Consider the following 57671-nt stretch of genomic DNA (forward strand, 5'->3'; position numbering starts at 1 on the left):
GGACCCGTTCAGGCTGTTGCGTTGAGATTGAAAATCAACCAAGCGATGAAGTACGGCAGAACATGTCTCCCCCATGACAGAACAAAAAAGGCGCCCCGGCCGAAACCGGGGCGCCGCATGCGCGCGAATATGTCGCGTTTCGATTACTGACGATCGAGCTTGCGAACAGCAACACGCTTGCTGTACTCGTCAACGTGACCGAAGTCGCCAATGCCGACGGACTCGGCAACGTTGGCGCCGGTGGCCATAGCGAGCTTCATGGCCTCCTCGACGTTGTCGCGATCCCTGTACCACTTGTGCAGGAACGCAGCGAGGGTGCAGTCGCCGGCGCAGACGGAAGAGACCAGCTTGATGTTGAACTCACGCTTGGCATACCAGATGTCCTCGCCGTTGGAGAAGTAAGCGTCACCGCGGCTACCACGGGTGAGCAGCACGTTCTGGACGCCGGCCTCGTGAGCCAGCTTCATGGCAACGCGGACCTCGTCGTCGGTGTCGACCGGCACACCGAAGATAGCCTTCATCTCGTGATGGTTCGGCTTGATGAGCAGCGGCTTCTTGTGAGCGAGCTCCTTGAGCTTGTCGGAGGACAGGTCCAGGACGACGTCGGCGCCACGGGCCTGAGCGTGCTCCATGACCTGAGCCAGGAAGTCGGGCGTAGCTTTGGGAGGCACGGAGCCGGAGACGATCAGGCACTCAAGGTCGCCCGCGGTGTCCAGGATGTTGTAGAGCTCCTCCTGATGCTGCGGCGTGATCGGAGCACCGGGGTTCAGGATGCCGTACTCGTGCTGGCCATCGTTGACGTAGGTGTTGATGCGCGTGATACCGTCGGTCCAGACCGGGCGGCAGAGGCAACCCAGGTTCATGACCTCCTCGACGATAAACTTGCCCGTGAAGCCGGCGAAGAAGCCGAGCGCGACGGTATCGACGCCCATCTTCTTAAAGGCGAAGGACACGTCGAGGCCCTTGCCGTTGGCCGTGTAGCTGGCCGAGCCGGTGCGGACGTTCTCGTCGGGCTCGAGCGGAGAGCTCGAAACCGTCATGTCGACAGCCGGGTTAGCGGTTAGCGTGTAGAACATTTACAGTACCCCCTGTATATGTGAGGGCCGCGTGGCCGGCCCATTCCAACCACGCGGTTACCTCTGATACCAAATTAGCGAGCTGCGGACTCGAGCAGTGCCTTGACCTCGGCGGCGGTGTTGCAGGCGAGCGCCTTCTCGGCGAGCTCGTCACACTCGGCCTTGGTCCACTGGCTGATGGTCTTGCGGGCGCGCAGGATCGACGGAGCGCTCATCGAGAACTCCTCCAGGCCCCAGCTGATCAGCAGCGGCTCGAGCAACGGATCGGCAGCGGCCTCGCCGCACATGCCGACCATGATGCCGGCCTTCACGCCGCTCTCGATGATGTTCTTGAGCGAGCGGAGCACGGCGGGATAGTAAACCTGGTACAAGTTGGAGATGGTGTCGTTGCCACGGTCGGCGCACATGGTGTAGCCGATCAGGTCGTTGGTGCCGATGGAGAAGAAGTCGGCGACCTCGGCCAGGCGGTCAGCGAGCAGCGAGGCTGCAGGCGTCTCGACCATGATGCCGACCTCGATGTTCTCGTTGAACTTGCGACCCTCTTCGGTCAGCTCGGTCTTGCACTGCTCGACGAGCTCCTTGACAGCCAAGACTTCCTCGACGCAGGTGACGAGCGGGATCATAATCTTGACGTCACCGAAGGCGCTGGCGCGCAGCAGGGCGCGGAGCTGGACCTTGTACTGGTCGGGGTTGGCCAGGCAGTAACGCACGGCGCGGAAGCCCATGAAGGGGTTCTCTTCCTTGACCATGTGCAGGTACGGAATCTCCTTGTCGCCACCCACATCGAGCGTGCGGATGATGACCGGAGCGCCCTTGAGCGCGCTGGCGACCTTACGGTAGGCGTTGAACTGCTCCTCCTCGGAAGGAAGCTCAGCAGAATCCATGAACAGGAACTCGGAACGGAACAGGCCGATAGCCTCGGCATCGTGATCGAGCGCGTTGGGCACGTCATCGGGGTTGCCGATGTTGCAGGCAATAATCTTCTTGATGCCGTCGGCAGTCACGGACGGCTTGCCGCGGAAGGCCTCGAGAGCCGCCTTCTCGGCAGCGAAAGCCTCGGCCTTGGCAGTGTAAGCGGCGAGCGTCTCCTCATCGGGATCGGCCTCGACGATACCCTTGCCACCGTCGACGACAACGGTCATGCCGTTGCGCAGTGCGGTGCAGCTGTTGGAAACCGAAAGGACAGCCGGGATCTCGAGGGCGCGCGCAATGATTGCGGAGTGCGACGTGCGGCCACCAGTCTCGGTGACGATACCGGCAACGTGGGCCTTATCGATCGTGGCGGTCATGGACGGCGTGAGGTCGTGCACGACAACGACGGTGTTCTCGGGCAGGACGGAAAGGTCGACGACCTCCTTGCCCAGCAGCTCGGCCAGAATACCGGTGCGGATGTCGGCGATGTCGGCCGCGCGCAGACGGAACATCTCATCGTCCATGGACAGGAACATGTTCTCGAACATGGTCGAGGTGTCCATGAGCGCCTGCTCGGCGCAGGTGCCGCCATCAATGGCGGCGTTGATGGCGTCGGTCATGCCCGGATCCTGAGCCAGGACAATGTGTCCGCTCATGATCTCGGCCTCGGCCTCGCCCACCGTCTCCTTCATGTGGTCGGCCTGAGCCTGGGTCTTCTCGCAGAAGACCGAAAGAGCGGTCTGATAGCGCTCCTTCTCTGCTGCCGAATCAGCAACCTCGTGCGGCTCAAACGTCAAGTCGGGATCGACGGCGACCATGACGGTGCCGATACCGATGCCCTCGGAAGCGTTGACTCCCTGATACATTCCCATTCCTCTCTCCGTGTCATGTGATAAAGCGTTTTGCCATATCCATGACAAAAGAGCGCAGCTACCTTAAGACAGGTCACTGCGCCCCCAAATATGAACTTAGTTGTTCAACATGCGACCCGTTTGAGTTCTACTCGCCAAGACCGCTCTTGATGAGCTCGATGGCAGCAGCCAGAGCCTCGGCCTCGTCGGCGCCGTCGCACTTGACCTCGACCTCGGTGCCGCAGGGGATACCAGCAGCCATGAGGGCCATCGGGGACTTGCCGTTGACCTCCTTCTCGGGGGTGACGACCGTCACGTCACAGGCGTACTTGCCCATGGTGGAGGCGAACAGACCAGCCGGACGCATGTGCAGACCCTGAGGATTAACGAGGGTAGCCTTCTCAGAAACCATAGTTGACTCCTTTTTTGTGTTTAACCCCTGTCATGCATGTGGCAGGAGTCAGATTCACGACGTTGTTTATATTAACTCACATCAAACGGTTTTTCATTGTGTTTCGCACGAATTGTTGGACAGATGTCGTTCGCTGTCCGCTCGCCTGCCGGGCGGGGCGGTTAAGTTTGCTGCTCTACAGTCCTGCGCAAGACGGAAAGCACATTAAGTGCTTTCCTTTGCGTGCGGAACTCACGACAAACTTAACCGCCCCGCCCGGCAGGCGAGTTGCGGAAACTCGGATGGTCCAGAGCAATATCGTGCGAAAGGAATTCTGGCTGAATTATTGTTGGCGTGGGTGATTCAGTCGATGAGGGCTATTAATGCCCTGTTGGGGACTAAGGAGTGGCCCGGGGTGCCGGCAGGAAAAGGACGTCCCTAAGTGCCGGGTGGCATGAAAAAAGGCGAGGACCCGTAGGGAGTCCTCGCCTTTGTTACAGGGGGCGATGTTATTCGCGTACTGCGGAATTAGACCAGGCGGGCGTTGATCGTCTTGGCGATCTCGGCGGCGTCGGTGGAACCCTTGACGGTGGCACGGAAGTCCTCGTCCATGAGCGCCTCGGCGACCTTGGACAGGATCTTGAGGTGCGTGGTGCCAGCCTGTGCACCAGGGATGAGCAGAGCGATGGCCACGTTGACGGGAGCGCCGTCCATGGTATCCCAACCGGTCACGCCGGACTCGTCCTTAACGACGATGACGGCAGCCTCGGTAATGGCGTCGGACTTGGCATGCGGAATGGCGAAGCCCTCCATCATTCCCGTGGTGCCCTCGGCCTCGCGGGCCAGGAAGGCGTTCATCACGGCGTCGGCGTCGCTGGCGATACCAGCCTTGACAGCCTGGTTGGAAACGAAGCTCAGAGCCTCGTCACGAGAAGCGAAGTCCTCGGCGACAAAGACATTCTCAACCTTCACGAAGTCGGCAGCCTCGACCTTAGGGGCCTCAACGGCAGCGGCCTTGGAAGCCTCAACCGGCTTGGCTACAGGAGCGGCCTTCTGATTCTTCTCGAAGTCGTACTTCTTGAAGGCCACGAACAGGATGCCACCGACCACGGCGCCGATGAGGATCGCGAGGACCCACTGCGGGCCGTTCTCGACAACGGGCAGGACCAGGAAGCCGCCGTGAGGCGCCGGATCGTGAACGTTGAAGAAGATGGTCAAGATGGAAGCGATGGAAGAACCGACCATCATGATGGGCATGACGGGCCAGATGTTCTTGGTCATGAACGGAATGGCGCCCTCGGTGATGTGGGTGCAACCAAGGATAAGGTTGACGATACCGGCGTCATGATCCTCCTGGCTGAAGTACTTCTTGCCGACAACGACGGCGAAGGTGGTGATCAGCGGCGGAACGATGCAAGCGGCGGAGACGGCAGCCATGAAGTTGGTGCCGAAGTTGTAGGTCTCGGTGCCGACGCCAGCTTCGAGAGCGGTACCGAGCAGGAAGGTGCCAGTAGCGTAAGCAGCCTTGTTGACCGGGCCGCCCATGTCAAATGCGCACATGCAGCCGATGGCCAGGCCAAGGATCACCGGACCGGAGTTACCGAGGCTCTGCAGGAAATCCATCATGCCCTGGTTAATGGCAGCCATGGGGCCGGAAATACCGAGCATGACTAGGCCGACGATGGCGGTAGAGCACAGCGGATAAAGGAAGATTGCCTTCAGGCCATTAAGGCTCGCGGGAATTTTAGAGAAAACCTTCTCGAGCAGCAGGATGACATAGCCAGCGAGGAAGCCGCCGACGATGCCGCCCAGGAAGCCAAAGCCCACACCCGAGCCTCCAGCGTCGATCATGCCAGTATCGGCGTTAACGGGCAGACCCTGGATGGCAATCATACCGGCGACGAAACCGGGGACGAGCGCCGGGCGCTTGCCGATAGACTCGGCGATGTAGGCGGAGAGCACCGGAACCATGAGGTTCATGGCGATACCGCCGATAATCTTGAGCATCGCGGCAAAGCTGTTGTAGTCGGCAGCCGTCGAATCAAAGGACGTGATGCCCCACAGGAACGAAATGGCGGTCAGAACACCACCGGCAACGACGAAGACCAGCATGTGGCTGACGCCGTTCATGAGGTGCTTGTAGATGACGTGACCGATGGACTCCTTCTCCTCGACCTCGTCCTCGACATCGGCGGCAGCGGCAACCGTGTCGTCGCCCTTGGCGGCGAGCGCGCGGTCGATCAGCTTTCCGGCGGCCTCGACGGACAGGGCCTTGGAAACACCGACGGAAACCATGGGCTTACCGGCGAAACGCTCAGCCTGGACATCCTTATCGGCTGCGACGACGACGGCCTTGGCACCGGCGATCTCGCTCTTGGTGAGCTCGTTCTCGACACCGACCTGGCCATGAGTCTCGACCTTAATGGTCAGACCTCGCTCGGCAGCTGCCTTCTCCAGCGCCTCCTTCGCCATGAAGGTGTGCGCAATGCCGGTCGGGCAACCGGTCGCGGCGATGATGTCAAACTTAGCCATGTGTCCCTCCTTCTTGAGTACTGCGCCCGCAGGCGCTCCCCTAAACGCGCTTCAATGCGCGTTTTTCCACACTTGAAAGATACCAACCTACCGTCCGCGTGAGAAGAGATAAGGCGCAATTCTCCGGTGAAAGGTTCTTTCATAACCGTAAACGGTAAGTGAAAGTTTACCATCAACACTTGAAACGGCAAGGTGTATCTTGTAATTGAAAATGCCCGTATACTATGGCATTGAAAAACGAGTCCGATTTTCAATGCCAACCAGGAGCCATCCATGACCGATAGCAGCAAGAGCGCGCTCTCCCTTATTAGCACACACAAAGGGTACAGCGATTCCGAGCAGCGCATTGTCGACTATATATTGGAGCACCAGTCCGAGGCGCCGCGCCTGACGGCCGCCCAGCTCTCACGAGCCGCTGCCACGTCCGAGGCGACGGTTTCGCGCTTCTGCCGCAAGCTGGGCTTTGGCAGCTTCCGCAGCTTTCAGTTTTCGTTGGCTCGCGACTTGGAGAGTCAGCGCAACGAGGGCCTGACCGACGAGGTCTCGCTCGACAACATGGAGCAGAGCCTTAAAAATATCCTCGCCGCCAAGGTGAGTGAGCTTAATGCGACCATCGACGGCATTGATCACGACACGTTGGCCGCAGTTGTGCACGCGCTTAAGAATGCCGGCGTTATTGAGTTCGCCGCCGTGGGCAATACGAACGCGGTCGCGCTCGATGCGACATTTAAGTTTTCGCAGCTGGGCCTTCGCTGCATGGCAAGCACCATCAGCGAGACCTCGATTGGTTTCGCGCTCACGTTGCGCCCTGGTGATGTTATCGTGTTGATCTCGAACTCTGGCAAGTCGCGTCGACTGAACCGCATGGCAAAAGCAGCTCGCGATTGCGGCGCCACTGTAGTCGTCATCAGCAGCGACAGCAAGTCTCCACTTGCGCGCCTAGCCGACTACACCTTTAATACCGTCAATCACGAGGCACTGCTGACAACGGGCGACTTCGCGTTCTCCAAGATGAGCGCCACGATGATCATAGAGGTCATCTACAACTTCCTGCTGCCCGAAATCGAGGACGCGCGCGAGCACATCAGCTACTACGAAGAGCTCATCCAGCCGGATAAGGTCGTAGAGTAGACATTTTAGGGAGCCGATAAACGCCACTCGCCACGAAACCGGCCTATCTACTACGTTTTATCCGTATGGCCCAACCACATACCGAAAATAGAGAAAACCGCAGGCGCTCTACCTGCGGTTTTCTTTTTGCAATTCTTGACATGGTTCCCGATGGCCTATTAAACGTAGTAGATGGGCCGGTTTCGTGGCGGACAGGTCGGACATGCATGTGGCGGCACGGCCTAAGCACGCGCTTCTTCCAGCATCTGCCTGGCGTGCGCTAGGCTTGCCTCCGATTGATCGCCGCTCAGCATACGGGCGATCTCTGCGGTACGGGCATCGCCGGTCACCTCGTCCAGATGCGTTTGGGGAAAGTCGCCGGGCTCTTTACTGACCACGTAATGCTTGTCGGCCATGACGGCGACCTGCGCCAAGTGGGTTACGACAATCACCTGATGCGTAGCGGCGAGATCTGTCAGCACGCCCGCAAGTGCACGCGCCGTGGAGCCACCGACACCAGCATCGACCTCGTCAAACACCAACGTATCAACACCGTCCGCGTTACCGAGGACAACCTTGCTTGCCAGCATGACGCGGCTGAGCTCGCCGCCCGACGCAATGCGGCGCAAGGGACGAGGTGTCAAGCCAGCGCCGCTGCGATATAGCAGCTCGTAGCTTGAAGGGCCCGCCGGCGTCCATTCGGCACGCGGAAGATCGCGCGACTCCCAGACCAGCTCGGCACCGCCCATCTCCAGGCGCGCCATCTGACGGCCAACCTCGTGACAAAAGCGCGGGGCAGCGGTGTTCCGCGCGCGCTTAAGCGCCTTAGCAGCAGCAAAAAGATCGCGTTCAGCGCACCCGAGTGCCTCGCGAGCCTTCTTGATCTGCTCATCACCATCATCGACTAGAGACAGCAGCTCTCGTGAGCGGTCGCGCATGGCAAAGACATCGTCCATGGTGGGACCCCACTGACGCAGCAGGCCCTTGAGGTCGGAATACCGCTCGCGCATGCGAGCGAGCTCACGAGGGTCAAACGCAACGCCATCGCGATAGGCACGCAGCTCGTTGGCGCAATCCTCAAGCGAGATGCAGGCATCCGAAAGCGCATCGGCAATGTCACCGAGCTTGCGGTCAACGGTCGTCATGCGTGAAAGCTCGGCCACGGCGCCATTCACGGCATCGAGCGCTCCCCCCTCGGCAGCAAGCGATGCATGGGCCTCGTTGGCCGTCGCCACCAAGACCTCAGCGTGCTCCGAGCGCGGCAGCAGCTCCTCGAGTTCCTCGTACTCGCCTGGCTTGGGGTCGACCTCGGCGATACGCTCGAGGGCAAAACGCGCTTCCTCGACGCGACTCCCCTGCGCACGTGAGGCTTCCTCCACACGGCGAAGCTCCTTGGCGGCAGCACGCGAAGCCTTAAAGCAGGCACGATACTTCTCGAGCGCCTCAAGCGCCGCGCGCCCAGCCCAAGCATCGACCATGGCAACATGGTGCGCCGGGTCGAGCAGGCGCTGATGTTCATGCTGGCCGCAAAGATCCATCATCACGCCAACGCGCTCCGAAAGCTCGCGCACGCTGGCGATACGACCGTCAATTTTTACGCGGCTGCGGCCCTCGGCAGAAAGGCTGCGCTGCACGGTGAAGCCCTCCGTGTCGTGCGGACCGTCAAACAGACGCGCCTCGACGCTGGCAAGCGCCTCGCCCTCGCGAACCGTCGACGAATCGGCGCGCTCGCCCAAAATGAGCTTGAGTGCCGAGAGCAGTGCGGTCTTACCAGCACCGGTCTCACCAGTCAGGACAGTCAGGCCGGCACTCGGTACCAGCGTCGCCTCGCGAATGAGTGCAATATTAGAAACCTGCAGCTCATCGATCATGACGGACTCCGTAGAATACGCGGCTCACCGAGTTATAGAAGCTCTCGGGGCCGTAATCGAGCAGCAGCACATCTCCGGGCCCGCGGCGCACCGCCACGCTCTCAACGGTGCCATCGCAGGTAATAAACTGTCCATCGATAGCGATCGCCGGAAGGCTCGGACGATCATCGGACATAAAGATTTCGACGACATCACTCGGCGAAGTCAAGAAGGCACGGGCCTGAATGGTGTGCGGCGCAATGGGTACGCAGACCATGCCCGTATAGTCGGGGCTCACGATGGGGCCACCGGCACTGAGTGCGTAACCCGTAGAACCAGTCGCCGTGGACACGACCACGCCGTCGCCACGCAGTCGATCGATATGGTGGCCCGACACCGTGATGTCGAACTCGACCATATCGGACAGCGGACCGCGGGTAAGCGCCATGTCGTTGAGGGCGAAGGTGCGCACGACATCCTTCGTACCGTCTTCGCGCACGGACACGATATCCGCAGCGATGGTGGCGCGACGGCTCACGTGCAGCTCGCCGGAAAGGGCGTCGCTCACGACCTTAAGAATGTCGCGCTCCTCGGGGCTCGCTGCCGTCAAAAAGCCCAGGTGACCATAGGAAAGACCGAGGATAGGAATCTCGCGATGGTTGAGGATGCGGGCAGCGCGCAGCAGCGTGCCGTCGCCGCCGAGCGTAATGACCAGATCGGAGCCGTCAATATCAGGCGTACTTTGAATCTTCGATCGCTGGTCGGCAGCCCATGCGACCTCATAGCCCTGGCGCGTCAGCCAAAGCTCGAGCATCAGGCCGCTCTCGACCGCCTCTTGCTTGTAGTAATTGGGAACCAGAAAGACCTTCATAGCGTTGCAGCTTTCTCGCTCAAAACCGATACCTGGGATTGCAGCTCATCGTCGGCACGTTCACCGGGGGCAAATCTAGTGCCGTACAGGAAAAACTCAACGTTTCCCTTGGCACCATGAATGGGCGACACGCACACATCGACCGGGAACAGCCCCTTGGAGGCAAAGAGTTCAACTGCCGCAACGAGTGTATCGCGGCGCACGGCGGGATCGGTCACAATGCCGCCCTCGCCCACCAGCGCCGCCGGAGCCTCAAACTGCGGCTTTACGAGCGTGCAAAACGAACCCGAAGGCTTCAGGCACGCCAGCACGGCGTCGATGATATTCGCGATACTCGTAAACGACACATCGCACACGGCCAGATCGATAGCACCGCCGTAGCCGAGCTCGGGCAACTGCGTCACATTCGTGCGCTCGTGGAGCGTCACACGATCGTCTTGGCGCAGCGACCAGTCGAACTGGGCACGGCCCACGTCGACCGAGACAACGGTCGCAGCACCACGCTTGAGCAGGCAATCGGTGAAGCCGCCCGTGGAGCAGCCCACATCGAGGCAAGCAAGGTCCGTCGGATCAATCCCGAACGCGTCGAGCGCGCCTTCGAGCTTAAGGCCGCCGCGCCCAACGTACGGAATGCGTCCCTTCACGTGCAGCGGCAGGCCCGGGGTCACCTTAAGGCCCGGCGAAGTCAAGCGCTCGCCGCCACTCGAGACCAAGCCAGCCATAAGAGTGCGAAGGGCATCCGCGCGATCGGCGCAGATGCCCTGTGAAATCAGTTCGTCATCAAGACGCACGCGTTTCATGAATGCCATCAACCATTCGTATCCGGAGATGCGGCCTAGCTATCCTGGGATTCGTTCGCCGCATCCTCATCGTATTCCTGCTCGAGCTTGTCGGCCTCACGCGGCGTCAGCTCAAACTTATCGACCATGTCGACCGCGCGGGAGCCCAGCTCAATCGCCTCGTCAAACAGATCGAGCGAACGCTCCAAGGAGGTATCCTTGGAGCGAACGGTAGCGATGATCTGATCCAAACGGTCCGAGATCTCATCAAAGTTGCGGACAGAACCCTCTGGCATGACTACTCCTCGACGGAGTCGGCCTCGACGGCCTCAGCAGCGTCCGCATCCTCGGCCAGCGCACCAGCCTCAGCTTGGGCAACCGCAACCTTAGCGGCAGCCTCGGCAGCCTGGGCCTCCTCGCGAGCGCGATCCTCGGCCAGCAGCTCCTGGTATAGGTCCTCGCCCGGCAGCTCCTCGCTGCGAGCGATCTTACCCAGCACGCCGTTGACGAACGACGCGGACTGGTCGGTGCCATAGGCCTTGGCAAGCTCAACGGCCTCGTTGATCACGATGGCGTCCGAGACCTCCTCGTCGGTGAGGAAACGCATCTCGTAAACGGCGATACGCAGCAGATTACGGTCGGCGCCGGGCATGCGCATAAGATCCCAGTTCTTGGCAACGGCGCGCAGAGCACAGTCGATGCGGTCGATATGCTCGTAGGCACCTCGGCACAGCTCCAGCGCATAGGGATCGAGGGGACCCTTCGAGATCAGGAAATCGCCCTCGAGGACGCGCTCGAGCGGGCTGTCCGTGGCCTCGGCCTGGAACAGCAGCTGCAGCGCCTGACTGCGGGCAAGCGTACGCCCGCGATAAACCTTAAGGCTCAAAGGTTACTCCTTGGGGAAAACGAGGCCGTCGATGCAAACGTCAACGCGCTCGACCTCAACGCCAACCTGGGCATCGATGGCGGCGACCACGGCAGCGCGAACGGCCTCGGCGAGTTTCTTGAACGGATAGCCAAAGAACACCACGACGCGCACGGTGAGTGCGAGCTTGTCGCCGACGACCTCGGCCTCGACCGCCGGCTCAGAAGCCGGGGCCTTGGACGAGAGCATCATGGAGACAAGGTTGGTGGCAAGGTCCTTGACGCCAACGGAGGCGATGCCCTCGACATCGGACACGGCGCGCGAGACGATGGCGGTCAGAACATCGGGCGAAATGCCGATGCCGTCAATCTTGATTTCCTGGGGCATGAGTCCTCCTAGAAGAGTTGGTTGCTAGACGCGGGAGACGAACTTGCCGTCGCGGGTGTCAACCTTGATGACCTCGCCCTCGTTGAGGTACATGGGGACCTGGATGACAGCGCCGGTGTCGATCGTGGCCGGCTTGGTGGAACCCTGGACGGTGTCGCCCTTAAAGCCCGGGTCGGTCTGGACGATGGTGGTCTCGATGAACATCGGCGGGGTCACGCCCATGAGCTCATCGTCGGCAAAGAGCAGCTGGCAGATGTCGTTCTCGCGCAGCCACTTGGAGTTCTCGCCCACCATGTCCTCGGGAACGGGAACCTGCTCATAGGACTCGTTGTCCATGAAGATGTAGTCGGCGCCATCGTTGTAGAGGTACTGGAACTCACGGGTGGTGAGCATGACGCTCTCGAACTTGGTGCCGGCGTTGCAGGTGTTCTCGACGACACGGCCGCTCTTGATGTCGCGGGTCTTGTAGCGCACAAACGCGCCGCCCTTGCCCGGCTTGACATGCTGGAACTCGACGATGGTGTAGACCTTGTCCTTGATGCGGAGACCGAGGCCGTTCTTGAAGTCGGCGGTAGAAATGGTAGGCATAGCGACCTTTCTTGTTATGGGCAGAACGCACAAGCGTCCAAATTACATACGACCGAAATTATACACTTGCTGACGGCGCCTGCAGCGAGCGCATAAAAAGAGAACGCGGGGCGTCCGAATCGATCCGGACGCCCCGCCCCAAAAATCTATCGAAATGGGCTAGCAATCGATGACGTGCAGGTCGTGCGGGGTCTTGGTGAAGGGCTCGTAGCCGTTCTCGGTGACCACGCCGTAGTCCTCAAGGCGCACGCCGCCCACGCCGGGCAGGTAGACGCCGGGCTCCATGGTGACAACCGAGCCGATCTCGATGGTGTTCTTGCTGCGGTTGAAGTTGGGCAGCTCGTGGATGTCGATGCCCACGCCGTGGCCCAGACCATGGTTGTAGTAATCACCATAGCCGGCATCGCCGATGATCTTCTTGGAAAGCTTGAAGATGTCGTTACCCTCAACGCCCGGATGGATGGCGGCGACGCACTCCTCGTGCGTGCGGCGCACGAGTGCGTACAGGTCGAGCTGCTCCTGGGTGGGCTCGCCCATCACGACGGTGCGCGTCATGTCGGAGCGGTAATCACAGTAGCCCGCGCCGTAATCCATGAGGACAAAGTCGCCCTTCTCGATCACGCGGTCGCTCGGCACGGCATGCGGGTTGGCGGTGTTGGGACCGCTCGCTACGATGGAGCCGAAGGCAAGGCTGTCAGCGCCATCGGCGAACATAAAGTTCTCGAGCTCGTTGCGAACCTGCTTCTCGGTCATACCGGGCTTAATAAAGCCGAGCATGTGCTGGAAGGCGGCGTCAGTGATCGACTGTGCATGGCGCATGAGCTCGATCTCCTCGGCATCCTTGATGGCGCGCATCTTGCGGATGTCGTCATGCATCAGTGGCAGCATGCAGGCAACGGAGCGGTCCTCCAGGCCGCGCTGAATACCCTGGTAGAAGTTGATCTGCATGTCGTCCTCGACAGCGCAGACGCGGCACTTGTTGGCCGCGATTTTGCCGGCGACCCAACCGGGGATGGTGCCCTCGTCCATGTCGTAGACCCAGGGGCTGCCGGCGGGCGTGTTCTCCTCAAAGCTGTTGAGGTAGCGCGAGTCGGTATGGAACAGGCACTGGTCGGCCGTAATAAACGCAGCGTGCGGGAACTCGAAGGTGTAGTCGAATACGCCCTTCACGCCCGTAAGCCAACGAAGGTTGGCCTCGTCGCGCACCACGATGGCGTCGTAGCCACGCTCGGCCATCAGGGCACGGACACGCTCGATACGACCGGCAGGACCGGCAGCAAACTCAGACATGCAGATTCCTTTCTTGTTGTCTCTATATAGACGGGACGGGTCTCAACCGAACGACGGAATCGCATGCGATCCGCAACCGATTGAAAACCCGCCCCTCAACATGATACGAAAGACGATGGATGTCAATAAATCTTAGAGAAGTTCTTTGCGAGAAGCCAAGTAGGCGTGAGCATGGCGCTCAAGAACCTCGTCCTCAACGCTCGTTAGGCGAATGGCACCGAGTGCTGCGGGCAGCGGCAGCATGCTGCGATTCGAGCGAGCGAACTGCTGCCTGCGGAACTCCTCGATATATGCGGCAGGCTCCAGGTCGAAGGCAAGCTCCTCGATACCAAAGTCCTCCAGGCAGTCATCGACCTCAAAGACGTAATCGATATCGAAGTCGCAGGCATCATGTGCTAGGCGCGCCTCAAAGCGCATGCCCTCGGACAACAGCTGGTAGGCAGGAACCTGCGAAGCGGCATCGCCCAAGCAGGCGCGCAGGGTACGCTCCCCCGTCTTGCCAAAATCGAGCGCATGGCGGGCGCTCGGGTTCGTGGCCATCAGTACGTCCTTGCAGGCAGTTTGAGACCATTGAACGGCATTAACGAGCGCGACCTCCTCACCCGCAAGAATCTCGGGGACGGTCTCAGTAAACTGATTCCAGCGGGACTTACTGCTCGAAAGCATGGTACCAACAAGTACCACATAGCCGAGCTTGAGGTTCTCGGGGTCCGCCTCGCGAACAAGGTTGAGGTCACACACGACCAAGCCCGGCTCGGGACGGAACGCGATAGCGGGAAGCGCATACGCCGACGAGGCGACGAGCGGCTTCATGGTCGTCGCGACCGTGAGCATGGCGTCGAACGTCGTCGGCAGCAGCGCGCACTCCGTTCGGCCACACCACTGGTTGGCACACCAGCTAACAACCGAGCAGGTTGCGGCATCGCCAACGGCGACAACCAGATCGTCGCAGGTAACGCCGTTGGCAGACAGGGCGCCAAAGATCGCATCGGCATCGGCCAGCGTGGCACCAGCAGGCGAAACCTCAAGGACGAGCAGCGACACGGCAAAACCGGCGTCGACCAGCGCATGCTCGACGACCTCGCCAAAACGCTCGGATATAGCGTCGTTCCAAACCACCATCGCGCGCTTAGGCTTGCCCACGGCCGAGGCAAACATGCGCGACAACTCATCGAACGCGCCCAATCCGACACGGACATCGACGCTGCGGTTTTGGAAATTGATCAGTTGACGGCGAATCATAGCAGCCCACGCTCCAAAAGCATCTCGGCACAAAGGTAGGAAACGTCCTCGAAGGACTTGTTGCGAATATCAAGGGTAAGGTTGGCGGCCTGGCGATACAGCGGACGGCGATGCTCAAACAGGCGCGCAGCATGCTCGGGCGAACGGAAATCGGGGCGCGTGTCGGACCGACGAATCTGTCGAATCGAATCCTCGAAGTCGCCCTCGAGGTACACGCACGTACCCATTTCGTGCATCAGTTCAATATTCACCGGCGTTTCGACGATACCGCCCCCGCACGAAACCAACAGGCTGCGCTCGCTTTGGAGCGAACGGAGCGCCGAGGTCTCGAGCTCGCGAAAACGATCCTCGCCCTCGGTCTCAAAAATCTCGGTTACCGACTTACCGCAACGGCGCACGACCAGGCGGTCGGTATCGATAAAACGCCGCTTGAACATGATGCCGACGTTGCGCGCGAGCGTCGATTTGCCCGCGCCCAAAAAGCCGATAAAGAAGATGTGGTCGCAGCCGTGTTTGATGTGCTGAGACATGGCGAAACCTATTCCTCGCAGGGAAGGTCGCGCAGGGCCCGGCGCTCAAAGATACGGAAGATCTGCGTATACCACAGGTCCTGCGTCGCCTGCGGCTTTACCAGTATGGTATCGACGCCGGCGAAATTGCCGCTCCACACGTCAGTGTAGAGCTGATCACCGATCAGCACCGCCTCGTCGGCCGTGGCGCCGAGGCGCTTAAGACCCGCCTTGAGGGCAAACGGCGCCGGCTTCATGGCGTGGCTGATGGCCTCGAGTCCCAGCTCGCGTGCAGAGCTCATGACCTGATCCCGATGCCAGTTGTTGGACACCATGCACAGCTTAAAGCCTTTGGCGCGGGCGGCGTCGAGCCAAGCGGAAACCGCGGCGGGAACCTGCTCGGTGTCGCGCGGCACCAGGGTGTTATCGCGATCGAGCAGAATGGCGCGTTTGCCGTCGGCCCACAGGGTATCAAGGTCGATGCGATCGACCGAGGCAACGTATCGTTTGGGGCTAAAAATCCTCATGCTAATTCCAAGACTGTTGATGCTCTTCATAGGTTTGCGAGAAGTACTCCTCGTCCTGCGTAATGTAGAAATACAGGTCATCGGAGTCGGTCGGCTCAAGCGTGGCCTTGAGTGCCTCGAGCGACGGAGAGCAGATGGGCGTGGGCGGTAGGCCCTCGTGCTTATAGGTGTTATACGGACTATCGCTCTGCAGGTCGTCGGCGGTAACCTCGCCACCGGTGACATACATCATGGTCGCATCGCTATTGAGGTAACGCAGGCCATCGAGCTTGCCCGCCAGACGGTTATAGAAAACCGATGCCACATGCGCGCGCTGATCGGCGTTGAGGCCCTCGCGCTCGACGATCGAGGCAAGGTTAACGATGTCGTAATCGGACATCTCCACGCCATAGCGCTCCTTGATCATGGCCTCGCAGCTCGCAAAGTCAAGCGACTTGTACTCGGTGTTGAACTGGTCAAGCATGGCGCGAATCACATTATCGGCAGAAGGGTCCTTACCCAACGAATAGGTCTTGGGGAATAGGAAGCCCTCGAGTGAATCGTTTGCAGCGTCTTTAAGGAAAGCGTAATCATTCACATAATTGCTCGCCTTGGCCTGGTTAAGGAAATCTTCCTTAGAAATGCTGTCGTATGCCGCGGCCACACGATCGGCGACCTGGTCGACCGTCAGGCCCTCAGGGAGAGTCAGTGCATCGGAGCCCGCATTGGGGCCTTCCATGAGCTGCTGAACAACCTTGGTCGCGTCCATGAGCGTGGTAAACGAGTAGGTGCCAGGCTTAAGCGACATATCGGCATTGAGCTTTTTGACCGCCGCGTAATAATCCTTGGGGTCTTCGACGATATGGTTCTCGGAGAGAATCGAAGCGATGGCATCACCCGAGGCGCCATCGGGAATCGTAATAGTAACTTGCTGGCCAGCAGCGACTTTCGCATCCTCGCCGGCAAAGAAGCCCTTGACGGCCGGCACAACAAAGAAAACGATCGCGACAAGCGCAAGCACGGCGGCGACGACGCCGATAATCATAGGCACCGGGGAGCTTTTCTTTTGGGCACCGCGACGAGCATGCGTGTTGTAGCTCGATCGCGTGGCCGGAGCAACGCCGTGCGAACCGCGAGCGTGATGCGAATGCGATTGGGGGGCCTGTGCTCGCTGGGTAGGTGCCTGCTGCTTAAAGCGGGTACCGCCTGCAGGCTGGGCCGTACGAGCAGTGGGCTGTCGAACCGTCCGCTGAGCAGGTTGAGCCAAACGAGAGGAGGACTGCACCGGGCGCGCGGCAGGCTGAGCTGCGCGCTGCGTCGGCTGTGCCGGACGCTGGCCAGGCTGGGCAGGGCGCGGCACAGGCTGACGTGTACGAATCGGCTGGCGCGGATCGGAAGCGCTAGGCATGCGAGACCTCCTCGTTTTTACGATCAAGCCATGTCTGCAAAAACAGGCTGGCGGCGATCATGTCAATCTTGCCTCTCATCTGTTTTTCGTTGAGGCCCTGCTCGCGCAGGATGCGTTTGGCCTCTTGCGAGGACAAGCGCTCGTCCTCAAACTCCAGCGGAAGTTCGAGCTTGTCGGCAATCTTTTGGGCCACGGCGGCAACGCGCTCGGCCTGGGGGCCGGGCTCACCGGCCATGGTCAAGGGACGTCCGCTTACCAGGATATCGGGCTCATAGTCCTCGACCAGGTAGCGAAACGTCTTGGCCATACCGGTGACCTCGGCAGCCGGAAGCACCTTGACAGGCATCGCCATCTTGCCATCACGGCTCGAGACGGCAATACCGATCCTGGTCTCCCCTATGTCCAGCGCGAGCGCGACCACAGCGACTTCTTAGGCGCCGAGCGCGGTCTTAGCGGCCGCGAGGGCATCGGCAATACCGGCGGCGTTCTTGCCACCGGCCTGGGCCATGTTGGGACGGCCGCCACCGCGACCATCGACCAGGCCCGCGATCTGCTTGATCACGTTGCCGGCGTGGAAACCGGCCTTCACGGCGTCATCGGAACCGGCGGCGAGCAGCGCAGGCGTGCCCTTCTCGGTCACGCTGGCGACGACGCAGGCGACAGGGCCGGCGACCTTCTGGTGCACGGTATCCCAGACGTTGCGCAGGTCAGCAGCCTCAAGGCCCTGGAGCTCAGCGACAACGAGCTTGTAACCGTTCAGCTCGACAGCGCCGTCGATGGCGCCGGAAATGGCATCGGAGGAGCCACCGGTCAGAGCCTTCTTGAGCTTATTGGACGTCTCGCGCAGGTCGGCCTGCAGGTTCTCCACGCGAGCGGGAACCTCGTCCGCGCGGCACTTGAGCGCAGCGGCAGCGGCGTCAACAAGTGCCAGGCGGTCGGCCATGTAATCGAGAGCGCCCTTAGAGGTCACGGCCTCGATACGACGGACGTTCGAGCCCGTAGAGGACTCGGAAATGATCTTGAACAGGCCGATCTCGGCGGTATTGGCGGCATGGGTGCCACCGCAGAGCTCGCGGGAGAACGGCTGGTCCTCGGCGCCCACGGAAACGACGCGGACGACGTCGCCGTACTTCTCGCCAAACAGGGCAACAGCACCGGCGGCCTTGGCCTCATCGATGCCCATAACGCGGGTCACAACCGGCTTGGAAGCGAAGATCTGCTGGTTGACCAGGTCCTCGACAGCCTTGAGCTGCTCGGAAGACAGAGCCTCGAAGTGCGTGAAGTCAAAGCGCAGGTGCTCGGGCGTCACCAGCGAGCCGGCCTGGGAGACATGCTCGCCCAGAACCTGCTTAAGCGCAGCGTCGAGAAGGTGGGTGGCGGTGTGATTGCGGCGCAGGAAGCCACGGCGCTCGGCGTCGAGCGCGGCGGTCACGGTAGCACCGACGGTCAGCGTGCCCTCGGCAACGTGCGCGACGTGAGCATACAGGCCGTTGTGGTTTTTGGTGTCGGCAACGGCCAGAACAACGCCCTCGGCGGAAAGCTTGCCGGCATCGCCCTGCTGGCCACCCATCTCGGCATAGAACGGGGTGCGGTCGAGCACGACCTCAACATCCTCGCCGGCAGCAGCGGACTCGACGGACTCGCCGTTGCGCACGATGGCGACAACCTTGGCGCCCTCGATGGCGTCGTTGTCATAGCCGTCGAACTCGGTCGCGGCAACCTTGTCGGAAAGCTCGACCCACACGTCGTTAAAGCTACCCCAGGCATCGCCCTTAGCGTTGGCGCGGGCACGGGCCTTCTGGTCCTCCATGCAAGCGGTAAAGCCATCCATGTCGACGTCGTGACCGGCGGTGCCGGCGATCTCGACAGTCAGGTCAATGGGGAAACCAAAGGTGTCGTGAAGCTTAAAGGCAACATCGCCCGGAAGGACAGCGCCGTCGGCGAGCGCGGCCAGGGCCTCGTCCAGGTAAACGCGGCCGTTGTCGAGCGTCGTTGAGAAACGCTCCTCCTCGGAGGCGACGATGCCCTTAACGAGCGCGACGTTCTTGAGCAGCTCGGGATAAGCCTCGCCCATCTGAGCGTTGACCTCGTCGATAAACTTGGTCAGGAAGGCGCCCTCGATGCCCAGCAGACGACCGTGGAACACGGCACGACGGAGCAGGCGGCGCAGGACGTACTCGCGACCCTCGTTACCGGGCAGGATGCCGTCGGAGATCATAAAGTCGACGGCACGGGAGTGGTCGGCGATGATGCGCAGGGAGCGGCTGGCACCGGAGTAATCGTCGGCGTCATAGGTCTTGCCGCTGATCTTCTCACCGAGCTTGATGAGGTGCTGCATCAGATCGCCGTCGTAGTTAGCGGTCTTGTGCTGCATGATAGCGGCCATGCGCTCCAGACCCATGCCCGTATCGAGGTTGCGGTGCGGCAGCTCCGGCATGGAGCCGTCCTCCTGGCGGTCGTACTGGGTAAACACGAGGTTCCAGAACTCCAGGAAGCGGTCGCAGTCGCAGCCAGGCTTGCAGACGGGGCTGCCGCAACCGACCTCCTCGCCCATGTCAAAGTAGATCTCGGAGCACGGACCGCAGGGGCCGGTGGGGCCAGCGGCCCAGAAGTTGTCGTCCTCGCCCAGGCGGGAGATGTGATCCTCGGCAACGCCCAGAGAGCGCCACACGTCGTGGGTCTCGTCGTCTTCGGTAAAGACGGTGAAGTACAGGCGGTCGAGCGGCAGCTTGAACTCCTTGGTGATGAGCTCAAAGGCCCAAGCGCAGGCCTGCTGCTTGGAGACGCCGCCAAAGGAGAAGTCGCCGAGCATCTCAAAGAAGGACAGGTGACGGCCGTCCTCACCGATGCAGTCGATGTCGTTGGTGCGGACACACTTCTGGCAGGAGATCGCGCCGATCTCCTTCATGGTCTTCTTGCCCTGGTAGTACTCCTTAAACTGGTTCATGCCGGCGTTGGCAAGCAGCAGCGAAGGATCGTCGGGGACGAGGGACGAAGAAGGATAGAGCTTAAGACCGCGCTCCTCAAAGAAGTTGAGGAACTTGGAGCGAATCTCGGCCGTAGTCATTGACGGGTAGTCAGCACTCATAGAGGGAATCTCCTCGGTTTCACATCGAAACAGTTCAAACGTAACGATATTACCATCCCACCGCGCCTGTGCAAAAAAGAGGGCCGGACAATGCCGGCCCTTCAGCGAAATTGCATGTTAGCGCGTATGAATGTTAGCCCGAATTACCCCGCTACTTGTCGTCATCGTCCATGGAGCCGTCGATGCCGGTTTTGGTGTCGTCGTCCGTATTGGAATCGTCATCCTTGGCGAAGGGGTTCTTGAAAAAGCCTGTCGCGTCGGGCTGCAGGCCTGAGAGCTTAATCCAGGGATTATCGAGCTCGGGCTTGGGCATTGCCTGGGCCTCGGGCGCGGTCTCGTTGCCGATAAGCTCGGACTCATAGATGAACGTATCGTCGCCAAGCGCGTCGTAGGCGGCGACCGGGTTACCCTCGGTATCGCGATACGGCGTGCCCTTAAACACGGCGCCGTCGTATGCCACGAGCTGACGGCCGGTCTCGTTCTCAAAGTAGTAGACGAAGATGCCCTTGAGGGCCGCGCACAGCGGAATGGCGATAACCATGCCGATGGGACCCATGAGTGCCGAACCGATAACGAGGGCCGTCAGGCTCATAACGGGATGCACCTGCACCGAGCTCTGCATGACCTTAGGCGAAATGACATTATCGGTGACATTTTGAGCCACCATGGTCACGACAAGCGTCCATAACGCCAGCATAGGGCTGAACATAAAGCCGAGCACCGTGGCGATCGCCGCACTCACCCAGGGACCGACAACCGGAACCAGGTGCATAATGCCGGTGAAGATGGCCATGAGTGCTGCATACGGATGGCCTATGATCGTAAAACCAATAAAGGCAAGAAAACCGCCACAGATCGATGTGATGACCATGCCACGCATGTAGCCGCCGACCGAACGCGAAAGGATGGCCACCATAAAGCGGTACGAGGTCTCCTTTTCCTGCCCGATGATGGTGCAGACCTCGTGGTGCATGCGGGGATAATCGCAGGCAAGCCAGTAGGCAAGCACCAGACCCAGGAAGATGACGAACAGCTGCGAGGCCGTGTTGGTAATGAGCGGAGACACACCGCGGCCGAGCTCAGCAGCGATTTGCGAGACGTACTTGGACGCTACGGTAACCAACGAAGAAAGATTGTCGTCCAGATACTCCTTGAGCGGCGTGTTGTTGAGCGTCTTAGCGTGCGAGAGCATCTCGTTGAGATCACCACCCGCAACACGAAGCTGCTCGGGCAGGCGGCTCAGGACTTCCATGATTTGACCGAGCAAAATAGGCGATAGGATGCAGACGACGCCGACGAGCACGGCAACAACCACAATGAGTGCGATGAGCGAACCGAGGCCACGTCCGACGCCGTGATGCTCGAGCCAGTTGGTGATCGGAGACATCACAAAAGCGATGATGGAACCGACAGCGAGAAACTCGATGACCGGTGCCAGGATGCCCATAAGGTTAAAGATTACGGCAGCGATGACAATGCAGCCGACGACGCCCCAAATGCGCAGCGTCAGAATGCGGGTATCGCGAAGCGTGCGGTCGATTTGTTGGGGGTGCTCACTCATGAACGAATCATCACTCCGTCGGGGTCGATCTTATCTTGAATCTTCTTAAGGGTACGGCGCAGCAGGCGCGAGACCTGCACCTGCGAGATGCCCAGCTTCTTGGCGATCTCGATCTGGGTCATGCCCTTTACGAAGCGCAACTCGATAACCTCGCGCTCGCGAGGCGAGAAATCGCGGATGGCTTCCTCGATTACCAGGCGGTCATCGGTAAAGTCGAGCTCATTGTCCTCGTCGGCATAGCGGTCAAGAATCGAAGGCGCATCGTCGGAATCGGACGCGCCAGGAGCCTCGATGGGCACCGAGGTGTAGGCCGAGGACGATTCCATGGCTTCGAGCACCTCGTCGACAGTCACGTCGAGGTATTCGGCGATTTCCTCAACCTTGGGCGAACGCTGTAGCTCGTTGGTGAGCTTATCGGTAGCCTGGTTGACCTTGGCCGAGAGCTCCTGCAAACGTCGGGGCACGCGCACGCTCCAGCCCTTGTCGCGGAAGTGGCGCTTAATCTCGCCCAGGATGGTGGGCGTGGCAAACGTCGTGAACTCAAGTCCGCGTTCAGGGTCAAAGCGGTCGATAGCCTTGAGCAAGCCCAGATAGCCGACCTGCAAAAGGTCATCGAGCGGCTCACCGCGGTTTTTAAATTTGTTGGCAAGAAACCTTACCAGGTTCATATGGGACATAACGAGCTGCTCGCGAGCATCCGGATCACCGGTCTCCTTATAACGACGAAACAGCTCGCGGGTTTTCTCCTTGTCCCAAGCGGTTTTGCCGCTCCGGGAACGTTCGGTCATATTAGATATCCGCCTTGAGGTCGAGGGAAAGCGTTAGGGGCGCCGCAGTCTTTTCGTAGGAATCGCACACGCTTGCAAGAATGAGCTCGGCATACACAGCAGCCTGGTCATCCTCGTCGACGGTGGCCTGTTCCCCAAAGGTAAAGGTCATGCCGACGTGAGATTCGTCCACATCAAATTGAATGGTGATGTCGTCGCAGTCGACCGCGGTGCACCCAAAGATGAAGGCTTCCTCGGCAGCCATGCGGATGTCCTCGATACGATCGACAGACATAGAGCACAGGGCGCCGACGTTGGCGGCCGTCATGCGCACCAAGCGCGCGAGACGAGGATCACCGGCAACGCTCAGCGTGATGGGGCAGGTTGCTTCACTACTCATCGCAGGACTCCTCGGAGGTCTCGGCAGGCGTATAGGTGTAATACTGAGCAGGCTTGGCTGCGGGCTTCTGAACATCATCGTCGTCAGCAGCGGCCTCGTCCCCGGCTTCGCCAATTAGGACGCGCTCAGTCGGCTGCTCGGCTTCGGCGGCAGCGGAAAGTTTGCGCTCGGCGTCGGCTGCAGGAGCCTTCACCTTATTGAAGAGCTTCTGCACGGCGCCGGCAGCAGAATCAGTCACGCTCGATACGGCATTGCTGGCCTCGGCCACGCTGCCCGTGACCTCAGAGATGTCGCGAACGACCGCCTCAACCTCAACGAGGTTAGACGTCAGGGCGTCAACGGCAGTCTTGCTCGACTTGAGGAGCGGCTCCATCTGGGCAAGTGCCGGCGTAAGCTCGTCAACGGCGCCATCGAGCTTTGCCACCACGGGCTGTGCCTCGGCGAGCGTATTATTGAGGTCGCTCACCGTCTTGTCGAGCGAGTCGACGACGGTGCGGGTCTTGCGCAGCGTGAGCGCGAGCTCGACAACAGCCCACACGCCGGCAACGGCGAGCACCAGCAGGGCGATTTGAATGGGACTCATACAAGCCTCCCGAAGGAATCGAAATACAGACGTTTTTCATGGTACCCCAAAGAAGGGCAAAGATACCCAAAGGGAATGTGCGAGGCGCCAATGGCCTACTTGGGAGCGTTGCCGCTACGGTCGCGCTCGCTTTGCTCCACACGCCACTCTTCCCAACCGCGGCCGGCAGGCTGCCAGAACGCGCCGCGCTCCAACCCCTCGGGCAAATAGCGCTGATCGACCCAGCCTTCGGGATAATCGTGCGGGTACTTGTATACACCATACTCGTCGCTGCCGGGACGGTGACGATCGCGCAGGTAACTCGGCACCTCGCGAAGACCACTGCTGTGGATATCGGCCAGCGCCGCATCGATCGAGGCCTCGCACGCGTTGGACTTAGGCGCCAGGCACACATAGAGCGCAGCCTGAGCCAGGTTGATGCGACACTCGGGATAGCCAATGACCTCGGCAGATTTAAATGCGGCATGTGCCACCAAAAGCGCCTGCGGGTCGGCGTTGCCAACATCCTCGGAAGCCTGAATAATAATGCGGCGAGCGATAAACTTGGGATCCTCCCCTGCATCGATCATGCGCGCGAGCCAATAGATCGTGGCATCGGGGTCGCTGCCGCGCATAGATTTAATAAACGCACTGATAATGTCGTAGTGCATGTCACCGTTTTTGTCATACGAAAAACCACGACGCGGATTGGCGATCTTCACGTCATCCACGGTAATGGGATAGCGTTCCCCCGCCGCCGGCGCTGGCGTTCCCTCGGTATCGGGACGCGTAACGGCAATCTCACTCGCAAGCTCGAGCGTCGTGAGCGCCGAGCGCGCATCACCCGCGGCCAGCGTGCAAATGGTCTTGACTGTATCCTCATCGGCCGAGAACTTACCGTTTAAACCCTGCGGCGCCTCGAGCGCACGCTCAATGAGCATGGCGATATCCTCGTCCTTCAGGTGCTCAAGCTCTACCACACGCCCACGCGAGAGCAATGCCGAGTTGACCTCGAAGTACGGGTTTTCCGTCGTGGCGCCAATCATAATGACGGTGCGGTTCTCGACCGCATGCAGCAGGGCATCTTGCTGCGACTTCGAAAAGCGATGGATCTCATCGATAAACAGAATGGTGCGGCGGTCGTAGGTGTTCAGACGGGTCTTAGCCTCATCGATTACGCGGCGCAGGTCCTTCACAGTGCCCGTCACGGCGCTGACCTCGACAAACTCGCTCTTGGTATGGTTGGCGATAATGTGGGCCAGCGTCGTCTTGCCCGTGCCAGCCGGGCCGTACAGAATCACGCTCGACAGCACGTCATGCTCAATCGCGGCGCGCAGCCACGAGCCCTTACCGACGGCCTTTTGCTGGCCCACATACTCGTCGAGCGAATTGGGGCGCATACGCACCGCAAGCGGCGCATTTTTAAAGGAGCGCTCGCGCGTCGAAGCAGAAAAAAGGTCGTCCATAGCCATCCCGTGCATTAATCAAAATCGTTGTTGACCAATAGTATACCGAAAGGATACGAACTACCGTTCGTTAATATAGGTGCGGTGCGGAAACTTTAGACCTGGGAACAATTTGCTCGTCAGCTCGCAGAAATAACCATCCGTCATGCTTGCGATGTAATCGACGACGGCCTGATCCTTGTCGTCCTGCCAGGCATAGGTGCGATCGTAGTAGGAAAGCTGCTGCTCAATGCGCGAAACATGATGCTTAAAGATGTAAGAGAACTCGTCGCCTTTATTTAGATCCTGCAGGCAACGGTCGTAGAGCTTTTCGAAAGCCTCACGCAACTCTGCCTCAGAATCGCCTTCGATACCGCCCTTGCTATAGATCTTCTCGTAGTTCTCGCGCTTCGCCCGGCGGATCTCCTCAAACAGGTCCTCGCTCATCTCGATACGCGGTTTGCCATAGCTATGCTCAACGATATCGATGGAAGCGTGCGTGAGAATCCAGCTGTTATAGGCGCCGCCCCGACCATCGTCAAAAGCGTCGGGCGACAGCAGGCCCGCCGCAATGGCGTCCTGACGATCACGACCGACGTAGGCGAGGATATCCGAGATACGCACCACACAGCCCTCGAGGGTCATGGGGCGCAGGTGCTCGATCGCGCCATAGCCCGTGGCGATGCAGTCCTCGACGGTACGGTCGAACTGGTCAAACGACGCCATGTCCGAGAGTTCAAAGACACGCTGCTCGTACTCGCCGTTATGGCACAGCACGCCGTCGAGCGTCTGGAGCGACACGTTGCGGCCGTACAGCGCGTCGAGCACGCGGACGGACTGCACGTTATGGAAAAAATAACGACCCGTACGCTCGTGATAGATATCGTTGAGGAAACGCTCGCCGGCATGGCCAAAGGGCGTGTGGCCCAAATCGTGGCCCAGGCCAATCGCCTCGATCAAATCGCTGTTGAGGCCCAGGGCACGGCCGATATCGCGGGCAATGCGCGAGACGAGCTGCACATGAAGGCCGCGCCGCGACAGGTCGTCGTTGCTGCGAAAGCTAAAGACCTGCGTTTTGCCTGCATAACGCGTGTACGCAGGAAGATGAAGAATCTTTTCGGTATCGCGCATAAACGCCGGACGCATAAGCGTGCCTTTGTCGGCAGCGCGATCTATACGACGAATGACCTGGTCGTCGCAGCATCGATAAGGATTAACGACACCCGAGGCGCGGTCGGCGGCGATACGCTCGACCAGCTCGGGCGACAACGCCGCGGGAATGCGGTCCATGCGCGCCTTAATGACGGCCGTTTCTTGATTAGTTGCCATGGCATGCTCCTTAAAAAGGATGCGCAATCGGTTACAATGTCCAGCCCACGACCTCGATTATGGCAAATATCGGCACCAAAAACGGGAGCAATGGCAGGGAGCGCGATTTTGTAAAGAGGCAGGAGAGGGCCAGGACCAGGAGCGCGACGGCAAATGCCACGATGCCGCCCAGAGGGTCGAGCGTGCAAAGCGCGAAAAGCGCCTTGGCATCCCCCATGCCGATGCCGGGGGCCTGGCGGAAACGCCGCCAAAGCGACTCGGTCAGCACAAGGGAAAGGTACACGATAACGGCAGGACCGGCGTGGTCAAGCGCCGTGTTCAAGCCCCTGTCCAGCCAAACGCCTGCAAACGCCGCCACGGCGCATGCGGCGGCAAGCGCGTTGGGAAACCGCCGTTCACGGACATCAATCACCGCACCGGCAAAGATACAAATCCAAAACGGGATATAGACCATTGAACACCTCCCGGGGCAGTCACTCAAAAGCAAAAACCACCACAGAGGTGCCTGTCCCCTTCGTGGTGGTTTTGGTGGTGGTTATTTAGCGCCCTGCATGACCTCGTCGAGGGTAACGCTGACGGCATGCTGCGTCGGGACCCAGTCGACCTTCAGGAACAACGCAGCCACCGTAATGGGGATATAGCTGAACATAAAGATCGGGAAGGTAAACAGGTTGGTCACCAGGCGCCACTTTTGCGCGCAATGGATGTGCTTGTACTCGAAGATAGTCGTGAGCAGCGCCAGGATAAAGAAGGTCTGATACATCATGACGAAGGTCATGATGAGCGAAGCGGCACACGCCTGCATCTCGACCTCGGTAGCTAAGAAGCCGTGGGAAAGACCGCCAACAATGAGGAACGTCGCATTGGCAAGCATCGAAATCAGCGATAGCAGCATACCCGGTGCGATTGTCATGAACATGTCGTAGGCAGCGAAGCGATGATAGCGGAAGGTTGACTTGACCAGATGCTTACCGTAGGTAAAGAAGACCTGGTAGAAGCCCTTGGTCCAACGCATACGCTGTTTCCAAGAAGCCTTAAACGTCACAGGCTGCTCGTCAAAGAACTCAGCCGGCGCATAGCCAATACGAATGCCGTGAATGGCACAGAACGTCGTGAACTGAATATCCTCGGTCAGCGTGTGGAACTGCCAGCCGTGCATGCCCTCGATAACACTGGCTGAGATGAGGTAGCCCGAACCCGAGACAGCACAGGACGTCTTGCAGATGTTGCGCGCGTTGTTGAGGAAACGCGCCTCGCGCAGATACCAAGTGGCATTCGCTGCCGAGATCCACGAGCTTCCGAAGTTCTTGGAGTTACGATAGCTCGTGACCACATGGAAGCCCTGGTCAAAGGCATCATTCATCTTGGACACATAATCGCGGGCGATAACATTATCGGCATCGAAGATAAAGTAACCTTCAAAGGTGTCGGGATACTCGTTAAGGATACGGTCGAAACCAAAGTCCATGACCCAACTCTTGCCTTTACGGGCCAGGTCATTGCGCTCGTACACAATGGCGCCCGCCTCGCGCGCGAGCTGCGCCGTGTTGTCGGTGCAAGCATCGGCGACGACAAAGACCTCGATAAGCTCTGAAGGATAATCCTGGTCCTTGATGGAGCGAACGAGGTTGGCAATCACGGCCTCCTCGTTATGCGCCGCGATAAAGAAGGCATAGCGGTGCAGCTTTTTGGCCTTGGGAGGCGCGACCTCGCCGCGGAAAGCACCGATGACAAAGAAGACCACCTGGTACAAGAAGCAGACCGTGAGCAGCGTGACGACAATCTGGTTGAAGATCACGATGGGTGTGTTGGTTTGTAAAAAGGCGAGCATGCAGGCTCCCAGGAACGTGTTACGTAAACAATCGTATATCTTACCGCAGGCTTACCGAGTTCAAGAAACCACCTAATACTGGCTAGGCTTCGAGCAGGCCGAGCTGCGGTACGATTTCGTCGCCGGCAGCAGTGCGACCAAGCGAACGCGGGGCTAAGTCGTCGAGGACGGCGGCGAGATCCCACGGCAGCTCGTCGCGGCACTCAATGCGCTCTCCCGTCACGGGATGATCGAACGCCACGCGCCAGGAATGGAGGAATTGCCTGGTCAGACCCTGATCGGCACGCGCATCGCACTTACCGTAGAGCGGATCGCCCACGCAGGCGTGGTTGATATGGCGCATGTGCACGCGAATCTGATGCGTGCGACCGGTAAACAGGTGACACTCAACGAGTGTGTAGCCGTCATCAAAGCGCGTGGAATCAAAGCGCTCAAGGACCTTAAAGGTCGTGATGGCCTGGCGCGCAAAAGGATCATCGGAAACCGCCATCTTGACACGGTCACGTGTAGAACGGGCAATGCCGGTGTTAACGGTGCCCTCATCCATGGCGATATGACCGTGAACGAGCGTAATGTAGCGGCGGTCGAGCGTGCGCGTACGGATAAGATTTTGGAGCGCGCGCTGGGTGTCGTCGTCCTTTGCCGCAAGCATAAGACCCGAGGTATCGCGATCCAAACGATGTACGATACCGGGGCGGTCCTCGCCCTGCACGGTGCCCAGATGGTCGATGCCGCAGTGGTAGACCAGGGCGTTCGCAAGCGTACCGCTCTCGTGGCCGTGAGCAGGATGGCACACCAGGCCGCGCTGCTTGGAGAGCACGATGAGGTAGTCGTCCTCATAGCGAATGTCGAGCGGGATGGCCTCGGGAATCACGTCGGTGGGATCGTGCGGCTCGGGCAAATCAACCGAAATACGGTCACCGGCTCGCACGGCGTACTTTTTGGACAGGCAGGTCTCGCCATTGACCACTACGGCCCCGCCCTCAATCAGATGTGCGCAGGCAGAGCGCGTAGGGCAGCCGTCATTGGCGCCCAGATAGGCGTCAAGACGCTGACCAGCGGCATCGTCGGCAACAAGGATATGGATGTCGGCCATTAGCGCTCAGTCCTTTCGCGAATCTTGCGGGCACGCTCCCCACGTTGTTTAGCCTTGCGCTTGGCGCGGGCCTCGTCACGGGCGTTAAGCTCGGCGGTCGCATCGACCTCACGAGCCGCGGGGCTCAAGAACATGTAACCGAAGAGCGCCAGCACCACACCGACCGTAATGCCGATATCGGCCACATTGAAGACGGGGAAGTCGATGAAGGTGGTGGCAATAAAATCGGTCACGAAGCCAAAGGCCAAACGATCGATAGCGTTGCCGATAGCACCGCCCGCAACCATCGCCATGCCCACAACCTCAAGATGGGCGAGCTGGGGTGCACGAACGAGGTACACGGCAATAGCGATAATGACCGCCAACGCCAGCACGGCAAACGCGATGCCATGCCCCTCGCCCATGCTAAAGGCAGCACCGATATTGCGGACAAACATAAAGTCGATAACACCGGGGATGACGGTCACATGCAAGGCGTCGCCCACGGCACGAACCGCGAGCTTAGTAAGCTGGTCAACAAGCAGCACAACCAGCGCCACCCCACCAGCAACACCCAACCGCCAACGCAAAGGCGGCGTCATATCCGCACCACGACCCAAAGAAATCCCCTACCCTCAGATAATCAAATTCTATTTAACGCAGATAACCATCTTATATTGCCACACGCAGAGCGCACGACACATTCGCTAACGTCAGATAAATAACCAGCATAAAAGAAAGCGGCATTCCGGATAACGGAATGTCGCTTTTCTTCAGCGGAGCAAATGGGCCGAAGGCGCCTAAATTCTCCCTATAACTAAAATGCCGAGTTACCGTGCCTTAAAGGGCATTCGCGCAGCGCTTGCAAATGTGAGCGTGGCCGTTGTACTCGCCGACGGTGGTGCGGTAGTTCCAGCAACGGTCGCAGCACTCGCCCTCGGCTGCATCGATGGCAACAGAAAGCTCCTCGCCCTGGGTAAGCTCAACATCGGAGACGATGTAGAACTCGGCCAGGTCGACGGCCTTGTCGCCGGTCAGCAGCGCATACATTTCGGCAGGAACGACCGCCTTGACGCGGACCTGCTGGCTCTTGGTGAAGGTGCCGGCGGAGCGGGCATCCTCAAGGGCCTTGGTCACGACGCTGCGGAGCTCGAGTGAAGCCTCGAGCACGCCCTCAAACTCGTTGGCCTCGTCGACCGTGATGGGCGACTTGTACCAATCGAGCAGCGCGGCGTACTTCTGGTGATCGACGCAGCCGGCGGGCGCATAGGCCATGGCCTCGTCGACCGTGTAGGACAAGATCGGCTGCAGGTCGCGCATGAGCATCGAGAAGAGCTCGGCCAGCACGGTCTGGGCGCTGCGACGCTCGAGCGAACCGGGCTTCTCACAGTACAGACGGTCCTTCAGGGCGTCGAGATACACGTTGGAGAGCTCGGTAACCACAAAGTCGTAAAGCGCACGGTAGGCGCGCGGGAACTCGTAGCTGGCGTAGGCGTCGTCAACCTCGGCCTGGACCTGGGTCAGGCGAGCAACCATGAGCTTGTCGAGCGGCAGCAGGTCGGCAAAGGCGACGCCGTCGGTCTCGGGCACAAACTGACCCTCGAGCTCGGAGAGCAGGAAGCGCAGCGTGTTGCGGAAACGACGGTAGGCATCGGACGTACGAGCGAGAATCTCGTGGTCGATGGAGACGTCGGAGCTGGTATCGACGGAGGCGACCCACAGACGGATGATGTCGGCACCCATCTCGTCACAGACCTTGTTGGGGTCGATGACGTTGCCGAGTGACTTAGACATCTTACGGCCCTGGCCGTCGAGGGTGAAGCCCTGCGAGACGACCGCCTTGTACGGAGCGTGGCCGTTGGCGCCCACCGAGGTGAGCAGTGAGCTCTGGAACCAACCGCGGTGCTGGTCAGAGCCCTCGAGGTAGACGTCCGCCGGGTACTCCAGCTCGGGACGGTACTCGCAGACGGCCTTCCAAGACACGCCGGAGTCCCACCACACGTCAAGGATGTCCTTATCAGCCTTGAGGTGATGGCCACCGCACTTGGGGCAGACGCAGGCCTCGCCCAGATAGCTCTCAGGAGCATCGGTAAACCAGGCGTCGGAGCCCTTCTCGTGGAAGAGTTTGATGACGGCGTCGAGCGTGGCGTCGTTCATGACCTTCTCGCCGCAGTCGGCGCAGGTGTAGCTGGGGATAGGCACACCCCAGTTGCGCTGACGGCTGATGCACCAGTCGGGACGCTGCTCGACCATGGCGCCAATGCGGTTGGCGGCGTGGGCCGGATACCACTTGACGTTCTCGCGGACCTCTTTGCCAGCCTGCTCGCGCAAGCCGGTCTTGTCCATCGAGACAAACCACTGGTCGGTAGCACGGAAGAGCACCGGGTGCTTGCAGCGCCAGCAGTGCGGATAGCTGTGCGTGATCTTCTTCTCGAGGACCAGGGTGCCGCGCTCGCGCAGGAACTCGATGATGTGCGGATTGGCCTCATCGGTGTCCATGCCGCTGAAGGGACCGCCGGTGCCAAACTCCTCACCGGTGTAGAACTTGCCGTCGTCATCGACCGGCATGCAGATGTCGGTGATGCCCTCCTTGAGGCAGGCGAAGTAGTCGTCGACGCCGTGGCCGGGCGAGTTGTGGACGATACCGGTACCGTCGTCGACGCCGACGTAATCGGCCAGCAGCGCCACGCCCTCGACGCCGTCAAAGATCGGCTGCTTGTAGTGGATGTGGTGGAAGGTCTCGGCGGGAACCACGTAGGGCTTGCCGTCGACCATGACCGGGGTGTACTCCCAGCCAAACTCCTCGCAGCACTTGGGAGCAAGGTCCTCGAGCATGACCTCGGCGCGGCCGTCGTGCTCAACGGCGACATAGGCGGCGCCGGGCTTAAGGGAAACGGCCTGGTCGGAGGGGATGGTCCACGGGGTAGTCGTCCAGATGATGAAGTCGACCGGGCCGTCGAAGTTCTCGAGGCCGGCGGGCTTGGAGGTCATCTCAAAGCGCACGAAGATGGAAGGGCTCGTCTCGTCGGAGTACTCGATCTCGGCCTCGGCGAGTGCGGTGTGACAGTGCTTGCACCAGTGAACCGGCTTGTGGCCGCGATAGATCATGCCCTTATCGAACATGGCCTTGAAGACCTCGATGTCGGCGGCGTCATGCTGGTGATAGAGCGTCAGATAGGGGTTGTCCCAGTCGCCGAGCACGCCCAGGCGACGGAAGCCGGCCTTCTGCAGCTCGATGTTCTCGACAGCGAACTTGTTGCAGAGCTCGCGGATCTTAGCCGTGGAGGTCTGGTTGAACTTCTCGGTGCCGAGCTTCTCCTCGACCTTGTGCTCAATCGGCTGACCGTGGCAGTCCCAACCGGGGACATAGGGAACCTCATAGCCCTGCATCATCCAGTAACGGTTGATCATGTCCTTGGAGATCTTGTTCATGGCGTGGCCGATGTGGATCGGGCCGTTGGCGTACGGAGGGCCGTCGTGCAGCACGAACTTCTTGTGACCCTCGTTCTTCTTCAGAACCTGCTCGTAGACCTTGTTGTCCTGCCAGTCCTTGAGTCGCTTGGGCTCGGACTTGGAAAGACCGGCACGCATGGGAAAACCGGTCTTGGGCAGATTCATCGTCTGCTTGTACTCGTTTGCCACGGTACCCCTTTCTTGTCATGGGCGCGCACGCCCTCTGGGCACCAAAAAAGCGCCCGTCCCTACAAGCTGGGACGAAGCGCCACAAACGGGCTGCACGCCCGCAAAAGCTCTTCGCTTAACCACCCAGCTTAGATGCCCTCGCCCGCGTATTCGCGCGCTCGCATCCGTTACTCGGCTGGTCTGTATCGACGACCATCTCGGCGATGTCTACTAAGACGAACCTACGCGGCACGTCCGTTGGGACCGCAGCTCCGGGGTGATTTTCATCGGTCGCATGCACGGGTTCTCAGCGCTCCCCGCTCTCTGTAGCATGCGGACGGCCGACTACTCGTCCCCATCAACGCTTATGCGCTGTATGGTAACACGGTCAACGCCGGCGAAAAACCCTCAACATCGGTTTCATACTTTAGAAACTTCTCGCGATCGCAAGCACTCACTTGGAGCAAAATACCTGTAAGCACTTTATCGAACGAAAGAAGATTGCTATGCGCACGATCGGAATGAGCGACTATACCGTTGGCGAAGACTGCTTTGACGAGCTGCACGGCGCGTTGGCCGAGTACGGAGCAACCAAGGTCGCCATCATTGGTGGTAAACGAGCACTGGCCGCAGCACTTCCCGGTATCGAAGCTGCGCTGGCAGGTACCGACGTCGAGATTCTGGAGACGCGCGTCTACGGCACCAACAGTACGCGCGCAAATATCGCCAAGGTCGTAAACTCCCCTGCCTGCCAGGAAGCTGACGTGCTTATCGCATGCGGCGGCGGCAAGGCGCTCGACACCGTGAAGACCGCAGCTATCGAGCTCAAGAAGATTGTCTTTACGGTACCGACGATCTGTTCCAACTGCTCCGCCGCGACCGCCATTGCCGTCGTCTACAACGACGACGGCTCGCTCGAGGGCTATTCGTACCCCAACCGCCCCGCGCACATCTTCATCAACCCCAAGATCATCGCCAAGGCACCGGCAGAGTACTTCTGGGCCGGCGTGGGCGATGCCCTGTCCAAGCAGCCCGAGGTCGAGTACGCCACGAGCGCCGGCAACTTGGAGCACACGGCCGGCCTTGGCCTGGCGCTCGCGCACACCTGTTCCGAGCCGCTGTTTACCTATGGCGTCCAGGGTCTTGAGGACGTGCGCCAGGACCAGTCGACCGAAGCCGTCAAGCAGATCGCGCTCGACATCGTGGTCAACACGGGCTATGTCTCGAACCTGACCAACCAAAACGATTACTACTACAACTCGAGCGTGGCGCACGCGTTCTACAACGCTTCCTGCAGCATTCCTCGCCCAGGCTCCTACCTGCACGGTGAGGTCGTGAGCCTGGGCGTGCTGGTGCTGTTCGCCTACACGGGCGACACCGAGAACCTTAAGCGCTACGCCGCTTTCAACAAGCAGATGGGCCTGCCCGTGACGCTTGAGCAGGTCGGGCTTTCCGAGTCCGATATCCCCGCCCTGTGCGAGTTCGCACACGCCACCAACGAGTGGAAGCAAGGCAATCCCGAGCCTTTCACCGACGAAAAGTTCGCCGCCGCCATCAAGGCCGCCAACGCCTACGGCCACACGCTTTAGCTCTAGGCCAAAACCGCCACAAAGGGGACAGGCACCTTTGTGGTGGTTTTATATTGCTCCAGTATTCAGTTCGTACTCGAACCCGATTCTTTACGAGAAAGGGTTCGGGTACGTTTTTTGTTTATCGGAAATTCTGCGGAAGGACTACTCGGAACGGTAAACAGGAACGAACAGAGGCAGGGTATCATCGTGGTGATGGTATCCTACCTTTTGTTTTTCGGGATCAAGGTCGGTTTGTGCGAACTTGATCGCCACCCATATGACGCATTGATGGCAATTGCTGCGTACGTGCGTACCGGGAGCCAGTACACCCCTGGCAAGGCGTAGCACACTAGACTTTGTTCCAAAGTCCGCGTGCTAAGGGGGCAGGCCCCTTAGAATTCCTGTGGAGTGCGTACGCACGTATGCAGGAAAACGGCAATATTTCGCTATATCAGGGCGTTCTTTCATTGGAGAGTATGGTATACACGGCTTAGTTCAACAAATTAGATTTTATATATAAAGGAGAATATTGATGAAACTGTTTTTATGTTCGCACTTTTCAAGTGTAGGAAGTCTGATAAAGGAAGAAATTGAAAATAAAAAAGTCGCATTTATTCCAACAGCTTCGCTGCGTGAAGGCTACACCGGTTATGTCGGCTCGGCTCGAAAATTATTCAAAAAGTTGGGAGCAATCGTAACTGAAATTGATATTTCAACGGAGGCTTATTCAACGATACAGTCTCTTTTTGAAGATGCGGATGTGATCTATTTTACCGGCGGAAATTCTTTTTTCCTTATAGACCAGCTCCGTAAAACGGGAACGGATGAGCTGTTGAAGAAAGAATTGGCAAAGGGAAAACTGATGATTGGTGAATCGGCAGGTGCGATTGTATGCGCTCCAAGCATCCAATATATCGAACAAATGGATGAAAAGCCGGAGGACTACTCACAAGAAGATGATGCAGGGCTTGATTTAATTGATTTCTATGTTCTTCCGCATTATCTCACAGCACCATTTAAGAAAGTTACCGAGAAAATAATGACTGAGTTTTCGGATTTGAATCTATGCCCAATTAACAATCGTCAGGGAATTGTAATTGATGGTGAAGGTTCAAAGGTTATTTGCAAAGACTAATTTAAAAATCCAGTTTGCTGTACTCGTTCCTAGCAGGGTTTGGGGCAGACACGCCCCAACAAGAAGCCGTCCCAAAGGGGCAAGAATGGGGACTGCGGACGATTTCTTGGACCGTTACGCGGCCCTTCCCAGCGCGGAGCGGAGCTCGGCCGGCGTGCGGCCACCGAGCGCATCGCTGCACCTCTCCGTATTGTATCGGCCGATCCAGCCCCCGAGCTCCTCGATGAAGCGGGCGGGGGTCCAGTCCGACCAGTCCCTGCCGTGCCAGAACTCCTTCTTGAGCAGGCCGAAGAAGCCCTCCATCGCCGCGTTGTCCGAGCTGCAGCCCTTGGCGGACTGGATTGGCTACACTGATGTGGACAGTTCCGGGAGGGGCGCAAGAGACGGGAGGGCCGTGTACGCGTTCCTGCGCGAGAGCCGCGGGGAGGGGCTGCCTGGGTACGTGCCTGTCAACTCGGTCTACGTCTTTGATGACCGGGTCGTACTCAATATAAACTTCACGGATGATGCCAAAACGGTCACCCGTGAGGAAGTGTTGGGTTCGAGTACTGTGGACAATGTTCCAACATGCTGGGGTCGAACTCGCTAGCCGGAATGACGCGGTAGCCGTGACGCAGCAACAGATCGACGAAAACGCCGTTGCCCGCGGTGAGCGTACCGCTAAAGGTGCCGTCGTAGATGCGACCCGCGCCGCACGAGGGGCTGCGGTCCCGCAAGATGCACGCAGCAATCTCGGAAGGGCCGCCCGCCTGCTCGCACATGTCGAGCGCACGTTGAGCGCCCAGGCGGAATTCCCGGTCAACGGACACGCCCTCGCAGGTACGGACTTCGCCGTTCACAATCTCGGACGGGTCGCGCGGCGTGGGCAGGCCGCCAAAGACCTCAGGGCACACCAAGAGGACCTCGGTCCCCGTACGCTCGCAAGCCTCGACCAACGCGCGGTGGTAATTATCGAGGCCGTTATACTTGCAGCTCTCGCCCATCAAACAGGCACTCACCACGATCTTCATACATACCCCTCCCAAGCAAAACGCCCCATTTGAGATAGGCACTCAAATGGGGCGTCGATATTTACTGACCCGAATGCAACGCTACTGCTGCTTAGGCATCAGCGGATTCTCGCGCGTGAGGAGATTCATAAACTCCTCGCCCGTGATCGTCTCCTTCTTGTACAGATAACGAGCCAGCTCATGGAGCTTAAACTTGTTCTCCTTCAGGATCTGCAGGGCGCGGTCGTGCGCATCCTCGATCAGCTTGGCGACAATTGCGTCCACGCGCTCGGCCGTACCGGGGGCGCAGGTGAGCGACGTATCCTGGTTGAGGTACGCATTCTGCACGGTACCGAGTGCCATCATGCCAAACTCGTCGGACATACCAAAGCGTGTCACCATATTGCGGGCGAGCTTGGTGGCCTGCTCGATATCGTTGGCGGCACCGGTCGTCATCTCGCCAAAGATGAGCTCCTCGGCAGCACGGCCGCCGCAGTAAACGGCAAGCTTGTCCAAGACCTCCTGACGTGTCGTCAGGAAGCGCTCGTCCTCCTCAACCTGCATGGTATAGCCAAGAGCACCGCTCGTGCGCGGCACGATGGTGATCTTGGTGACCGGCGCGGAACCCTTTTGGCGGGCAGCGACGATGGCATGGCCGATCTCGTGATAGGAAACAACCTGCTTCTCATGGTCGGAAAGCACCGTGGACTTACGCTGTTGGCCGGCAATGACGACCTCCACCGACTCCTCGAAGTCGTCCTGGGTTGCACGCTTGCGACCCTCGCGAACGGCGCGCAGGGCGCCCTCGTTGATGATATTGGCCAGGTCGGCGCCCGAGGCTCCGGGCGTGGCGCGGGCAATCGCGGTCAGATCGATCGGGGGCTGGGTCTTCACGCTCTTGGCGTGCAGCTCGAGGATGTTCTTGCGGCCGGTCAGGTCGGGCAGCTCAACGGGAATGCGGCGGTCAAAGCGGCCGGGGCGCAGTAGAGCGGGATCGAGACTGTCGGGGCGGTTGGTTGCGGCAAGGACAACGATACCCTTGTGGTTATCGAAGCCATCCATCTCGGTCAGCAACTGATTGAGCGTCTGCTCGCGCTCGTCGTTGCCGCTAAAGCCGCCGCCATCGCGCTTCTTACCGATGGTATCGATCTCATCGATAAAGACGATACACGGGGCCTTTTCCTTGGCCTGCTTAAACAGGTCACGAACCTTAGCAGCGCCGCGACCAACAAACATCTCAACGAACTCAGAGCCTGAAATGCTAAAGAACGGAACACCGGCCTCGCCGGCAACAGCCTTGGCAAGCAGGGTCTTACCGGTACCCGGAGGGCCAACAAGAAGAGCGCCGCGCGGCAGTTTGGCGCCGATTTCCTCGTAGCGCTGCGGTTTCTCCAAAAAGTCGACGACCTCCTTGAGAGACTCCTTGGCCTCTTCCTGACCGGCGACATCCTTAAAGGTCACGCCCACGTCCTTGGAAGCAATCACGCGCGCGCCGGACTTACCCAGTCCACCGCCGCCAAAACCGCCGCCGCCAAAGTTCATCGACGGACCGTCATCGCCCATGGCCTTCTTCATACGGCGGTTGAGCCACCAACCGATGAGGAAGAAAATCGCCATGGGAAGAACGAGCGTGAGCAAGTAGTAGGTCATCAAACCCGAGTTTTTATCGGGAACGACCGACTCCAGCGAAGCGCCAGACTCAAGCACGCGATCGGTAAAGCCCGCATCGTTCGGCACACCGGTCGTCTTATAGGCGATGTTCTCGTCCTCGCCCTTCTTGGTGTAATAAATCGAGTAATCGTCCGTGTTGTACTCGACCTTGTCGACACTCTTCTTATCGAGCGCTTTGACAAACGTCGAGTAATCGGTCTTCGTAATCTGCTGCGTGTGACCGATGTTAGGGAACAGAACGGTCGAGAGCACGAGGTAGACGACGAAGGCGATGAGCACGTAGAGGATCATATTCCGTCTACGTTTATTGTCATCCATCTCCATCTGCTTGAACTCCATCTACTGGGGTTGATAATGCTAACTAGAATACCCAACCCGGCCGGCGATAAACCGACGCCGGGCACGAAAGGATAGAGATGGCATCACTCGAAGTCGGCAAGGTTCAGATCTATACGGGCGACGGCAAGGGTAAAACCACGGCCGCGCTGGGACTGGCGATGCGCGCCACGGGATATGGGCTCGACGTACTCATGCTGCAGTTTGCCAAGAAGCTGCACTGCGCCGAACATGACGCAGCACCTCGATTGGAGCTACGCATCGTACAGGCCGACCGCGACACGCCCGAAGCCTGTGCCACACAGATCATGGAGCTGGCGCGGGAGCAGATTGGCCAGGTCGACGTGCTGATCTTGGATGAGCTGGGAGAAGCCATGCGACGGGGCTTTGTGACGCGTGAAGATGCCGAAGCGTTGATCGCGATGAAACCGACCATCACGGAGCTCGTGCTCACCGGCCGCGGATTGCTGCCCCTCGCCGACCTTGCCGACCTAGTAACCGAAATGCGCCCCGTCAAACACTACTTCGACGAAGGCCTCCTAGCCCGCCAAGGCATCGAATACTAAATGATCCGAAGGGGACGGAGGAAAACGGATCATTAGGCGGTGGCGCGGCCGAGCCAGTTGCCGCTGTGGTGGTAGATGGTAAACATCGTGGCCGTGATGAGCCAGGTTACGGGGTAAACCAGCAGCAGGTGCTCAAGCGACGGATCGAACGGCATAATCGCAAACACCCAGATCACCCTGAGCACGACGGTGCCAAAAATCGTGAGCAGCATGGGCTGCAAGCTCACGCCGGCGCCGCGAATGGAGCCCGACGCATTTTCGATAATCGAGAAGATCGCGTAGAACGGCGCGATGAAATGAAGAATCGTCGTGGTGTACGCCGAAATCGAAGCATCGTCGACAAACAGACGCGACAACGGGCCCGAGAACACCATCAGCACGGCAGAGAGGCCACCGATCAGCGCAAACGAAAGCACGAGCGACGTGTGGTAGCCCTTGCGCATGCGCTCGTAATTACGCGCGCCAAAGTTCTGCGCCGAGAACGTAGTGATCGATACGCCGAGCGCCTCGGTCACCATCCAGATAATGCCATCCAGGCGCCCAGATAGACCCCATGCCGTGGTGACATCGGCACCAAACGAGTTGACCGACATCTGGATCAGCACGTTCGAGATCGAATAGGCAGCCGATTGAAAACCGAGTGGCAGACCGCACGAGATCATACTCTTACAAATACCGCGATCGATGCCGAGCTTAGACAGCGAAAGACGCCATGCACCCGGAGCGCGCATCATGCGCAACACGATCATCGTTGCATTGGAGCAAATGGTCAGCGCTACCGCGATGCCGCAGCCCAGCGCCTCCATATGCAACACAGCAACAAAGATGATATCCAGCACCACGTTAACAAGGCAGCCAGAGGCAATGATCACAGCGGGACCGCGCGTATCCCCCACGGCACGCAGCAGTGCGGTTCCCATATTAAGCAGCAGTGCCGCAACCATCGCGGCAAAATAACAGCGAGCATAGGCAACGCCCTCGGCAAGTAGCTCGTGCGGCGTATTCATCAACACCAGCATGGGCTCGACAAAAACCATGCCAAGAATGGAAACGACGATGCCGCCCACCAAAGCAAGCGTCATGGCTGTATGGACCGAACGGCTCAGACGCTCGCTATCGTGCTGGCCAAAAAACTGACCCGTGATAACGGCACAACCGGCGCCAACGCCAACGCAAAAACCAATGCAGAGCTCGGTGAGCACCATCGTGGCTTGAATGCCGCCAAGCGCAAGCTTGCCGCCAAACTGACCGACGATATAGGTGCCGATAAGCGTGTAAGCCTGCTGAAAAAACGAACTAAAAAAGATGGGAACGCACAGCGACAGCAATTGCTGCCAAATGACACCTTGCGTTACATCGATAGACGTAGATTTCTTAGCCACACGCCCTCCCCAAAAGCGCACGTCAACCGACAAAACAGCAATTTAAAACCAAAGCCAAAACTAGCTTAGCACCGACTGGCGGCGACCGAAACACCCCGAATCAGAGCGCGGTGCGGAATATCTGCCTAGTGATACAAACCCGGCTGGTAGTGGTACTCGTTGCTCACGTGCGGGCACAGCTGCCAAAAGGCGACGGCGCTCGCCGCGGCCACGTTGAGCGAATCGACCCCGTGCGCCATCGGAATGCGCACGGCTCGGTCGCAGCCGGCAATGGTCTTGGCGCCCAAGCCGGCACCCTCGGTACCCATAAAAATCGCCAAGCGATCAATCTTCTGCAGCACAGGATCGTCCAGCGAAACGGAATCATCCGTCAACGCCATAGCGGCACACGAAAAACCGGCATCATGAAGCGCGGCCAGGCCATCATGTGGCCACACGCGAGCCTCACTGCCAATACGCGTCCACGGCACTTGAAACACGGTGCCCATGCTCACGCGGGCCGAGCGACGATACAGCGGGTCGCAGCACGTAGGGCTCACCAGAATGCCGTCGACATTGAGCGCGGCAGCCGAGCGGAAAATCGCGCCCACGTTCGTGTGGTCGACAATGCCCTCGAGCACGCACACGCGCACAGGGCGCTCCCCCGCCGCCTCGACAACGCCACCCAAGAACTCATCGACCGGAATCTGACGCGGGCGACGAAACGCCGCGAGCGCACCGCGCGTCACGTTAAAGCCCGTCAACTGCTCCATGAGCTCCATCGAGGCCACGAACACCGGGACCGGACCCGCTCCCTCGCGCACAACCAAGCGCTCAAACAGCGGCATCATCTGGTCGAGCCAGCGTTCACCCAAAAGAAAGCTCACCGGCTCGTATCCGGCACGCACCGCACGCTCGATGACCTTGGCGCTCTCGGCGATAAAGATGCCCTTCTGCGGCTCCAGTACGCAGCGCAGCTCACGCTCGGTCAGTCGCACATAGGCATCGAGCCGCTCGTCCTCGAGCGAATCGATTCGCAGCACCTCAACGGCATCAGTCATAGTAGCCAGCCCGCACCCTTCTTACAGCAGCATCTATATCAAACGAGGCGACGCCAAGCGCCGCCCCTCAATCATTCCAACCCGATAATACCGTGGGCAAATAGGAGATTTACGCCTCAACGCGACGATACGTCACGAACTCATAATCGAGGCCTTCGTCACCCTCGCCCGCGGCAATCGTGGCAACCCCTTCGCGCCGCGCAACTTCCCACGCGGAATCGGCGTCCAAGTCGGGAAAGTACGTGTCCACGGGATGGACGCAGTGGTTATGCGTGACCTCGGCCTCCACGCAGTACGGCAAAAACTGCCGATAGACATCGCCGCCGCCGATCACCCAGGCAACGGGCTCATCGGCAACCGCGGCGAGCGCCTCGCCGATACTATGCACCGCGTCGACACCTTCGGGCGAAAAATCCTCGTCGCGCGTGAGCACGATATTGCGACGATTCTTGAGCGGCCGTGCGCCGGGAAAACTCAGCAGGGTCTTGCGCCCCATAATAACCGGGCAACCTTTGGTGCACGCCACAAAATGACGCATGTCGGCACGGTTGGACACCACCATGTCGCCCTCGCACCCAATACCCCAGCCATCGCACACGGCGACAATGGCAGAAAGCTTACACGTCATGCACGTCACCTACACCGCAATGGGGATGTTCTTGACCTGCGGGCCGTGCTCATAGCCCTCGACAATCAGGTCGTCGGTCGTAAACGCATAGAAGTCATGCACATCGGGGTTAAGCGTTACCTTAGGCGCGGCAAACTGCGGACGCTCGATAAGCTCGCGGACGATATCGACATGACGGTCGTAAATGTGGGCATCGGCAATCACATGCAGCAACTCGCCGGGAATCATATCGACCGACTGCGCGACCATCATCAGCAAGATGGCGTACTGGCACACATTCCAGTTGTTCGCAGCCAAAATGTCCTGGCTGCGCTGGTTGAGAATCATGTTGAGCGTCGGTTTATCATCCTGCGGGCGCTGCGTCACGTTATACGTCACGCTGTAGGCGCACGGATACAGGTGCATCTCGGACAGGTCGCTAAACACGTAGGTATTCGTCATAATGCGGCGGCTGTACGGCGTGTTCTTAAGGTCGTACAGCACGCGATCCATCTGATCGAAGTCACCCTCGGCATAATGGCTCTTCTGCCCAATCTGATACCCGTAGGCCTTGCCGATGGAGCCAGTCTCGTCGGCCCACTCATCCCAAATATGGCTGTTGAGGTCATGCACGTTATTGGACTTCTTTTGATAGATCCATAGGATCTCATCCATGGCAGATTTGAGGGCCGTACGACGCAGAGTAAGCGCCGGAAACTCCTCACGCAGGTCATAGCGTGCCGTGACACCAAAGTTTTTAATGGTATAGGCAGGGGTGCCATCCTCCCACACCGGGCGGACCTTTTGGCCCTCGGTCGTGGTGCCATGGTCCAAGATATCGCGGCACATGGTTACAAACTGTTGATCAGCTTTGCTCATTGACCCTCCTGTCAGTCGCCTACAAGCGAGATTCATTGTAGCCCAGGCGCACGCGGCCCCACAGCCCAAACATAAGCCCTCGTTTTCTGACATATGCCAGAAATCCCTTGCGTAAATCTGCACGTTCGTTATTCTATTGTTGACATATGTCAGATAAGGAGTGCGTATGGCCGGAAGACGCGAGAAACTGCGTCGCGTTGGGATCATCCCCGAATATCGCGGTTTTACCCCCGATGGCCTGGCGAGCGGAGACGCCATCGACATGACGATTGACGAACTCGAGGTACTGCGCCTGTGCGACCTGGAAGGCCTTAACCAAGAGGCAGTCGCACAGCAGATGGGCATTGCCCGCGCCACGGTGGCGGCAATCTGCAGCCGCGCGCATCGCAAGGTGGCAAACGCGCTGGTCAACGGACGGGCGATCGTCATCGAAGGCGGTAACATCGCATACTCCCCCATCACCACGACAACGGCCGCATGGCCAGCAAAGGAGGTCGGCACCATGAGGGTGGCAACCACGTATGACAACGGCAAGATCTTTATGCACTTTGGCCGCAGCGAGCAGTTCAAGATCTACGACATTCAGGACGGCAAAGTACTCAACGAGCAGGTCGTGGGCACCGGCGGCACCGGCCACGGCGCACTTGCGGGCCTGCTCGCCAACGGCGGCGTGGACACGCTCATCTGCGGCGGCATCGGCGGAGGCGCTATCAACGCGCTTGCTCAAGCCGGCATCACGGTATACGCAGGTGCCCAGGGCAGCTGCGACGCTTGCGTCGAGGCCCTTATCGCCGGCACGCTCGCACAGAACGGCGAGGCCACGTGCAGCTGCCACAGCCACGACCACGAGCACACCCATGAGCATGGCGGGTCCTGCGGCTGCCACGGCCACCACGACCACGAAGGCCACGAGGGCTGCGGCTGCCACTAACGGCACGGCACCGCGAGCTCGGGGCGCGAAGCCGAACGCAACCCAACAATCAAAGCCAACAACAAAGGCTACCCGGTAGCATCCGAGTGGCCTTTGCCATATCAAGCTGGAATTACAGCTCTATTTCTTATTACGCATCTGCGCTTCCATCTGGCGCAGCAGCTCCATATCGGACTTGGGACCGCCCGTACCCAGGCCGCCCATGCCGCCCAGACCCATAGCGTCCAGCCCAGGGATATTGGGCATGCGCATCTTTTTGCCCTTCTTGCCCTTTTTGCCCTTCTTGCCGCCGGCCTGTGCCTGATTGGCCATCGTGCGCATGCGGCCCATCATCTTATTCATCTCGCCCCACTGCTTCATAAGGCTGTTGACCTCGGTGGGGGTTACGCCGGCGCCCTTGGCAATACGCGCGCGACGCTGACCGTTGATGATGGAGGGACGCAGGCGCTCCTCCTTGGTCATCGACATGATGATGGCCTCGTTCTTATCGAAGATGCCCTCGTCCAGGTTGCCGCCCATCTGGTTGAGTGCACGCTGGCCACCGGGGAGCATGCCCAGAATGCCCTTCATGCCGCCCATCTTCTTGACGGCCTTCATCTGGTCGAGCATGTCGTTCATGGTAAAGCCCTCGCGCAGCATGCGCTCGGCGGCCTCGAGCTGCTCGGCATCGGCGGCCTCCTGGGCCTTCTCGATAATGCCGACAACATCACCCATGCCCAAGATGCGCTTGGCCATGCGGTCGGGGTAGAACGGCTCCAGCGAATCGGGCTTCTCGCCCATGCTCACGAACTTGATGGGCTTGCCGGTCACCTGGCGCACGGAAAGCGCACCGCCGCCGCGGGCATCGCCGTCGAGCTTGGAGATGATAACGCCGTCAAAATCGGTGCGCTCGGCAAACGTCGAGACAACGTTGACGATATCCTGGCCGGTCATGGCGTCGACGACCATCAGCACCTGGTCGGGCTTGACGGCCTTCTTGATGTCGACGGCCTCCTGCATCATCTGCTCGTCGATCTGCAGACGACCGGCGGTATCGACGATGACCACGTCACGCAGGTGGTCGACGGCCTCCTGGATGGCACCCTTGGCAATGTCGACCGGGTGCGCGCCGTCACCGCGGAAGACCGGCACGCCAATCTCGCCACCGAGCGTGGCCAGCTGGTCGGCAGCAGCGGGACGATAGACGTCGCACGCGGCGAGCAGCGGCGAGCGGCCCTGCTTCTTGAGCAGGTAGGCAAGCTTTACGGCAGCCGTGGTCTTACCGGAGCCCTGCAGGCCCACGAGCATGATGACATTGGGAATGCGGTTACTAAAGACGAGCTTGCTCTCGGTGGAGCCGAGCATCTCGGTGAGCTCGTCGAGCACGATCTTAACGACGTTTTGCGCCGGCGAGAGCGACTCCATGACCTCGGCGGTCATACAGCGCTCTTTGGTCTTGGCGACGAACTCCTTGACGACCTTGAAGTTGACGTCGGCCTCGAGCAGCGCCATGCGAATGTCGCGCATGGCCGAAGTAATATCGGCCTCGGTCAGCTTACCCTTGCCGCGCAGGCGGTCAAATGTGTCGTTGAGGCGATCGCTCAGGGAATCAAACACTAGTCACTCCTTAATTGGACTCGCCCACCAGGGCGCGGCAGAAATCTTTTGCATTAAACTCCTGCAGGTCATCGACCTGCTCGCCCACGCCGATGCGCAGAATCGGGAGCTTGAGCTTCTCGGCCACGGCCATGGCGATACCGCCCTTAGCCGTACCGTCGAGCTTAGTCATGATAATACCGTCCAGGCCCAGCGCCTCGTTAAACTCGAGCGCCTGGTTCAGACCGTTCTGGCCAGTGGCGGCATCGATCACAAGCACGACCGAAACGGGCATGGGACCGGCGGCCATATTGGCGGCGCGCTTACGGGTCACATTGACCACCTTGGCAAGCTCGCGCATGAGCTCGGGGCTCGTGTGCAGACGACCGGCGGTATCAATGAGCACCAGGTCGCTGCCGCGCTTATCGGCCTCGTCGAGCACGTCATAGCACACGCTCGCCGGATCGGAGCCGCGGTCACGCTTGATGACGGGCACGCCGGCACGCTGGCCCCACACATCGAGCTGCTCGATGGCGGCGGCGCGGAAGGTGTCGGCCGAACCGATCACCACGTTCTTGCCGCGGGCGGCCATGGCGCTCGCGATCTTACCGACCGTCGTGGTCTTGCCGGCACCGTTGATGCCGACAAACAGCACGCAGCTCGGCGTGTCGGAAAACGGATCGCGCTCAACAGGCACAAAATGGCCCTCGAGCTGCTCGGCCAGGGCGCGGCGAAGCTGCGGGGCGGTCTTGAGGTTCTTCTTGGCAGCGGCGTCGCGCAGGTTATCGGAGACCTGAATGGCGACCTCGGCACCCATGTCACCCATAACGAGGGTGTCCTCAAGGTCCTCCCAAAAATCCTCGTCGACCTCGCCGCCAAAGTAGAAGACCTCGTTGAGGGCCTCGCGGCTGCGCTCAAGTCCGCGCGAGAGTGCGTCAAAAAATCCCATTATGCATTCACGACCTTTCCGGTTTCGCAATCGAGTTTTTGCGAGACGACGCGACTGACACCGTCGGCTTGCATCGAGACGCCGTAGAGAACGTCAGCATCCTCCATAGTACGGCGCTGATGCGAGATTACCAAGAGCTGCGTATCGGAACGCAGCACATCGAGGGCGCCGATGAGCTTGGACAGGTTGGCGTCGTCGAGCGCCGCCTCGACCTCGTCCAGCACATAGAACGGCACCGTGCGCGTACGGTATACGGCAAAGAGCAGGGCGAGCGCCGTCAGGCTCTTCTCGCCGCCCGACATGAGCATCATCTTGGTGATGCGCTTGCCGCGCGGCTGCGCCACGACCTCAATGCCCGTCTCGGCCGGATGCTCGGGGTCGGTCATCTCCAAATGTGCCTGGCCGCCCGGGAAGAGCATGGCGAAGATCTCGCGGAAATTCGCATCAACCTTCTCAAACGTCACCAGGAAGGCTTTACGCATCTTGCGGTCGATGGCCACGGTGATCTTGGTGAGCGCCTTGCGCGCGCTCTCAAGATCGGTCAGCTGCTCCTCGATGTAATCGGCGCGGCGCTTGAGCTGCTCGTACTCCTCCATGGCAACCTGGTTCACGGGGCCCAGGTTGTTGATCTGGCGCGCGAGTTGATTAAGCTCGCGCTCGGCGGCGTCGCGATCGGTGGGCGCCGGCAGCATGAGCGCTTCCTCAAGCACCGTGGTGCCATCGGCGGTGATGGCCTTGATGGCAGCCTCGACCTGCACCTCGAGCTTGCCGCGCGCCACCTTGAACTCATTTTGCGCTGTGGCGGCAACATCGACCCGCTCTTTGGCGCGGGCGACCTCGGTCTTGGCGTCCTCGATGGTCTTCTTAAGCGAAGCCGAGTCCGCCTCCTCAAGCGTTGCCTGATCGCGCAGGCGCGCAGCCCAGTCCGAGGCGCGCTCCAACAGGGCGGAATAGCGCTCGTGCATGGGATCGACGCGAAGGCGCAGCAGCTCGAGCGAGCGCGAGGCTTGACGCGTCCCGCGGATACGACGGTCGATACCCTCCAGACGATGCTCAAGATCGGGCACGCGGCCCTTCAGCGAACGCAGGCGCTCGCTCGTCTGAGCCAGGCGTACCTTAGCGTCGGCGAGCTTACCGGCGGCCTCGGAATCGTCACGGCGCACGCGGTCGAGCTCGTCATTGGCCTCGGCAATCTGCAAGCCTAAGTCGCTCGCCTGCGCACGGGCCTCGTCACGCGAACGGGTAAGTTCATCCACGCGCGGGCGTGCGGCACGAACGGCCTCGGCAGCCTGCTCGCGGCGCTTGGAAATACGCACGCGCTCGACTTCGCCATTGTTGGCGCTTTGCTCCAGACGGCCGATCTCGGACAACAGGGAGCGACGCTCGCCCTCAAGACGGGCGATCTCGCCGGCGGCATCGCCCTCAGCGGCACGCGCTTCCTCAACGGCCGCATTGGCCTCGACGACCTGATCCGACACATGCTCAAACACGGCAGTCAGATCGGGCTCCAGGCCCTCCAGCTCGCGAATGCGACGCTTGCGCTCCAGAGCACCCGAGGCCTCGCCGGCATCGAGCCCCACACGCACCAGGCCGCCACAGCTTACGCGGGCGCCATCGGGAGTCACGTAGGTCACACCGTCAACGACAGGCGCCGACAGCGCGGCAGCAAGATCGTCCACTACGTAATAGCCGCCGAGCAGCGCCTCGACAATCGGGCCATAACCGGCACGCACGGAAAGGCGATCGACCAGACGCGAACCGGCAGCGCCCTCGGCGGCAGCAGAGCCGCTCACGCCGCGCGCCACCAGCAGCGCCTCACCCGAGGCCTTCTTCTGGTCCAGAGCGGCACGACCGGCACGCTCAAGCGAGGACGTATCATCAAACAGCAGCGCATCGATATCGCCGGCGAGCAATTGCTCAGCTAGGCCCTCAAGCTCGCGCGGGGCTTCGAGCACATCGCCCAGGCGACCCGTTACGTCATCGCCCAGCGCACCCACCAGACGGCTCACGAGCGGTGAGCTGTCGGCCATGCGGGCATCGAGTTTCTTTTGGCTGGCAAGCTCCGAGCGCACCTCGGATAACTTGTTGCGCGCCTCGCTCTCGCGGGCACGCAGGTCCTTCAGGGCCGCGCGTGCGGTCTCGGTGGCCTCACGCGCATCGACCTGAGCCTGGCGCGCTTCCTCAAGAGCGCCCTCAAGCTCCTCGGCGCGGTCGCGACGGCTCTCGAGCGAGGCCGTGACCTCCTCGAGCTGTTCATCGATCTGCTCCAGGCGCGAGGCATACATGTTGTCCTCGACCTCGGCGTTGCTCAAGGAATCCTTCACCTTGGCGAGCTCGAGCGCGGCGTTATCGGCTACGCGCTGCACATCGCGTTGCTCACGCGTAAGCTGCGAAATCTGATTGTCGAGCGCCACGCGCCGCTCATGGAGCTCGGCGGCGGCAGGACCAGCGGCGTCAACGTCCTCCTGGGCCTGCATGTGCGCACCGGTCACTTCCTCAAGCTGCGCACGCGAGTCCTCGAGCTCCTCGACCACGCGACGTCGCTGATGCTCGGAGCTCGAAATCTGCCCGCGCATGTCAGACAGGCGCGACACCATGTTGTGGCCCTTTTCTTCGAGCAGGCGCATGTCGGAGTTAATGCGGCCGACCACATCTTGCATATGACGGCGCTGCTCACCCAGGTCGCCCACAAACAGGCCCTTTTCCTCGAGCATGACCTGAAGCTTCTCGAGCTCGCGCTCCTTTTCGCCCAAGCGGTACTGCGCAAGCTCCAGCTCGGCCGCGCCCTCTTTGGAGCGGCTCTCCAGGTCGTTCCACTGCGACTGCAGCGAACGCAGCTCGTCGACGGCCAGCATCTGCGTAAGCTCGTTCGCGCGCGAGGACAGCTCTTTGTACTTGCGCGCGCGATCGACCTGACGCTCCAGCGGTCGCAGCTGACGGGCGATTTCCTTATTGATGTCGCGAGCACGCGTCAGATGCTCGTCCATCGACTTAATCTTTTTGAGCGCACGCTCCTTGCGGCGCTTGTGCTTGGAGATGCCGGCGGCCTCCTCGATGAGAGCGCGGCGCTCCTCGGGGCGGCTCTGCAAAATGGCGTCGAGCTTGCCCTGGCTGATGATGGAATGCGTATCCTTGCCCAGGCCCGAATCGTGCAGGATGTCCTGAATGTCCATCAGGCGGCACGGACTCGAGTTGATGAGGTACTCGCTTTCGCCCGAGCGATACATGCGACGGGTGATGGCGACCTCGTCAAAATCGACGGGCAGCATATGGTCCGAATTATCGAGCACCAGCGTGACCTCGGCGACACCCACCGGCTTGCGCGCTGACGAGCCCGAAAAGATGACATCCTCCATGGCCTGGCCGCGCAGCTGCTTGGCGCTCTGCTCACCCAGGACCCACAGGATGGAGTCGGAGATGTTCGATTTTCCCGAGCCGTTGGGACCGACGATGACGGTCAGGCCCGGCTCAAACGTCATATGGGCGCGATCGGCAAACGACTTGAACCCTTTGAGCGTGAGGGACTTGAGATACACGGTTCCTCGCTTACACGTGCTTCTTGTTGAGAATCACGCCGTTGGTGGTGTAACCCATGCGGTCGAGCGCTTCGAGCGCGGCGGCTCCCTCGGCTTCCTTCTTTGAGGAGCCGGAGCCGCGACCCTGGCGAATACCATCGATCAAAACCACGGCGGTGAAGGTGGGCGCATGCGCCGGGCCCTCGGAGCCAACGAGCTTATACGCCGGGGGTTCATGACCGTCGGCTTGCACGCACTCCTGCAAAAACGACTTGGGGTTTGCAGGATGCTCGGCACGCTCGGAAGCCAAATGCGGTTTAAGCGTACGATGGATAAACTCCGCTGCGGCATCCCAGCCGGCATCCAGGTACAGTGCGCCCACGAGCGACTCGTAGACGTTCTCGAGCGCCGAATGCAGGCCGCGCGCACCGGTACCGGTCTCGGAGGCACCAAAGATGATGATGTCGTCGATGCCCAGCTCGTGAGAAACCTCGGACAGCGTAGCGCCCGAGACAAGCGATACCTTCAGGCGTGTGAGCTTGCCCTCGTCAAACTCCGGATAGGACTCAAACAGGGAGCGTGCGACCACGGCGCCCAAAATGGAATCGCCCAAGAACTCAAGGCGCTCATAGCTGGCAGAAACCGGCTGGCCCTCGACTGCCGAGGGATGCGTAAGGGCCGCGCGCAGCAGCACCTTATTATTGAACTCGTGGCCCAGAATTTCCTGGGCGCGCGTAAGTCGTTCAGACAAAGCCAAGACCTAGGCCTCCCTGGCGTTTTCGATGGCGTCGACGGCGTCGGCGACAGAGTTGAGCGAGAGCAGAGTCTCGTCATCGATCTCGAGGTTAAACTCGTCCTCGATAGCCGTAACCAGCTGCAGGCGCTCGAGCGAGTTGGCATCGAGATCGTCAAAGGTGGTCTCATCGCTAATTTCGGCAACATCGACGCCCAGAACGTCAGCAGCGACCTCGGCGATCTTGTCGAAGATTTCGGAGCGGTCCATAGCGCTTCCTCTCATAGTGCATGAATACCAAAAGAATGGTACCGCCCGGGCGGTACCAAGACACGGTTCTGATTCTACCCCACGACGCACGCCCCGAGACGCATAACGCCGCTGTTATAAAACGATACCGTCCATAGAGTTGGCGACGTTCTCGACCAGCCCGGCGCGCACGGCTTCGGCCGCCGCGAGCGTACCGTTTTTAACAGCCTCGACCGAGGTGGCGCCATGGCCGATCAGGACCACGCCGCGCAGGCCCAAAAGAATCGCGCCGCCCTTGGCGTCGCCAGAGAGCTTGGCTTTAATCTCGCGCATCTGCTTTTTGATGAGCAGCGCGGCAATCTTGGTGCCGAGCGAAGACATAAAGGCACCCTTGAGTTCCTGCAGCAAAAACTTGGCAGCGCCCTCGGTGGCCTTGAGTGCGATGTTGCCCGACATGCCGTCGGCAACGACGACATCGAAGTTACCGGAGGTGATGTCCGTTCCCTCGCAGTTACCCACAAAGCCGGGAACGGCGGCTTTCATGGCCGGGAAGCACGCCTTGGTAAAGTTGGAGCCCTTCTCGTCCTCGGTGCCATTGGCAAGCAAGCCCACGCGAGGATGCTCGATGCCCAGGACAACGCGGGCATAAGCGCTACCCATCTGGGCAAAACGCACCATGTCGTCCACCTCGACATCGGGGTTGGCGCCCATGTCGCACAGCACCGTCAGGCCGCCGGCACGATTGGGCAGCGCATTGGTCAAACAGGGGCGCACCGGCTGCTTCTTGCCTTCGGCCATATATCTAAACGGTGTGACGTAGGCGGTCGCGGCAGCGGTCATGGCGCCGGTGGAGCCGGCGGAGAAAAACGCGTCCGCGTTGCCCTTTTTGATGGCGCGGCAGGCAAGCACGATCGAGGACTTGCGCTTGGTCATCACGGCGCGAATGGGATCGTCATCCATGGCGATAATGTCAGGGGCTTCCAGAGCCTCCACACGCGCATGGGCCGCGGCAAAGGGATTGACGATTTCGGCGGGACCGACTGCCAGGACCTCGATATCGGGATCGGCGGCAAGCGCAGCCTCGATACCATCGAGAACAACCTGAGGTTTCTCGTCTCCGCCCACAACGTCTACACAAACGCGAACGTTACTCATATACATACTCCTTATACAAAAATGGCCGACTCATTGAGCCGGCCATTGTGGTTCCATTTGGAACGGCATCGCATCCAGAGTATACCGTTACTCGGTAACGATAACCTCGCGGTCCTTGTAGAAACCGCAGCTGGGGCACACGTGGTGCGGAAGCTTGACAGCGCCGCAACGGGGGCACGTGGACTGAGCCGCAGCCGAGATCTTCATGTTGGCGGAACGACGGGTGTGAGTGCGGATACGACCCTGCTTTTGTTTAGGTACGGGCATAGTGACCTTCCTTATGAACTATCCAGTGTGGCGATTACGCGCAAGTAGCGATACTACCACAGTTTTACTCGTCGAGCTTGAGATTCTTCAATGCTGCAAATGGATTTTCCGTGGCAGCGGCCCATTCTGCCTCTGCCTGGGCGGCGCAATCGCATTGCTCGACGTTGAGATTGCAACCGCAAGTGGGGCACAGGCCGCGGCAATCGGGCTTGCACAGAACGACAAACGGCGTGTCCATGACGACCGCGTCGTTGATGGGCTCACCCAGATCGACGATGCGGTCCTCACCCAGGAGCTCGTAGCCGTCCTCGTAGGCCTCGGGATCCTCGGGCTCCTCGAAGAGGTAGAACTCCTCGATCTCGCCGGCGATATCAAACGAGGCGGGCTCCAGGCAACGGTCGCACTCGCCGGTGGCGTGCGCGCGGACCATGCCCGTGAGCAAGACACCGGTACCGGCATTGGTAAAGACAACGTCGTAGTCGATGCCGTCCTGTAGCTGGTACTCCTTCTCGCCCACCGTGTAGGTGGCAACATCGACCTTGCCGGTCAGCGGATACGAATCACCAGGAAACTCGAGCTGCTCAGAAAGATCGACGGTAACGCTCGGGAACTCAGCCATTACCACTGACCATTCTGTTGGGCGGCACCCTCGTTGAGCTGCTGACGGCAACGGGTAACGGTGCCGGTCAGGCTCTTGAGGTTCTCCTCCAGGTGCGTAAAGACCTGCTCTGCGTAGTCCTCGGCAGCATAACGCGTCTCGCGCTCGTACTGCTGGGCACGATCGCGGATGTCGTCGGCCTGCTGCTGTGCCAAGCGGACGATCTCCTGCTCACCGGCAATGGTGAGGGCCTGCTGCTGAGCGTCGGCGATGATGGAATCGGCCTGAGCGGCGGCGGAAGCCATAAGCTCCTCGCGCTCCTTAAGGATACGGCGGGACTTCTGCCACTCCTCGGGATAGCTCATGCGGATCTCGTCGAGGATGTTGAAGAACACGTCGGCGTCGATGACCTTGAACTGAGCGTTCTTGCCGAAAGGCGGCTTGGCTTCCTCGATCAGCCCTTCGAGCTCATCGACCAAGCTGACGATCCTATCGCCAGGAAAATTCTCGCCCGGCATCCAGTCTCCTTTCATAGGTAACATATCATCGTGCTAGTTTACCACATGCCACCAGGCAATAAAAAACGTCACGAAAAGCGGTGTCTGAGCGCTTCGACCACGTTGGGCGGGACAAACGTCGATACATCGCTGCCGAGCGAGGCGATCTGGCGAACGACCGAACTCGAGATATAGCCGTACTGCGGCGCACTCATGACAAAGATGGACTCCAACTCGTTATCCAAGCGATAGTTGAGGTCTGCCTGCTGCAGCTCGTACTCAAAGTCGGTCATGGCGCGCAGGCCCTTGACCACGGCCCCCGCCCCCTGCTCGCGAGCGAAGTCGACCAAGAGGCCGGTAAAGGGCAGGACCTCGACGCCGTCGATATCACCGAGCGCCTCGCGAGCCAGCGCCACGCGCTCATCGAGCATAAACGTGGTGCCCACACCGTTTTTACCCTGCGACTCGGCGACAGCGACGATCACGCTGGGAAAGATGCGGCGGGCGCGGCGGATGACGTCGATATGGCCAAACGTGATGGGATCGAAGGTGCCCGGGACGATCACGCGGTTGATGGTGTCACTCATGGGCGTTCTCCTGAACCGTCATGGCATCGTTGTTGTAAGCATCGGTGCCGGCGCAATCTTCCTCACTATCGTCATCGCCGACCCAACGAAGCAGGTCGACCGAGGTAATGCCGTAGCGCTTCTCGCGCACGATCTCAAAGCCTGCCGGATGCGCGCCCGCATCGGCGGCGGCATGCTCAAACAGGGCATAAGCGCCAGGTGCAAGCAGACCCTGCTGAGCCAGGTTCTGCAGCAGTATCTCGACCGGCTCGGCACCAAAAGCATAGGGCGGGTCGAGCAGGACCAGATCAAAGGGGCCGCCCGGCACACGACCGCGCGAGGCGCTCGCCAGCATGTCGCCCGTTACCACGCGCCAACGCGCACGGTCACGGCAGAGCGACTCGATATTCTTGGTAATGAGCCGCGCGGCATTCCGATCGATCTCGAACGTCGTGAGTGAGCGGGCACCACGTGAGAGCATCTCTAACCCTAAGGCACCGGAGCCGCCAAAAGCGTCCAGCACGCGGACCTCGTCCAGATCGAAGTCGAATGCCGACATGACCATAGATGCGCATGCCTCGCGCACGCGATCGGTCGTGGGGCGGGTGACATCGCGACCACGGGGCTCCTCGATCTTACGACCGCGCCATTCGCCGCCGATGATTCTCATCCTCCGCTGACCTCCTTAAAAATGTGTCGATATCGCATGGCGACCGCATCGCGCAGGGGGCGCGTCGCCACGGAGTCAAGGTTGCAAGCATACCGCAAGAGCTCGACCGCGTCCAAATGGGCCCACTCGATCAGCTCCTCGTCGGCATCCAGGTCGACAAAGCGCAGAGTCACACCGCCATGCTGGCGGTACCCCAGGATTTCGCCCTCGTGGCGCAGACGAAGGTCCATCTGGGCGAGCGTAAAGCCGTCCGAGGTCTTTTCGAGCGACTGGAGACGCTCTTGCGCCGCCGAAGCGCCGCCGTTGCCCTTGGAGTGCGTCATGACCAGGCAGGTGCCCGACACGCTGCCGCGGCCCACGCGGCCGCGCAGCTGGTGCAGGGCCGCCAAGCCAAAGCGCTCACCGTTCTCGATGACCATGACGGTGGCGTTGGGCACGTCGACGCCCACCTCGACCACCGTAGTCGAGACGAGCACGTCGATCTCGCCGCGCTTGAAGGCATCGATAACCTGGTCCTTCTCCCCCGCTGGCATACGGCCGTGAAGGCGCTCGATGGCAAGACCCGGCAACGCCAGACGCAGGCGATCGAGCTCGGTCGCCGTATCGTGCAGCGGCACGGGGACCGTCACGCGGCCCTCGTCGTCGCGGGCGATACCGGGCACGTCCTCAAGCTCATCGACCGAGTCACTCGGCTCCACGAGCGGGCAAATCACGTAGGCCTGCTGACCCTTTTCATGCGCCTCGCGGATGGCGCCATAGGCAAGGTCGCGGCTCGACTCGGTAAGCACGCGTGTCATCACGCCAGCGCCAGGGACGGGCCGATGGCGGATGATGCTCGTGTCCAGATCGCCGTAGACCGAAAGCGCCAGCGTACGTGGGATGGGCGTTGCCGTCATAACGAGTAGATCGGCACCAGGGCCCTTCGCACGCAGGGCGTTGCGTTGGCCGACGCCAAACCGGTGCTGCTCATCGATGACCACGAGCGACAGATGCTTAAACGCCACGTTATCCGAAAGCACCGCGTGGGTGCCAAAGAGGACATCGAGCTCGCCCGATTCCAGCTGGGCATGGATCCGCTCGCGCTCGGCCGCCGGCGTGGCGCCCGTCAGGAGCGCCCAGGTCATGCCAGCCTGCGAGAGCAAGGGGCCGGTCTTATCGGCATATTGACGCGCCAGCACGCCCGTGGGCGCCATAACGCAGGCCTGCGTGCCGCTATCGGCAGCCACAGCCAGCGCGCAGGCGGCAACAGCGGTCTTGCCGGTACCGACATCGCCCAGCAGCAGGCGGTTCATCACGCGCCCGCCATCGCACATATCGCGCAGGATATCTTGGAACGCGGCCTCCTGCTCGTCGCTCAGCGAAAACGGCAGGGCCTGCTTAAGCGCGGCCAGGTGCTCGCCCGCGGCGTGGGCATAGGGCACCACATCGACCAGGCCGCCGTCGTTGCGCAAGCGCAGCGCCAGCTGAAGGTAGAGGCACTCCTCGTAGGCAAGGCGTGCGCGCGCGATATCGCGCTCAGCCATGCTCGAGGGAAAGTGGATCGATCGAAGGGCACGGGCATGGCTCATCAGGCGACGTTTAACGCGTAAGCGTGCCGGAATGGGATCAAAGGGATTGCCGACGACCTCGAGCGCGCCGCTTACGATACGGCGCATCCATGCCTGACTCACGCCGTCACTCACGTAATGGACCGGCAGGATAGTGCCCGCGGCGCGCCCTTCCTCAAGCTTTTCAAAGTGCGGCGAGGCCATCTGCTTAAAGCCGTAGGCAAACTCGACCTTACCCATTACGGCCAGGCGGTCGCCCTGCTTAAGCTGCTGGGCAATCCAGGGCTGGCGGAAAAAGGCGACCTGCAGCACGCCCGTCTCGTCAACGAGTGAGACCTCGGTCACCTGCATGTGCGGACGAGGCTGCTTTTGGACGATACGGTCGACCGTGGCGATGATGGTACACACGGTACCGATGGGCGCCATCTCGATGGACCAGGAGCGCGTAAAGTCCAGGTATCGATGAGGGATATGGAGAAGGAGGTCCCCCACCGTCCGAATTCCCAGACGGCGAAGGGCCTCCTCACGTTTACCCGAAACATATTTGAGTCGCGCGATATCCTCGTCGAGCGCATTGCTCTGGGCAAAGCGCTCCGAGACGCGCGGCACGGAGCACAGTTCGGACATGGGCAGTTGCCTACTCGATCGAGAAGATCACGGGATAGAGCGGCTGCTCGCCACGATGGGCGTCAATCTCCAGATCGGGCTGAGCCTCCTCAATGGCATCGACAATCTCCTGGAAGGCCTCATTGGACAGTTCCTCGCCTGCCAGAATCGTCAGCGCGTCGCCCTCCTCTTCCTCCTGCATACGGTTAATGCAATCGAGCGTGACCTGCTTCACGTCGGAGCCGACCACATCAATGGAGCCGGCAATGATACCCATGACGTCACCGGAGTGAATCGGCGAGCCGTCGGAGGCGCTGGAATCGCGCACGGCACGGGTGACCTCGCCATCGCGAACCTCACTGATGGCGTCGACCATAGCGGCGACGGCATCCTCAAGCTCGGAATCGGGTAGGACCGCGAACAGCGCGGAGAAGGCCTGCGGAACGGTCTTGGTGGGAACGACGGCGACCTTCTTGTCGGTGCAGGCTGAAGCAGCGGCCTCGGCGGCCATGCGGATGTTGCCGTTGTTGGGCAGGATGATGACCGAGGTCGCGTTGACCTGGTCGACGGCGCCCAGCAGGTCTGCAGTCGAAGGGTTCATGGTCTGGCCACCCGAGACGATCACGTCAACGCCGAGAGACTTGAGGATGTCTGCCTCGCCGGAACCGGCGGCAACGGCGACAAAGCCCAGGGCCTTCGCGGGCTCGGCGGCCTTTTCCTGGTCCTCGTGGATCTTGGCAGTACGGTCGTGGGCCTCCATCTCCATGTTATGGATAAAGACTTCGTAGATC

General features: G+C 60.1%; 54 protein-coding genes (1 of these 54 running past the window's edge). 5 read left to right on the forward strand and 49 right to left on the reverse strand.

Annotated elements, in window-relative coordinates:
• Positions 1-143 precede the first annotated feature (143 nt).
• The 4 genes from DW136_RS01405 to DW136_RS01420 all read right to left on the reverse strand — a co-directional run bounded on the left by DW136_RS01405 (position 144) and on the right by DW136_RS01420 (position 5762).
• On the reverse strand, positions 144-1076 hold the full coding sequence (locus tag DW136_RS01405) for a 1-phosphofructokinase family hexose kinase (protein WP_099431686.1): 933 nt from the start codon (positions 1074-1076) through the stop codon (positions 144-146).
• A 74-nt stretch (positions 1077-1150) separates the two neighbouring features.
• The gene (gene ptsP, locus DW136_RS01410) at positions 1151-2854 is read right to left on the reverse strand and encodes a phosphoenolpyruvate--protein phosphotransferase (RefSeq protein WP_055250441.1); all 1704 of its coding nucleotides are present in this window, start codon (positions 2852-2854) and stop codon (positions 1151-1153) included.
• A 133-nt stretch (positions 2855-2987) separates the two neighbouring features.
• Positions 2988-3251 carry an HPr family phosphocarrier protein gene (locus DW136_RS01415; protein WP_022094575.1) on the reverse strand — a complete coding sequence of 88 codons (264 nt, stop codon included), beginning with the start codon at positions 3249-3251 and terminating at the stop codon, positions 2988-2990.
• 507 nt (positions 3252-3758) lie between these two features.
• A complete protein-coding gene (locus tag DW136_RS01420; RefSeq protein WP_118288927.1) occupies positions 3759-5762 on the reverse strand; it encodes a fructose-specific PTS transporter subunit EIIC in 2004 nt (667 codons plus the stop codon).
• A 273-nt stretch (positions 5763-6035) separates the two neighbouring features.
• Here DW136_RS01420 and DW136_RS01425 point away from each other — a divergent pair, with 273 nt between their 5' ends.
• Complete coding sequence (locus DW136_RS01425; protein ID WP_117637710.1) at positions 6036-6893, forward strand: MurR/RpiR family transcriptional regulator; 858 nt, start codon at positions 6036-6038, stop codon at positions 6891-6893.
• Positions 6894-7114: 221 nt separating this feature from the next.
• Here the strand turns inward: DW136_RS01425 and DW136_RS01430 are convergent, their stop codons facing one another.
• The 25 genes from DW136_RS01430 to ileS form a co-directional block, all read right to left on the reverse strand.
• On the reverse strand, positions 7115-8743 hold the full coding sequence (locus DW136_RS01430) for a DNA repair protein RecN (RefSeq protein ID WP_118065373.1): 1629 nt from the start codon (positions 8741-8743) through the stop codon (positions 7115-7117).
• Positions 8733-9593, reverse strand: a complete 861-nt coding sequence (locus tag DW136_RS01435) for an NAD(+)/NADH kinase (protein ID WP_118288928.1) — start codon at positions 9591-9593, stop codon at positions 8733-8735. The genes DW136_RS01430 and DW136_RS01435 overlap by 11 nt, the downstream gene beginning before the upstream one ends.
• Positions 9590-10393 carry a TlyA family RNA methyltransferase gene (locus DW136_RS01440; RefSeq protein ID WP_118288982.1) on the reverse strand — a complete coding sequence of 268 codons (804 nt, stop codon included), beginning with the start codon at positions 10391-10393 and terminating at the stop codon, positions 9590-9592. The genes DW136_RS01435 and DW136_RS01440 overlap by 4 nt, the downstream gene beginning before the upstream one ends.
• Positions 10394-10428: 35 nt before the next feature.
• The gene (locus DW136_RS01445) at positions 10429-10668 is read right to left on the reverse strand and encodes an exodeoxyribonuclease VII small subunit (RefSeq protein ID WP_006233978.1); all 240 of its coding nucleotides are present in this window, start codon (positions 10666-10668) and stop codon (positions 10429-10431) included.
• A gap of 2 nt (positions 10669-10670) precedes the next feature.
• Positions 10671-11258: a transcription antitermination factor NusB gene (gene nusB, locus DW136_RS01450; protein WP_118288929.1), complete on the reverse strand. Its 588-nt coding sequence runs from the start codon at positions 11256-11258 to the stop codon at positions 10671-10673.
• A gap of 3 nt (positions 11259-11261) precedes the next feature.
• Positions 11262-11624 (reverse strand): Asp23/Gls24 family envelope stress response protein, encoded by a 363-nt coding sequence (locus tag DW136_RS01455; RefSeq protein WP_006233982.1) that lies wholly within the window; start codon positions 11622-11624, stop codon positions 11262-11264.
• Positions 11625-11648: 24 nt separating this feature from the next.
• A complete protein-coding gene (gene efp, locus DW136_RS01460; RefSeq protein WP_118288930.1) occupies positions 11649-12212 on the reverse strand; it encodes an elongation factor P in 564 nt (187 codons plus the stop codon).
• A gap of 159 nt (positions 12213-12371) precedes the next feature.
• Positions 12372-13502: a Xaa-Pro peptidase family protein gene (locus tag DW136_RS01465; RefSeq protein ID WP_118288931.1), complete on the reverse strand. Its 1131-nt coding sequence runs from the start codon at positions 13500-13502 to the stop codon at positions 12372-12374.
• Between the two features lie 132 nt (positions 13503-13634).
• Positions 13635-14744, reverse strand: coding sequence for a hypothetical protein (locus tag DW136_RS01470; protein WP_118288932.1), 1110 nt, complete (start codon positions 14742-14744; stop codon positions 13635-13637).
• Positions 14741-15274 carry a shikimate kinase gene (locus DW136_RS01475; RefSeq protein WP_118288933.1) on the reverse strand — a complete coding sequence of 178 codons (534 nt, stop codon included), beginning with the start codon at positions 15272-15274 and terminating at the stop codon, positions 14741-14743. The genes DW136_RS01470 and DW136_RS01475 overlap by 4 nt, the downstream gene beginning before the upstream one ends.
• 8 nt (positions 15275-15282) lie before the next feature.
• Positions 15283-15780, reverse strand: coding sequence for a YqeG family HAD IIIA-type phosphatase (locus DW136_RS01480; RefSeq protein WP_117646451.1), 498 nt, complete (start codon positions 15778-15780; stop codon positions 15283-15285).
• Between the two features lies 1 nt (position 15781).
• The gene (gene mltG / locus DW136_RS01485) at positions 15782-17167 is read right to left on the reverse strand and encodes an endolytic transglycosylase MltG (protein WP_233546511.1); all 1386 of its coding nucleotides are present in this window, start codon (positions 17165-17167) and stop codon (positions 15782-15784) included.
• Positions 17160-17588, reverse strand: coding sequence for a Holliday junction resolvase RuvX (ruvX, locus tag DW136_RS01490; protein ID WP_117806180.1), 429 nt, complete (start codon positions 17586-17588; stop codon positions 17160-17162). The genes mltG and ruvX overlap by 8 nt, the downstream gene beginning before the upstream one ends.
• A 9-nt stretch (positions 17589-17597) precedes the next feature.
• Complete coding sequence (gene alaS / locus DW136_RS01495; RefSeq protein WP_118288935.1) at positions 17598-20255, reverse strand: alanine--tRNA ligase; 2658 nt, start codon at positions 20253-20255, stop codon at positions 17598-17600.
• Between the two features lie 151 nt (positions 20256-20406).
• Positions 20407-21816 carry an AI-2E family transporter gene (locus tag DW136_RS01500; RefSeq protein WP_118288936.1) on the reverse strand — a complete coding sequence of 470 codons (1410 nt, stop codon included), beginning with the start codon at positions 21814-21816 and terminating at the stop codon, positions 20407-20409.
• Positions 21813-22604 (reverse strand): RNA polymerase sigma factor SigF, encoded by a 792-nt coding sequence (locus tag DW136_RS01505; protein WP_118266439.1) that lies wholly within the window; start codon positions 22602-22604, stop codon positions 21813-21815. The genes DW136_RS01500 and DW136_RS01505 overlap by 4 nt, the downstream gene beginning before the upstream one ends.
• A 1-nt stretch (position 22605) precedes the next feature.
• On the reverse strand, positions 22606-22983 hold the full coding sequence (locus tag DW136_RS01510; protein ID WP_117776907.1) for an ATP-binding protein: 378 nt from the start codon (positions 22981-22983) through the stop codon (positions 22606-22608).
• The gene (locus DW136_RS01515) at positions 22976-23566 is read right to left on the reverse strand and encodes a DUF948 domain-containing protein (RefSeq protein WP_118288937.1); all 591 of its coding nucleotides are present in this window, start codon (positions 23564-23566) and stop codon (positions 22976-22978) included. The genes DW136_RS01510 and DW136_RS01515 overlap by 8 nt, the downstream gene beginning before the upstream one ends.
• A gap of 95 nt (positions 23567-23661) precedes the next feature.
• On the reverse strand, positions 23662-25011 hold the full coding sequence (locus DW136_RS01520) for a replication-associated recombination protein A (protein WP_199408865.1): 1350 nt from the start codon (positions 25009-25011) through the stop codon (positions 23662-23664).
• Positions 25012-25071: 60 nt separating this feature from the next.
• Positions 25072-26319 (reverse strand): deoxyguanosinetriphosphate triphosphohydrolase family protein, encoded by a 1248-nt coding sequence (locus DW136_RS01525; protein ID WP_118288938.1) that lies wholly within the window; start codon positions 26317-26319, stop codon positions 25072-25074.
• A 31-nt stretch (positions 26320-26350) separates the two neighbouring features.
• Complete coding sequence (locus tag DW136_RS01530; protein WP_118288939.1) at positions 26351-26773, reverse strand: prepilin peptidase; 423 nt, start codon at positions 26771-26773, stop codon at positions 26351-26353.
• Positions 26774-26854: 81 nt separating this feature from the next.
• Complete coding sequence (locus tag DW136_RS01535) at positions 26855-28150, reverse strand: glycosyltransferase family 2 protein (RefSeq protein ID WP_118288940.1); 1296 nt, start codon at positions 28148-28150, stop codon at positions 26855-26857.
• 82 nt (positions 28151-28232) lie between these two features.
• Positions 28233-29246 (reverse strand): RluA family pseudouridine synthase, encoded by a 1014-nt coding sequence (locus DW136_RS01540; RefSeq protein WP_117583439.1) that lies wholly within the window; start codon positions 29244-29246, stop codon positions 28233-28235.
• Entirely contained in the window at positions 29246-29827 is a 582-nt protein-coding gene (gene lspA, locus DW136_RS01545) for a signal peptidase II (RefSeq protein ID WP_117583506.1), read from the reverse strand. The genes DW136_RS01540 and lspA overlap by 1 nt, the downstream gene beginning before the upstream one ends.
• A gap of 238 nt (positions 29828-30065) precedes the next feature.
• Positions 30066-32843: an isoleucine--tRNA ligase gene (ileS, locus tag DW136_RS01550; RefSeq protein ID WP_369831815.1), complete on the reverse strand. Its 2778-nt coding sequence runs from the start codon at positions 32841-32843 to the stop codon at positions 30066-30068.
• Positions 32844-33352: 509 nt separating this feature from the next.
• Here ileS and DW136_RS01555 point away from each other — a divergent pair.
• A complete protein-coding gene (locus DW136_RS01555) occupies positions 33353-34435 on the forward strand; it encodes an iron-containing alcohol dehydrogenase family protein (protein WP_118288942.1) in 1083 nt (360 codons plus the stop codon).
• Between the two features lie 514 nt (positions 34436-34949).
• Positions 34950-35552, forward strand: coding sequence for a Type 1 glutamine amidotransferase-like domain-containing protein (locus tag DW136_RS01565; RefSeq protein WP_118288944.1), 603 nt, complete (start codon positions 34950-34952; stop codon positions 35550-35552).
• 114 nt (positions 35553-35666) lie between these two features.
• Here the strand turns inward: DW136_RS01565 and DW136_RS01570 are convergent, their stop codons facing one another.
• The 3 genes from DW136_RS01570 to ftsH all read right to left on the reverse strand — a co-directional run bounded on the left by DW136_RS01570 (position 35667) and on the right by ftsH (position 38536).
• The gene (locus tag DW136_RS01570; RefSeq protein ID WP_369831816.1) at positions 35667-35894 is read right to left on the reverse strand and encodes an integrase core domain-containing protein; all 228 of its coding nucleotides are present in this window, start codon (positions 35892-35894) and stop codon (positions 35667-35669) included.
• Between the two features lie 176 nt (positions 35895-36070).
• Positions 36071-36562, reverse strand: a complete 492-nt coding sequence (locus DW136_RS01580; RefSeq protein ID WP_118288946.1) for a DUF523 domain-containing protein — start codon at positions 36560-36562, stop codon at positions 36071-36073.
• 81 nt (positions 36563-36643) lie between these two features.
• Positions 36644-38536 carry an ATP-dependent zinc metalloprotease FtsH gene (gene ftsH / locus DW136_RS01585; protein ID WP_199580131.1) on the reverse strand — a complete coding sequence of 631 codons (1893 nt, stop codon included), beginning with the start codon at positions 38534-38536 and terminating at the stop codon, positions 36644-36646.
• A gap of 92 nt (positions 38537-38628) precedes the next feature.
• Between ftsH and DW136_RS01590 the strand changes: the two genes are divergently transcribed.
• A complete protein-coding gene (locus tag DW136_RS01590) occupies positions 38629-39114 on the forward strand; it encodes a cob(I)yrinic acid a,c-diamide adenosyltransferase (RefSeq protein ID WP_118288948.1) in 486 nt (161 codons plus the stop codon).
• A gap of 32 nt (positions 39115-39146) precedes the next feature.
• On the opposite strand, the gene DW136_RS01595 is transcribed toward DW136_RS01590, so the two are convergent.
• The 4 genes from DW136_RS01595 to thyA all read right to left on the reverse strand — a co-directional run bounded on the left by DW136_RS01595 (position 39147) and on the right by thyA (position 43022).
• The gene (locus tag DW136_RS01595; protein ID WP_117629297.1) at positions 39147-40496 is read right to left on the reverse strand and encodes an MATE family efflux transporter; all 1350 of its coding nucleotides are present in this window, start codon (positions 40494-40496) and stop codon (positions 39147-39149) included.
• 125 nt (positions 40497-40621) lie between these two features.
• Positions 40622-41536 carry an RNA methyltransferase gene (locus DW136_RS01600; RefSeq protein WP_117629296.1) on the reverse strand — a complete coding sequence of 305 codons (915 nt, stop codon included), beginning with the start codon at positions 41534-41536 and terminating at the stop codon, positions 40622-40624.
• Positions 41537-41645: 109 nt separating this feature from the next.
• Positions 41646-42164: a dihydrofolate reductase gene (locus tag DW136_RS01605; protein ID WP_118288949.1), complete on the reverse strand. Its 519-nt coding sequence runs from the start codon at positions 42162-42164 to the stop codon at positions 41646-41648.
• Between the two features lie 9 nt (positions 42165-42173).
• Complete coding sequence (gene thyA, locus DW136_RS01610; RefSeq protein ID WP_117629294.1) at positions 42174-43022, reverse strand: thymidylate synthase; 849 nt, start codon at positions 43020-43022, stop codon at positions 42174-42176.
• Between the two features lie 166 nt (positions 43023-43188).
• Here thyA and DW136_RS01615 point away from each other — a divergent pair, with 166 nt between their 5' ends.
• Positions 43189-43953, forward strand: coding sequence for a NifB/NifX family molybdenum-iron cluster-binding protein (locus DW136_RS01615; protein WP_118288950.1), 765 nt, complete (start codon positions 43189-43191; stop codon positions 43951-43953).
• A gap of 120 nt (positions 43954-44073) precedes the next feature.
• Here DW136_RS01615 and ffh read toward each other — a convergent pair whose 3' ends face one another.
• The 13 genes from ffh to DW136_RS01680 form a co-directional block, all read right to left on the reverse strand.
• A complete protein-coding gene (ffh, locus tag DW136_RS01620) occupies positions 44074-45549 on the reverse strand; it encodes a signal recognition particle protein (protein WP_117637757.1) in 1476 nt (491 codons plus the stop codon).
• 10 nt (positions 45550-45559) lie between these two features.
• Complete coding sequence (gene ftsY / locus DW136_RS01625) at positions 45560-46477, reverse strand: signal recognition particle-docking protein FtsY (RefSeq protein ID WP_117716048.1); 918 nt, start codon at positions 46475-46477, stop codon at positions 45560-45562.
• Complete coding sequence (gene smc, locus DW136_RS01630; protein WP_118288951.1) at positions 46477-50013, reverse strand: chromosome segregation protein SMC; 3537 nt, start codon at positions 50011-50013, stop codon at positions 46477-46479. The genes ftsY and smc overlap by 1 nt, the downstream gene beginning before the upstream one ends.
• A gap of 10 nt (positions 50014-50023) precedes the next feature.
• Positions 50024-50749 carry a ribonuclease III gene (gene rnc / locus DW136_RS01635; RefSeq protein ID WP_117716046.1) on the reverse strand — a complete coding sequence of 242 codons (726 nt, stop codon included), beginning with the start codon at positions 50747-50749 and terminating at the stop codon, positions 50024-50026.
• A gap of 3 nt (positions 50750-50752) precedes the next feature.
• Complete coding sequence (locus DW136_RS01640) at positions 50753-50995, reverse strand: acyl carrier protein (RefSeq protein WP_055309519.1); 243 nt, start codon at positions 50993-50995, stop codon at positions 50753-50755.
• Between the two features lie 114 nt (positions 50996-51109).
• Positions 51110-52129, reverse strand: coding sequence for a phosphate acyltransferase PlsX (plsX, locus tag DW136_RS01645; protein WP_117716045.1), 1020 nt, complete (start codon positions 52127-52129; stop codon positions 51110-51112).
• A gap of 87 nt (positions 52130-52216) precedes the next feature.
• Positions 52217-52396 (reverse strand): 50S ribosomal protein L32, encoded by a 180-nt coding sequence (gene rpmF / locus DW136_RS01650; protein ID WP_022094017.1) that lies wholly within the window; start codon positions 52394-52396, stop codon positions 52217-52219.
• Positions 52397-52460: 64 nt separating this feature from the next.
• Entirely contained in the window at positions 52461-53015 is a 555-nt protein-coding gene (locus tag DW136_RS01655; protein WP_055309521.1) for a DUF177 domain-containing protein, read from the reverse strand.
• Entirely contained in the window at positions 53015-53512 is a 498-nt protein-coding gene (locus DW136_RS01660) for an ATPase (protein ID WP_040358176.1), read from the reverse strand. Before DW136_RS01660 ends, DW136_RS01655 begins: the two co-directional genes overlap by 1 nt.
• Positions 53513-53580: 68 nt before the next feature.
• The gene (coaD, locus tag DW136_RS01665) at positions 53581-54078 is read right to left on the reverse strand and encodes a pantetheine-phosphate adenylyltransferase (RefSeq protein WP_117716044.1); all 498 of its coding nucleotides are present in this window, start codon (positions 54076-54078) and stop codon (positions 53581-53583) included.
• Entirely contained in the window at positions 54071-54727 is a 657-nt protein-coding gene (gene rsmD, locus DW136_RS01670; RefSeq protein ID WP_117716043.1) for a 16S rRNA (guanine(966)-N(2))-methyltransferase RsmD, read from the reverse strand. Before rsmD ends, coaD begins: the two co-directional genes overlap by 8 nt.
• Positions 54724-56901, reverse strand: coding sequence for an ATP-dependent DNA helicase RecG (gene recG / locus DW136_RS01675; RefSeq protein WP_118288952.1), 2178 nt, complete (start codon positions 56899-56901; stop codon positions 54724-54726). The genes rsmD and recG overlap by 4 nt, the downstream gene beginning before the upstream one ends.
• Positions 56902-56911: 10 nt before the next feature.
• A protein-coding gene (locus DW136_RS01680; protein WP_117564154.1) for a DAK2 domain-containing protein crosses the window boundary here: on the reverse strand, positions 56912-57671 show its final stretch. It continues 902 nt past the right edge of the window; 760 of the gene's 1662 nt are visible here — the last part of the coding sequence; its start codon lies off the right edge, out of view; it ends in the stop codon at positions 56912-56914.

The organism is Collinsella sp. AM12-1 (assembly GCF_003472325.1).
Classification (GTDB): domain Bacteria; phylum Actinomycetota; class Coriobacteriia; order Coriobacteriales; family Coriobacteriaceae; genus Collinsella.

Bases quoted from the DNA above. Each gene is read 5' to 3' on its own strand.
- DW136_RS01405 (WP_099431686.1), bottom strand. From the start codon at position 1,076: ATGTTCTACACGCTAACCGCTAACCCGGCTGTCGACATGACGGTTTCG.
- ptsP (WP_055250441.1), bottom strand. From the start codon at position 2,854: ATGTATCAGGGAGTCAACGCTTCCGAGGGCATCGGTATCGGCACCGTC.
- DW136_RS01415 (WP_022094575.1), bottom strand. From the start codon at position 3,251: ATGGTTTCTGAGAAGGCTACCCTCGTTAATCCTCAGGGTCTGCACATG.
- DW136_RS01420 (WP_118288927.1), bottom strand. From the start codon at position 5,762: ATGGCTAAGTTTGACATCATCGCCGCGACCGGTTGCCCGACCGGCATT.
- DW136_RS01425 (WP_117637710.1), top strand. From the start codon at position 6,036: ATGACCGATAGCAGCAAGAGCGCGCTCTCCCTTATTAGCACACACAAA.
- DW136_RS01430 (WP_118065373.1), bottom strand. From the start codon at position 8,743: ATGATCGATGAGCTGCAGGTTTCTAATATTGCACTCATTCGCGAGGCG.
- DW136_RS01435 (WP_118288928.1), bottom strand. From the start codon at position 9,593: ATGAAGGTCTTTCTGGTTCCCAATTACTACAAGCAAGAGGCGGTCGAG.
- DW136_RS01440 (WP_118288982.1), bottom strand. From the start codon at position 10,393: ATGAAACGCGTGCGTCTTGATGACGAACTGATTTCACAGGGCATCTGC.
- DW136_RS01445 (WP_006233978.1), bottom strand. From the start codon at position 10,668: ATGCCAGAGGGTTCTGTCCGCAACTTTGATGAGATCTCGGACCGTTTG.
- DW136_RS01455 (WP_006233982.1), bottom strand. From the start codon at position 11,624: ATGCCCCAGGAAATCAAGATTGACGGCATCGGCATTTCGCCCGATGTT.
- efp (WP_118288930.1), bottom strand. From the start codon at position 12,212: ATGCCTACCATTTCTACCGCCGACTTCAAGAACGGCCTCGGTCTCCGC.
- DW136_RS01465 (WP_118288931.1), bottom strand. From the start codon at position 13,502: ATGTCTGAGTTTGCTGCCGGTCCTGCCGGTCGTATCGAGCGTGTCCGT.
- DW136_RS01470 (WP_118288932.1), bottom strand. From the start codon at position 14,744: ATGATTCGCCGTCAACTGATCAATTTCCAAAACCGCAGCGTCGATGTC.
- DW136_RS01475 (WP_118288933.1), bottom strand. From the start codon at position 15,274: ATGTCTCAGCACATCAAACACGGCTGCGACCACATCTTCTTTATCGGC.
- DW136_RS01480 (WP_117646451.1), bottom strand. From the start codon at position 15,780: ATGAGGATTTTTAGCCCCAAACGATACGTTGCCTCGGTCGATCGCATC.
- mltG (WP_233546511.1), bottom strand. From the start codon at position 17,167: ATGCCTAGCGCTTCCGATCCGCGCCAGCCGATTCGTACACGTCAGCCT.
- alaS (WP_118288935.1), bottom strand. From the start codon at position 20,255: ATGAGTGCTGACTACCCGTCAATGACTACGGCCGAGATTCGCTCCAAG.
- DW136_RS01500 (WP_118288936.1), bottom strand. From the start codon at position 21,816: ATGAGTGAGCACCCCCAACAAATCGACCGCACGCTTCGCGATACCCGC.
- DW136_RS01505 (WP_118266439.1), bottom strand. From the start codon at position 22,604: ATGACCGAACGTTCCCGGAGCGGCAAAACCGCTTGGGACAAGGAGAAA.
- DW136_RS01510 (WP_117776907.1), bottom strand. From the start codon at position 22,983: ATGAGTAGTGAAGCAACCTGCCCCATCACGCTGAGCGTTGCCGGTGAT.
- DW136_RS01515 (WP_118288937.1), bottom strand. From the start codon at position 23,566: ATGAGTCCCATTCAAATCGCCCTGCTGGTGCTCGCCGTTGCCGGCGTG.
- DW136_RS01520 (WP_199408865.1), bottom strand. From the start codon at position 25,011: ATGGACGACCTTTTTTCTGCTTCGACGCGCGAGCGCTCCTTTAAAAAT.
- DW136_RS01525 (WP_118288938.1), bottom strand. From the start codon at position 26,319: ATGGCAACTAATCAAGAAACGGCCGTCATTAAGGCGCGCATGGACCGC.
- DW136_RS01530 (WP_118288939.1), bottom strand. From the start codon at position 26,773: ATGGTCTATATCCCGTTTTGGATTTGTATCTTTGCCGGTGCGGTGATT.
- DW136_RS01535 (WP_118288940.1), bottom strand. From the start codon at position 28,150: ATGCTCGCCTTTTTACAAACCAACACACCCATCGTGATCTTCAACCAG.
- DW136_RS01540 (WP_117583439.1), bottom strand. From the start codon at position 29,246: ATGGCCGACATCCATATCCTTGTTGCCGACGATGCCGCTGGTCAGCGT.
- lspA (WP_117583506.1), bottom strand. From the start codon at position 29,827: ATGACGCCGCCTTTGCGTTGGCGGTTGGGTGTTGCTGGTGGGGTGGCG.
- ileS (WP_369831815.1), bottom strand. From the start codon at position 32,843: ATGAATCTGCCCAAGACCGGTTTTCCCATGCGTGCCGGTCTTTCCAAG.
- DW136_RS01555 (WP_118288942.1), top strand. From the start codon at position 33,353: ATGCGCACGATCGGAATGAGCGACTATACCGTTGGCGAAGACTGCTTT.
- DW136_RS01565 (WP_118288944.1), top strand. From the start codon at position 34,950: ATGAAACTGTTTTTATGTTCGCACTTTTCAAGTGTAGGAAGTCTGATA.
- DW136_RS01580 (WP_118288946.1), bottom strand. From the start codon at position 36,562: ATGAAGATCGTGGTGAGTGCCTGTTTGATGGGCGAGAGCTGCAAGTAT.
- ftsH (WP_199580131.1), bottom strand. From the start codon at position 38,536: ATGGAGATGGATGACAATAAACGTAGACGGAATATGATCCTCTACGTG.
- DW136_RS01590 (WP_118288948.1), top strand. From the start codon at position 38,629: ATGGCATCACTCGAAGTCGGCAAGGTTCAGATCTATACGGGCGACGGC.
- DW136_RS01600 (WP_117629296.1), bottom strand. From the start codon at position 41,536: ATGACTGATGCCGTTGAGGTGCTGCGAATCGATTCGCTCGAGGACGAG.
- DW136_RS01605 (WP_118288949.1), bottom strand. From the start codon at position 42,164: ATGACGTGTAAGCTTTCTGCCATTGTCGCCGTGTGCGATGGCTGGGGT.
- thyA (WP_117629294.1), bottom strand. From the start codon at position 43,022: ATGAGCAAAGCTGATCAACAGTTTGTAACCATGTGCCGCGATATCTTG.
- DW136_RS01615 (WP_118288950.1), top strand. From the start codon at position 43,189: ATGGCCGGAAGACGCGAGAAACTGCGTCGCGTTGGGATCATCCCCGAA.
- ftsY (WP_117716048.1), bottom strand. From the start codon at position 46,477: ATGGGATTTTTTGACGCACTCTCGCGCGGACTTGAGCGCAGCCGCGAG.
- DW136_RS01640 (WP_055309519.1), bottom strand. From the start codon at position 50,995: ATGGACCGCTCCGAAATCTTCGACAAGATCGCCGAGGTCGCTGCTGAC.
- plsX (WP_117716045.1), bottom strand. From the start codon at position 52,129: ATGAGTAACGTTCGCGTTTGTGTAGACGTTGTGGGCGGAGACGAGAAA.
- rpmF (WP_022094017.1), bottom strand. From the start codon at position 52,396: ATGCCCGTACCTAAACAAAAGCAGGGTCGTATCCGCACTCACACCCGT.
- DW136_RS01655 (WP_055309521.1), bottom strand. From the start codon at position 53,015: ATGGCTGAGTTCCCGAGCGTTACCGTCGATCTTTCTGAGCAGCTCGAG.
- DW136_RS01660 (WP_040358176.1), bottom strand. From the start codon at position 53,512: ATGCCGGGCGAGAATTTTCCTGGCGATAGGATCGTCAGCTTGGTCGAT.
- coaD (WP_117716044.1), bottom strand. From the start codon at position 54,078: ATGAGTGACACCATCAACCGCGTGATCGTCCCGGGCACCTTCGATCCC.
- rsmD (WP_117716043.1), bottom strand. From the start codon at position 54,727: ATGAGAATCATCGGCGGCGAATGGCGCGGTCGTAAGATCGAGGAGCCC.
- recG (WP_118288952.1), bottom strand. From the start codon at position 56,901: ATGTCCGAACTGTGCTCCGTGCCGCGCGTCTCGGAGCGCTTTGCCCAG.